General features: G+C 73.4%; 27 protein-coding genes (2 of these 27 only partly in view). 7 read left to right on the forward strand and 20 right to left on the reverse strand.

Annotated features, from left to right (window positions below; genetic code table 11):
• From N5I75_RS39345 to N5I75_RS39375, 7 genes are all read right to left on the reverse strand, one after another.
• Positions 1-1443: the beginning of a type I polyketide synthase gene (locus N5I75_RS39345; protein WP_476685256.1), read on the reverse strand. It extends 1671 nt beyond the left edge of the window; 1443 of the gene's 3114 nt are visible here — the first part of the coding sequence; the start codon lies at positions 1441-1443; its stop codon lies off the left edge, out of view.
• A 5-nt stretch (positions 1444-1448) separates the two neighbouring features.
• A complete protein-coding gene (locus tag N5I75_RS39350) occupies positions 1449-8057 on the reverse strand; it encodes a type I polyketide synthase (RefSeq protein WP_476685257.1) in 6609 nt (2202 codons plus the stop codon).
• A gap of 9 nt (positions 8058-8066) precedes the next feature.
• Positions 8067-13598: an SDR family NAD(P)-dependent oxidoreductase gene (locus tag N5I75_RS39355; protein WP_476685513.1), complete on the reverse strand. Its 5532-nt coding sequence runs from the start codon at positions 13596-13598 to the stop codon at positions 8067-8069.
• Between the two features lie 77 nt (positions 13599-13675).
• The gene (locus N5I75_RS39360; protein WP_476685259.1) at positions 13676-16744 is read right to left on the reverse strand and encodes a type I polyketide synthase; all 3069 of its coding nucleotides are present in this window, start codon (positions 16742-16744) and stop codon (positions 13676-13678) included.
• Between the two features lie 31 nt (positions 16745-16775).
• Positions 16776-17516: a thioesterase II family protein gene (locus N5I75_RS39365; protein WP_476685260.1), complete on the reverse strand. Its 741-nt coding sequence runs from the start codon at positions 17514-17516 to the stop codon at positions 16776-16778.
• Positions 17513-18763: a cytochrome P450 gene (locus N5I75_RS39370; RefSeq protein WP_476685261.1), complete on the reverse strand. Its 1251-nt coding sequence runs from the start codon at positions 18761-18763 to the stop codon at positions 17513-17515. The genes N5I75_RS39365 and N5I75_RS39370 overlap by 4 nt, the downstream gene beginning before the upstream one ends.
• The gene (locus tag N5I75_RS39375) at positions 18760-18993 is read right to left on the reverse strand and encodes a phosphopantetheine-binding protein (RefSeq protein WP_476685263.1); all 234 of its coding nucleotides are present in this window, start codon (positions 18991-18993) and stop codon (positions 18760-18762) included. The genes N5I75_RS39370 and N5I75_RS39375 overlap by 4 nt, the downstream gene beginning before the upstream one ends.
• Positions 18994-19295: 302 nt before the next feature.
• Between N5I75_RS39375 and N5I75_RS39380 the strand changes: the two genes are divergently transcribed.
• A complete protein-coding gene (locus tag N5I75_RS39380; protein ID WP_476685264.1) occupies positions 19296-20807 on the forward strand; it encodes an FAD-dependent monooxygenase in 1512 nt (503 codons plus the stop codon).
• A 15-nt stretch (positions 20808-20822) separates the two neighbouring features.
• On the opposite strand, the gene N5I75_RS39385 is transcribed toward N5I75_RS39380, so the two are convergent.
• The 12 genes from N5I75_RS39385 to N5I75_RS39440 form a co-directional block, all read right to left on the reverse strand.
• Positions 20823-22049 carry a cytochrome P450 gene (locus tag N5I75_RS39385; RefSeq protein ID WP_476685265.1) on the reverse strand — a complete coding sequence of 409 codons (1227 nt, stop codon included), beginning with the start codon at positions 22047-22049 and terminating at the stop codon, positions 20823-20825.
• A gap of 198 nt (positions 22050-22247) precedes the next feature.
• On the reverse strand, positions 22248-23018 hold the full coding sequence (locus N5I75_RS39390) for a thioesterase II family protein (protein ID WP_476685266.1): 771 nt from the start codon (positions 23016-23018) through the stop codon (positions 22248-22250).
• A gap of 37 nt (positions 23019-23055) precedes the next feature.
• Complete coding sequence (locus tag N5I75_RS39395) at positions 23056-24063, reverse strand: threonine ammonia-lyase (RefSeq protein WP_476685267.1); 1008 nt, start codon at positions 24061-24063, stop codon at positions 23056-23058.
• Positions 24064-24096: 33 nt separating this feature from the next.
• Positions 24097-24786, reverse strand: a complete 690-nt coding sequence (locus N5I75_RS39400; protein WP_476685515.1) for a thioesterase II family protein — start codon at positions 24784-24786, stop codon at positions 24097-24099.
• 111 nt (positions 24787-24897) lie between these two features.
• Complete coding sequence (locus N5I75_RS39405; protein ID WP_476685268.1) at positions 24898-28707, reverse strand: non-ribosomal peptide synthetase; 3810 nt, start codon at positions 28705-28707, stop codon at positions 24898-24900.
• A 4-nt stretch (positions 28708-28711) separates the two neighbouring features.
• A complete protein-coding gene (locus N5I75_RS39410) occupies positions 28712-37591 on the reverse strand; it encodes a non-ribosomal peptide synthetase (RefSeq protein WP_476685269.1) in 8880 nt (2959 codons plus the stop codon).
• An 11-nt stretch (positions 37592-37602) separates the two neighbouring features.
• The gene (locus N5I75_RS39415) at positions 37603-45381 is read right to left on the reverse strand and encodes an amino acid adenylation domain-containing protein (protein ID WP_476685270.1); all 7779 of its coding nucleotides are present in this window, start codon (positions 45379-45381) and stop codon (positions 37603-37605) included.
• Between the two features lie 36 nt (positions 45382-45417).
• A complete protein-coding gene (locus N5I75_RS39420; protein ID WP_476685271.1) occupies positions 45418-46605 on the reverse strand; it encodes an NAD(P)/FAD-dependent oxidoreductase in 1188 nt (395 codons plus the stop codon).
• A 131-nt stretch (positions 46606-46736) separates the two neighbouring features.
• A complete protein-coding gene (locus tag N5I75_RS39425) occupies positions 46737-46970 on the reverse strand; it encodes an acyl carrier protein (protein ID WP_476685272.1) in 234 nt (77 codons plus the stop codon).
• A gap of 36 nt (positions 46971-47006) precedes the next feature.
• The gene (locus N5I75_RS39430; protein ID WP_476685273.1) at positions 47007-48602 is read right to left on the reverse strand and encodes an amino acid adenylation domain-containing protein; all 1596 of its coding nucleotides are present in this window, start codon (positions 48600-48602) and stop codon (positions 47007-47009) included.
• Positions 48603-48629: 27 nt separating this feature from the next.
• Positions 48630-49574 (reverse strand): LmbU family transcriptional regulator, encoded by a 945-nt coding sequence (locus N5I75_RS39435; protein WP_476685274.1) that lies wholly within the window; start codon positions 49572-49574, stop codon positions 48630-48632.
• Between the two features lie 184 nt (positions 49575-49758).
• On the reverse strand, positions 49759-49974 hold the full coding sequence (locus N5I75_RS39440; protein ID WP_394425963.1) for an MbtH family protein: 216 nt from the start codon (positions 49972-49974) through the stop codon (positions 49759-49761).
• Between the two features lie 790 nt (positions 49975-50764).
• On the opposite strand from N5I75_RS39440, the gene N5I75_RS39445 reads away from it, so the two are divergent.
• On the forward strand, positions 50765-51097 hold the full coding sequence (locus N5I75_RS39445) for a thioesterase domain-containing protein (protein ID WP_476685275.1): 333 nt from the start codon (positions 50765-50767) through the stop codon (positions 51095-51097).
• Between the two features lie 116 nt (positions 51098-51213).
• On the opposite strand, the gene N5I75_RS39450 is transcribed toward N5I75_RS39445, so the two are convergent.
• Entirely contained in the window at positions 51214-52395 is a 1182-nt protein-coding gene (locus tag N5I75_RS39450) for an IS4 family transposase (RefSeq protein ID WP_476685276.1), read from the reverse strand.
• Between N5I75_RS39450 and N5I75_RS39455 the strand changes: the two genes are divergently transcribed.
• From N5I75_RS39455 to N5I75_RS39475, 5 genes are all read left to right on the forward strand, one after another.
• Positions 52366-52977 (forward strand): thioesterase II family protein, encoded by a 612-nt coding sequence (locus N5I75_RS39455; protein ID WP_476685517.1) that lies wholly within the window; start codon positions 52366-52368, stop codon positions 52975-52977. The genes N5I75_RS39450 and N5I75_RS39455 overlap by 30 nt on opposite strands.
• A 334-nt stretch (positions 52978-53311) precedes the next feature.
• Positions 53312-54469: a serine hydrolase domain-containing protein gene (locus tag N5I75_RS39460; RefSeq protein ID WP_476685277.1), complete on the forward strand. Its 1158-nt coding sequence runs from the start codon at positions 53312-53314 to the stop codon at positions 54467-54469.
• A gap of 157 nt (positions 54470-54626) precedes the next feature.
• On the forward strand, positions 54627-55655 hold the full coding sequence (argC, locus tag N5I75_RS39465) for an N-acetyl-gamma-glutamyl-phosphate reductase (RefSeq protein ID WP_476685279.1): 1029 nt from the start codon (positions 54627-54629) through the stop codon (positions 55653-55655).
• Positions 55652-56803 carry a bifunctional glutamate N-acetyltransferase/amino-acid acetyltransferase ArgJ gene (argJ, locus tag N5I75_RS39470; protein WP_476685280.1) on the forward strand — a complete coding sequence of 384 codons (1152 nt, stop codon included), beginning with the start codon at positions 55652-55654 and terminating at the stop codon, positions 56801-56803. The genes argC and argJ overlap by 4 nt, the downstream gene beginning before the upstream one ends.
• On the forward strand, positions 56800-57671 hold the 5' portion of the coding sequence (locus N5I75_RS39475) for an acetylornithine transaminase (protein WP_476685281.1). 325 nt of this gene lie beyond the right edge of the window; 872 of the gene's 1197 nt are visible here — the first part of the coding sequence; its start codon is at positions 56800-56802; the stop codon falls past the right edge of the window. The genes argJ and N5I75_RS39475 overlap by 4 nt, the downstream gene beginning before the upstream one ends.

Here is a 57671-nt window from a genome sequence, read left to right on the forward strand (position 1 = left end):
CAGGGCGGGGCCGGGGGTGGCGGCGGGCTCCTCCGAGGGCTCCGCCTCCTCCAGGACGACGTGCGCGTTGGTGCCGCTGACGCCGAACGAGGACACGCCCGCCCGGCGCGGCCCGTCGGCGCGGGCCCACTCGCGGCCCTCGGTGAGCACCTCGACGGCGCCCGATCCCCAGTCGACCTCCGACGTCGGCGCCGACACGTGCAGGGTCTTGGGCAGGTGGCCGTCGCGCAGCGCCATCACGGCCTTGATGACGCCGCCGACCCCGGCCGCGGCCTGCGCGTGCCCCATGTTCGACTTCAGGGAGCCGAGCCACAGCGGCCTGCCCTCGGCGCGCCCCTGCCCGTAGGTGGCGAGCAGGGCGCCCGCCTCGATGGGGTCGCCGAGCCGGGTGCCGGTGCCGTGCGCCTCGACGAGGTCCACGTCGGCGGGGTCGACGCCCGCGTTGGCCAGGGCCGTGCGGATGACCTTCTCCTGGGCGCGGCCGTTGGGGGCGGTCAGGCCGTTGCTGGCGCCGTCCTGGTTGACGGCGCTGCCGCGGACTACGGCGAGGACGGGGTGGCCGTTGCGGCGGGCGTCGGAGAGCCGTTCGAGGAGGAGGACGCCGGCGCCCTCCGCCCAGCCGGTGCCGTCGGCGCCGTCGGCGAACGCCTTGCAGCGGCCGTCGGCGGACAGGGCGCGCTGGCGGGAGAACTCGACGAACATCGCGGGCGTCGCCATCACCAGCGCACCGCCCGCGAGGGCGAGCGAGCACTCGCCGGAGCGCAGCGACTGCACCGCCATGTGCAGCGACACAAGGGACGACGAGCACGCCGTGTCCAGGGAGACCGAGGGCCCGGTGAGGCCCAGTTCGTACGAGACCCGGCCGGAGGCCACGCTCAGGGCGGAGCCGTAGAGCAGGTAGCCCTCCAGGTCCTTCTGGCCGCCCTCCAGGAAGCGCCACCCGTACTCGGAGGAGCTGACGCCGGTGAAGACGCCGACGTCGCTTCCCCGTACGTCGGCGGGGACGATGCCCGCCCGCTCGAACGCCTCCCAGGACGTCTCCAGGAGCAGCCGGTGGTGGGGGTCGACGGCGAGCGCCTCGCGCGGGCTGATGTTGAAGAACTCGGCGTCGAACCCGGCGACGTCGGTGAGGAAGCCGCCCTGGCGGGTGTAGGCCTTGCCGGTGGCGTCGGGGTCCGCGTCGTACACGTCGCGCCAGCCGCGGTCGTCGGGGAAGTCGCCGACGAGGTCGCGGCCCTCGCGGACCGCCTCCCACAGCTCCTCGGGCGAGGCCACGCCGCCCGGGTAGCGGCAGGCCATGGAGACGATCGCGATCGGTTCGCCGCGGCCTGCCTTGAGGTCGTCGTTCTCGCGGCGGAGCCGGTCGCGCTCCTCAAGGAGCGTGCGCAGCGCGCGCTGGACCCGGTCCGCGCCGTCCGCCGTGCGATCGGTCGAGTCGGTCATGCCGTTCACCTTTTCTCGTCCAGGGCCAGGTCGATCAGGGAGTCCAGGTCGAGGCCGGACAGCGCGTCGGCGTCGGCGTCGGCGGGCTCGCCGGCGTCGGGGCCCTCGGAGCCCTCGACCGCTCCGGCCAGGGCGAGGACCGGTTCGAGCAGGCCCGCGGCGCGCAGCCGCTCGATCGGTACGGTGCGCAGGGCCTCGCGGACGCGCGCCTCCTCGGCCTCGTCCGCCTGAGGGGCGGCGCTCTCCTCCTCGCCCCCGGGGCGCAGCAGGCCGTAGAGGTGCTCGCCCAGTTCGCGCGGGGTCGGGTAGCTGAAGACGAGGGTGGACGGCAGGCGCAGGCCGGTCTCGGCCGCCAGCAGGTTGCAGAGCTCGACGGCGGTCAGCGAGTCGAAGCCGAGCTGGGTGAAGGCCTGGTCGGCGTCGACGCCCGCGCCCGAGCTGTGCCCGAGGACGACGGCGGCCTGTTCGCGGATGCGGTCGAGGACGGCCTCGCGCGCCTGCGGCGCGGGCAGGGCGGCCAGCCGGTCGACGAGCCCCGCCGGGGAGCCGGAGGGGGCGGCGGCGGTCGTGGCGCGGCGGGGGCGGGCCTGTTCGACGAGGTCGCGCAGGAGCGGCGGCACCTCGTCGGCGGGCCTGCCGCGCAGCGCGGCGAGGTCGATGCGGGCGGGCACGAGGACGGCCTTGTTCTCGGCGACCGCCGCGTCGAACAGGGCGAGGGCCTCGGCGGTCGGCATCGCGGCGATGCCCGCGCGGCGCAGCCGGGACAGGTCGGCGCGGTGCAGTTCGCCGGTCATGCCGCTGCTCTCCTCCCACCAGCCCCAGCACAGGGAGGTGGCGGGCAGGCCCTCGGCCCTGCGCCGGGTGGCGAGGCCGTCGAGGAAGGTGTTGGCGGCGGCGTAGTTGGCCTGTCCCGCGTTGCCGGTCTGGCCGGCGAAGGCGGAGAACTCGACGAACGCCGACAGGGGCCGCTCGCGGGTCAGTTCGTGCAGGTGGTGGGCGCCGCCCGCCTTGGCGTCGAGGACGTGGTCGACGCTCTTGGCGGTCAGCGACTCCACGGTGCCGTCGGCGAGGGCGCCCGCAGCGTGCACGACGGCGGTCAGCGGGGCGCGGCCCGGCAGGTCCGCGAGGAGCGCGGCGACGGCGTCGCGGTCTGCGACGTCGCAGGCCACGGCCTGTACGTGCGCGCCTTCGGCCTCCAGCTCGGCGATCAGCTCGGGCACACCCTCGGCGGCCGGTCCGCTGCGGCTGGCGAGGACGAGGCTGCGTACGCCGTGTCCGGTGACGAGGTGGCGGGCGACGAGGGAGCCCACTCCCCCGGTGCCGCCGGTGACGAGCACGGTGCCGCCGCCGAAGGCGTCGCCCATCTGAAGGACGAGCTTGCCGATGTGGCGGCCCTGACTCATCTCACGGAACGTGCGGCGGGCGTCGCGGACGTCGGTCAGGGAGATCGGGCCGAGATGGATCCGGCCCGCCGTGAAGAGGTCCATGACGGCCCGGAACATCTCCTGGAGCGCGTCGGGACCGGCCTCCCAGAGGTCGAACGCCTCGTAGTGGACGCCCGGGTGGGCGGCGGCCACCGTCGCGGGCTCGCGGATGTCCGTCTTGCCCATCTCGGCGAAGTGCCCGCCGCGCGGCAGCAGGGTCAGCGAGGCGTCGACGAACTCGTGGGCCAGGGAGTTCAGGACGACGTCCACGCCCTGGCCGTCGGTGGCGCGCAGGAACTTGGCCGCGAACTCCAGGTCGCGGGAGGACGCCAGGTGCTCGTCGTCGATGCCGAGGGCGCGCAGCGCGGGCCACTTGGCCTCGCTGGCGGTGGCGTAGATCTCGGCGCCGACGTGCTTCGCCAGTTGGACGGCGGCCATGCCGACGCCGCCCGCCGCCGCGTGGATGAGGACGCGCTGCCCCTTCTTCAGGCGGCCCACGCGGAGCAGCCCGTGGTAGGCGGTGAGGAACGTGCAGGGGACGGCGGCGGCCTCGGCGAAGCTCCAGCCGTCGGGCACGGGCACGAGCATGCGCCGGTCGGCGACGGCGGTGCGGCCGAAGGCGCCGGTGAAGATGCCGGTGACGCGGTCGCCGGGGGCGAGGTCGGTGACGTCGTCGGCGACGTCCAGGACCGTCCCCGCGCCCTCGCTGCCGAGCCCGGCGTCGATGGCGGTCCTGCCGATGAGGCCGAGGGCGAGGGTGACGTCGCGGAAGTTGAGCCCGGCGGCCTGGACGGCGATGCGGACCTCGCCGCTCGCCAGGGGGGTGTCGACCTCGGGGCAGGGCACCCAGGTCAGGTTCTCGACGGTGCCCTTGGTCGGGATGCCGAGGCGGTGGGGTCCTGCGGGCGGCTCCGGGACGCGGTGCTCGTCGGACGCGGCGGCGGCGAGCCGCGGTACCGCCAACTTGCCCTCGCGCACGGCCAGTTGAGGCTCGTCGACGGTGAGCACGTCCGCGACCGACGCCCAGGAGGCGTCGGCGTCGTCGAGGTCGACGAGGCGGAACCGGCCCGGGTGCTCGCTCTGCGCCGAGCGGACCAGGCCCCACACGGACGCGCCGGGCAGCGACTCGACCGGCTCCCCCGCGCCCGCGCCGACGGCCAGGCGGGTGAGGACCACAAGGGCGGTCCCGGCGAGGCGCTCGTCGGCGAGGAACTGCTGGAGCAGTGCGAGGACGCTCTTGTCGGCGTCGCGGGTGGCGGCGAGCGGGTCGGCCGCCGCGCTCCCGGCGAGGAGGTCGTCCAGGCACAGGGCGATGTGCGCGGGCGGCTCCTCGCCGGCCAGGAGGGCGTCGAGGGAGGCGTGCGCGGTGAGGTCGCCGCCTTGCGCCGCGCGCAGCCGGTCTGCCTGGCCGCCCGGCGTGCCGAGGACGGCGAACGGCACAGGTTCAGCCTGCGGCGCGGTCTCCGTCAGCGGACGCCACCGCACCTCGTACAGCGGCTGCCGTCCGGCGCCGCGCGCGGAGTGCACCTGCTGCGCGCTCGCCGGGCGGAACGCCAGCGCGCCGATCGCGGCGATGTGGCGGCCGTGCTCGTCGGCGACGGTCAGCGCCACCGTCTCCTCGCCCGCCGCCGTGAGGCGGACCCGCACGGTCGCGGCGCCGGGTCCGGCCGTCTCCACGCCGGACCAGGAGAACGGCATCACGCTCCGCTCGCCGCTCACCTCCACCAGGCCACCGGCGATCGCCGCGTGCAGCACGGTGTCGAGGAGGGCGGGGTGCAGCGCGAAGTTCTCGGCGGCGACGCCGTCGGCGGTGTCCGGCAGGGTGGCCAGGGCGAACAGCTCGTCGCCCCGGCGCCACACCTCGCGCAGGCCGCGGAAGCCGGGGCCGTAGTCGAAGCCCGCGTCGGCGAACGTGTCGTAGAGGGCGCCGATCTCGACCGGGCGGGCACCGGCGGGCGGCCAGGAGGCCAAGGCGCGCGCGGTGTCGGTGTGTCCGGGGTCCTGTGCTCCGGCGGGCAGCACCGTGCCCATCGCGTGCCGGGTCCAGCCGTTTTGCTGCTCCTCGTCGGCGAGGCGCGAGTGGATGTCCAGGGTGCGGCGTCCGTCGTCGTCCGCCGCGCCGATGACGACGCGGATCCGCACGTCGCCGGAGTCCGGCAGGATCAGCGGTACTTCCAGGGTGAGCTGTTCCACCGCGCCGCATCCGGCGTGGGCGGCGGCCGACAGCGCGAGGTCGAGATGGGCGGTGGCGGGGACGACGACGGCGCCGAAGGCGGCGTGGTCGGCGAGCCAGCCGTGGGTGCGCAGCGACCACGAGGCGGTGAGGACCGTCTCGCCGCTGCCGGGGAGGTCCACGACGGCGCCGAGCAGCGGGTGCCCCGGCGCGGTCAGTCCGGCGGAGGCGACGTCGGCCGTCCGCGTGGCGGCCAGGAAGTCCAGCCAGTAGCGCTGGTGCTGGAACGCGTACGTCGGCAGGTCGACCAGGCGGCGGGTGCCGAACAGGGCGGCCCAGTCGACGGTGACGCCGTGCACGTGCAGGCCGCCGAGTGCGGCGAGCAGCGCCTGGGGGCCGGGGCGGCCCTTGCGCGACGCCGACAGGACCACGGTGTCGTGCGCGCCCTGCGCGGCGAACGTCTCCTTGGTGATGCTCGCGAGCGTCGCGCCCGGGCCGACCTCGAAGAAGACGCCCGCACCGGCGGCGCGGGCCGCCTCCACGGCCTCATGGAAGCGCACGGGCTCGCGCACGTGGTCCACCCAGTACCGGGCGGAGGTCAGCTCCTGGGCGGTGGCCGCGCGGCCGAGGCGGGTCGAGACGATCGGGACCGTCATCGCGCGGTCCGCGGGCAGTTCCCCGAGGGCGTCGGCGAACGCGGCCAGGATCGGGTCCATGAGCGGCGAGTGGAAGGCATGGTCGACCGGGAGGAGCTTCGCCGAGACGCCGTCGGCGACGAGGAGGTCGCGGAGCGCGTGGACCTGCTCGCGCAGGCCCGACACCACCACGGACTCGGGGCCGTTGACGGCGGCGACGCCGACCCGGTCGTACGCGTCGAGCAGCGCCTCCACCCGCTCCCGCGAGGCGCGTACGGCCAGCATGGCGCCCTGCTCGGTGACCGTCTGCATCGTGCGGCCGCGCGCGGCCACGAGCCGGGCGGCGGTGTCGAGGTCGAGGACCCCGGACACGTGGGCCGCGGCGATCTCGCCGACGGAGTGGCCGATCAGGTGGTCGGGGCGCGGGCCGTACGCGGTGATCAGCCGGTACAGGGCGACCTGGAGGGCGAACAGGGCGGCCTGCGCCATGTCCGTACGCTCGCGCCGGACGTCCTCTCCGACCCAGTCGGCGTCGCCCTCCTCGGCGAGCAGCAGCGCTTTGAGGGGGAACGGCAGGTGGGCGTCGAGGCGTGCGCAGGTCTCGTCGAGGCTCCGGGCGAACACCGGGTAGCTGGCGTACAGCTCCCGGGCCACGCCCGTCCACTGCGTGCCCTGGCCGGGGAACAGGAAGACCGTGGAGCCGGGTTCGCCGACGGTGCCGTGGACCACGGCAGGTGACTCCTCGCCCTCGCTCAGCGCGGTGAGGGCGGTCAGCAGCTCGTCCCGGTCGCGGCCGACGACGACGGCGCGGTGTTCGAACGGGGTCCGGCTCGACACCAGCGACCAGCCCAGGTCGGTGAGGTCCTGGCCGGTGCCGGCGGCGGCGAAGTCGCGCAGCTTGCGGGCCTGCGCCTCCAGGGCGCGGCGCGAGCGCGCCGAGAGCACCCACGGCACCGCGTCACCACCGTGGTACGGGGCTGCCTCCGCGCCGGACGGCTGTGCGTCCTCCTGCGCGGGGGCCTGCTCGAGGATGACGTGGGCGTTGGTGCCGCTGACGCCGAACGCGGAGACGGCGGCGCGGCGCGGCCGGTCCTCGGGGGTGGTCCAGTCGCGGGCCTCGGTCAGCAGCTCGACCGCGCCCGCCTCCCAGTCGACGTGCGAGGAGGGGCGGTCCACGTGCAGCGTCCTCGGCAGCACGCCGTGGCGCATCGCCATGACCATCTTGATGACGCCGCCGACGCCCGCCGCGGCCTGCGTGTGCCCGGTGTTCGACTTCAGCGAGCCGAGCCACAGCGGGTCGCCGCCCTCGCGCTCCTGGCCATAGGTGGCGAGGAGCGCGCCCGCCTCGATGGGGTCGCCGAGCTTGGTGCCGGTGCCGTGCGCCTCCACCGCGTCCACGTCGCCCGCCTGGAGCCGGGCGTCGGCGAGCGCGGCGCGGATGACGCGCTGCTGGGCGGGGCCGCTCGGGGCGGTCAGACCGTTGGAGGCGCCGTCCTGGTTGACGGCGCTGCCCCGGATCACCGCCCACACCTGGTGGCCGTTGCGGCGCGCGTCCGAGAGCCGCTCCAGGACCAGGACGCCGACGCCCTCGGAGAAGCCGGTGCCGTCCGCCGCGTCGGCGAACGCCCGGCACCGGCCGTCCTCCGACAGGCCGCGCAGGGTCGACATCTCCCGGAACACCTGCGGCGTCCCCATGACGGTGACGCCGCCGGCCAGCGCGAGACCGCACTCGCCCTGCCGCAGCGAGCGCACCGCCTGATGCACCGTCACCAGCGAGGAGGAGCACGCGGTGTCCGTCGACACGGACGGGCCCTGCAGGCCCAGCGCGTACGAGACCCGGCCGGACGCCACGCTCAGCAGCGCGCCGGTCTGGGCGTAGCCCGCGATGGCGTCGGGGGTTTCGAAGTGGTTCCCGTATCCGAAGTAGGCGATGCCCGCGAAGACGCCGGTGTCGCTGCCCTGCAAGGACTGCGGGTCGATCTTCGCGCGCTCCAGGGCCTCCCACGAGGTCTCCAGGAGCAGCCGGTGCTGCGGGTCGGCGGAGAGCGCCTCGCGCGGGCTGAGCCCGAAGAACTCGGCGTCGAAGTCGCCCGCGTCGTAGAGGAATCCGCCCGATTGCGTGGCGGAGCCGGCGCGCAGCTCGGCCAGGTCCCAGCCCCGGTCGTCGGGGAAGTCCGAGACGACGTCCGCGCCGTCCCGCACCAGCTCCCACAGGTTTTCGGGGGAGCTGACCCCGCCCGGGTAGCGGCAGGCGACGCCCACGATCGCGATCGGCTCGGCGGCGGCGTCGGTCAGCTCCTGCAGCCGCTTGCGCGTCTCCAGGAGTTCGATGGACGTCCGCTTGAGGTAGTCGAGAACCTCGGCATTGTTGTCGTTTGTCATGGCTCTCCCCTAGCCGAGCTCTTTGTCCAGCAGCGCGAGAAGGTCTCCCGCGGACGCCGCACTGATCTGGTCGGCGACGGTGGTGGGCGCTTGATCGCCCGCCAGCGAACGAACGCGGCCCTGCAACTCGCCGAGCAGCGTGGAAATGGTGGTGCGCTCGTCCTGGGCGAGCCGGGCGAACGCGTCCTCGAGCCGGGCGCCGAGCCCTTCGATCTCCTTGACCAGGTGCTCCGCCGGAACCGGTGCGCCCGCGCCGGTGTCAGCGGCGGCGTCCGGACGCCGGATCAGGCGCTCGGCCAGGAGTTCGGCCACGGCGGCCGGGTTCGGGTGGTCGAAGACGAGCGTGGCGGGCAGTTTCAGGCCGGTCGCCGCGGTCAGCTTCTTGCGCAGTTCGAGCGCGGTGAGCGAGTCGACGCCGAGCTTCCTGAACGGCTCGGTGGCGCTGACGCGCGCGGCCTCCGCGTGGCCGAGGACGAGCGCGGTCTGGGTGCGGACAATCTCCAGGAGCGCCGCGTGGGCCTCCTCCGGCGACAGCGCCGCCAGCTGCTCGGCGAGCGCGGCGCCGGTGGGCTTCGCGTCGGCCGTGGAGCCGGGCGCGGCGGTCGGGGCGGGGGCCAGGGCGCGCAGCAGCGGCGAGGCCAGCTCGTCGAGCGCCGTGAGGTCGAGGCGGACCGGCACCACGACCGGGTCGCCCGCCGTGAGCGCCGCGTCGAAGAGCGCGAGCCCCTCCGCCGAGGCCAGCGGGCGCATGCCCTGGCGCCGCATCCGGGCGATGTCCGCGTCGCCGAGGTCGGCGCTCATCTCGCTGCGCTCGGCCCAGAAGCCCCAGCACATCGAGGTGGCGGACAGCCCTTCGGCGCGGCGGGCCTGGGCGAGTCCGTTGAGGAAGGCGTTGGCCGCCGCGTAGTTGGCCTGGCCCGCGGTGCCGAGCACGCTCGCGATCGAGGAGAACAGGACGAACGCGGTGAGACCGAGGTCCTTCGTCAGCTCGTGCAGGTGCCAGGCGCCGCGCACCTTCGGGGCGAGGACCGCGTCCACGCGCTCCTCGGTCAGCGCCTCGACCACGCCGTCGTCGAGCATGCCCGCGCAGTGCACCACCGCCGTCAGCGGGTGTTCGCGGGGCACGGCGGCGAGGAGTCCGGCCACGGCGTCGCGGTCGGTCATGTCGCAGGCCACGATCTCGACCGTGGCCCCGGCCGCTGTCAGCTCCTCGCGCAGCGCCGCCGCCGCGGGGGCGTCGGGGCCGCGCCTGCTGCCGAGCACGAGGCTGCGGACGCCGTGGCGTGCGACGAGGTGCCGGGCGAGCATGGCGCCGAGGCCGCTGGTGCCGCCGGTGATCAGGACGGAGCCGGCCGCGAGCTCGGGCGCGTGGTCCGCGGGGTGTGCGGCGGCGCGTTCGAGGCGCGGGGCGCTCAGGGCGCCGGAGCCGATCCTGAGCTGGGCCTCCCCGGTGGCGGCGGCGGCCGGGACGAGGGCCCGTGAGGCGTCGCGCCCGTCGGTGTCGATGAGGGTGAACCGGCCCGGGTTCTCGGTCTGGGCGGACCGTACGAAGCCCCAGACCGCGGCGGCGGCGGGGTCGGGGCCGTGGCCGGTGGTGTCGTCGTGGAAGGCGTTCTCGGTGACGAGGGCGAGGCGCGAGCCGGCGAACCGCTCGTCGGTCAGCCAGCGCCGGGTCCAGCGCAGCACGTCGTGGAGCGTGCGCTCGACGGTGCCGGGGACGTCGCCGCCGAGCGGCCCTTCGCCCGCGAGCGCGCTGTCGACGTAGGCGAGGACGACCGGGGGCAGTTCGCCGTCGGCGGCGAGTGCGTCGAGTTCCGGGGAGTCCAGGACCGCGTACCCGCCCTCGGGCCCGCCGTCCGGGGTCGGCACGGCGGCCCAGTCGACGCGGAACAGCGAGTCCTGCCGGTCGAAGCTCAGCTCGGTCAGCCGTGCCACGTCGGCCGGGGCCAGGGTCAGCTCCTCGATGGAGCCGACCGGTGCTCCGTCCTGGTCCGCGAGCGTCACCGACAGGGCGTGTCCGCCCGCCGGGGCGAGGCGTACGCGGAGCGCGGACGCCCGCCCGGGGCCGATGCGCAGTCCGGTGCAGCGCTGCGGCAGCCAGCCGCCGGGGTGGCCGGGCTCGACGAAGCCGCCGAGCCCGAGCGGCAGGAGGGCGGCGTGCAGGAGCGCCGGGTGGAGCCGGAACCGGTTCTGGTCCGCACCGTGCGCCTCGTCCAGTCCGACCTCGGCGTACAGGGTCTCGCCGCGCCGCCACACCTGCTTCAGGCCGCGCAGCAGCGGGCCGTGGGTGGTGCCGAGGGCGGCGAGCCGGGTGTACTCGTCCTCGAAAGGCACGGGGTCCGCGCCCGGCGGCGGCCACGCGGTGAGGCTCTCGGGGGTGGTGGCGGGGGCGTTCAGCACGGTGCCGACGGCGTTGCGGGTCCACGCGCTCTCGCCCTCGGCGCGCGAGTGCACGGTGAGGGTGTGCTCGGCGTCGACGGCGACGCGCAGGTCGCGGTCGGCGGTGCCGGAGAGCACCAGGGGCGTCTCCAGGGTGAGTGCGCCGACGGTGTCGCGGCCGGTGCGGTGCGCGGCCCAGGCGGCCAGTTCCGCGAGGACGCCCGCGGGCAGGACGGCGGCGCCGTGGACGAGCTGTTCACCGAGCCACGGGTGGCGTTCCAGGGAGAGGCGTCCGCTGCCGACGACGCCGCCGGACCCGTCAGGGCCTTCGCCGGGCAGGTCGATCACGGCGTCGAGGAGCGGATGGTCGGAGGTGCGGGCGGCGGTGGTCTCCTCGGGGGTGTCGATCCAGTAGCGCCGCCGCTCGAAGGGGTAGGTGGGCAGGGCGACCGGCTCGGCCTGGCCGCTGCCGCGCGGGGCGAACACCTCCCGCCACGCCACGTCCAGGCCCGCCACGAAGGCCTCGGCGGCGGACTCGTGGAGGCGGGCGAGGCCGCCCGCGTCGCGGCGCAGCGTGCCGACCGCGAGGCCCGTGGCGCCGGGCGTCTCGTCGTACATCTCCTGGATGTTCATGACGAGCAGCGGGTGCGGGCCGACCTCGACGGCGACGCTGTCGCGCTCGCGCTCGACCAGGCGGCCCATGGCGGTGCCGAACTGGACCGGTTCGCGCAAATTGCGGTACCAGTAGCCGGCGTCGAGCGCGGCGGGGTCGATCACGTCACCGGTCACGGTCGAGTAGATCGTCACCGGTGTCGGGTGCGGGGTGATCCGGCCGAGTTCCCGCTGGAGGACGCCGTCGAAGCGGTCCATGAGCGGCGAGTGGCCGGGGACGCTGGACTTGATCGCGCGGGCGCGGACGCCTTCGGCCTGGCAGGCCGCGACCACTTCCGCGACCGCCTCGTTCTCGCCCGAGACCGTCGTCGCGTTCGGCCCGTTGACCGCGGCGATCCCGATCCGGTCCTCCTTGCCGGCGAGCATCTCCCGCACCTTCTGCTGCGGCAGCAGGATCCCGGCCATGGCGCCCTGTCCGGTGACGGTGGCGAGGAGCCGGGAGCGCAGGGCCACGATCTTCGCGGCGTCCTGGAGGGTGAGGGCGCCCGCGATCTGGGCGGCGGCGATCTCGCCCTGGGAGTGGCCGATCACCACGTCCGGGGTCACGCCGAGCGAGCGCCACACCTGGGCGAGGGAGACCATCACGGCGAAGAGGGCGGGCTGGACGACGTCGATGTCGGCGAGGTCGGCCGCGTCGGGCCCGCCGATGACGGTGTCGATCAGCGGCCAGGAGATCCACGGCTCCAACGCGTCGGCGCAGGCGCGCAGTTGACCGGCGAACACCGGTGACGTCTCGTACAGCTCCCGGCCCATCGCGAGCCACTGGCCGCCCTGGCCGGGGAAGACGAAGACCGTCTTGCCGACGGGCCGGGCGACACCGGAGACGGCGGCGGCAGCGGGTTCGTCGCCCGCGGCGACGGCGGCGAGCGCGGCGAGCAGTCCCTCGCGGCCTGCGCCGATGACGACCTGGCGGTGGTCGAAGCGCGAGCGGGTCGTCACCAGGGCGTGGCCCACGGCGGCGGCGGACACGTCCGGGGCCGCGGCGAGGGCGTGGTGCAGCCGTTCCGCCTGCCGGCGCAGCGCCTGTTCGGAGCGGGCGGAAAGGACCCAGGGCACGGACGGGCCGCAGTCGGCGAGGGGCTGCGAGGAGTCGTCGACGGGGGCCTGTTCGAGGATGACGTGGGCGTTGGTGCCGCTGATGCCGAATCCGGAGACGCCCGCGCGGCGCGGCCGGTCCTCGGGGGTGGTCCAGTCGCGGGCCTCGGTCAGCAGCTCGACCGCCCCGGCCTCCCAGTCGACGTGCGAGGAGGGACGGTCCACGTGCAGCGTCCTCGGCAGCACGCCGTGGCGCATCGCCATGATCATCTTGATCAGGCCGCCGACGCCCGCGGCGGCCTGCGTGTGGCCGAGGTTGGACTTCAGGGAGCCGAGCCACAGCGGGTCGCGGCCCTCCCGCTCCTGGCCGTAGGTGGCGAGCAGCGCCTCGGCCTCGATGGGGTCGCCGAGCCGGGTGCCGGTGCCGTGCGCCTCGACGGCGTCCACGTCGCCGACGCCCAGGCCCGCGTCGGCGAGGGCGGCGCGGATGACGCGCTGCTGCGCCAGGCCGTTCGGCGCGCTCAGGCCGTTGGAGGCGCCGTCCTGGTTGACGGCGCTGCCCCGGATCACCGCCCACACCTGGTGGCCGTTGCGGCGCGCGTCCGAGAGCCGCTCCAGGACGAGGACGCCCGCGCCCTCGGAGAAGCCGGTGCCGTCGGCCGCGTCGGCGAACGCCTTGCAGCGGCCGTCCTGCGACAGGCCGCGCTGCCGGGCGAGTTCCACGAACATGCCGGGGGTCGGCAGCACCGAGACGCCGCCCGCGAGCGCCATCGTGCACTCGCCGGAGCGCAGCGACCGTACGGCCTGGTGGACGGCGACGAGCGAGGCCGAGCAGGCGGTGTCCGTCGACACGGCCGGGCCGTGCAGGCCCAGGGTGTAGGCGACCCGGCCGGACGCGGCGCTGAGGTAGGTGCCGGTGAGCCGGAAGCCCTCCACCTCACCGCCCGCGCCGCCGCCGAGCCGCGGACCGTAGTCGACGTCGTACAGGCCGGTGAAGACGCCGGTGTTGCTGGCGCGCAGGGTCTCCGGGTCGATGCCCGCGCGCTCCAGCGCCTCCCACGAGGTCTCCAGCATGAGCCGCTGCTGCGGGTCCATGGCCAGCGCCTCGCGGGGGCTGATGCCGAAGAAGGACGCGTCGAAGTCGGCGAGGTCCGCCAGGAATCCGCCGGAGCGCGTGTACGTCTTCCCCGCCGCCTCGGGGTCCGGGTCGTAGAGCCCCTCCAAGTCCCAGCCGCGGTCGGACGGGAAGTCGCCCATCGCGTCCACGCCGCCGGCGACGAGGTCCCAGAGCGCTTCGGGGGAGGTCGCGCCGCCCGGGAAGCGGCATCCGACGCCGACGACGGCGATGGGCTCGCGCGCGGACTCCTCCAGCTCGCGCACCCGCTCGCGCAGCTCCTGCGCGTCGCCGACCGCACGTCGCAAGTAGGACCGGAGCTTGTCGACTTCCTCCACCAGGGCCTCCCTCAACGGAACAAGTTGCATGTCAAAAGGTGCGGACGCGGGCGCGCCGCTGTGAGCGATGAATGCGCGGCCTAGACGTATCCGCGGTCGATCAGGGCGTAGAGGTCGTCGTCGCTGCGGTCCTCCAGGTCGGGCACCGCCGCCGGCTCCGGGTCGTCGCCGGGCTGCGGTGCGAGGAGGGAGTGCAGGTGCAGGGCGAGTTCCTGGGGGGTGGGGCGGCTGAAGGCGACGGTGGCCGCGAGGCGCAGGCCGGTCGCCGCGTTGAGCCTGTTGCGCAGCTCCACCGCCATGGCGGAGTCGAAGCCCAGCACTTTGAAGGTCTCGGCCGTCCGCGCGTGCAGCTCCGCTCCGGTCAGCGCGGCGCCCTTGGCGCGCAGCAGGGCGGCCGTCTCCTCGCAGACCAGGGCGAGGACGGCGGCGGGCGAGGCGAACTCCGCCGTACGTGCGCCGGGCTGCGCCTCACCGGCCTGTACGGCGCCGGGGGTGGCGTCGGCGGCCGTCAGCCAGTACCGCTCCCGCTGGAACGGGTAGGTCGGCAGGGCGGTCCTGGGCGTCCTGCCGCCCGCGAAGACCGCCTTCCAGTTGACCGGCGCGCCGCGCACGTGCAGTTCGGCGAGGGACGCCACCACCTTGCCCAGGCTGCCGTCGTGCCTGCTCAGGGTGGAGACGACGGGCGGCGGGCTGGGCAGCGCGTCGGCGGCCTCCGCCATGGCGACCTGGAGGATGGGGTGCGGGTTGACCTCGACGAAGACACCGCCGCGGGTCCGCATCAGCTGCTCCAGGGTCTCCCCGAAGCGGACCGGCTCGCGCAGGTTGTCGTACCAGTACGAGGCGTCCAGGCGGCGGGTGTCGAGCGGTCCGGCGGTGACGGTGGAGTGGAACTCGACCGCGGTCTCCAGCGGTGTGATGCCGGCGCCCGCCGCGAGGACCTCGTCGCGGATGCGTTCGACGTGCGGGGAGTGGGAGGCGTACTCGACCTTGATCCGGCGCACGCGTACGCCGTCGTCGTCGGCGAGCACGGTGAACTCCTCCACGGCGGCGGGCTCCCCCGCGATCACCACGGCTTCCGGTCCGTTGACGACCGCCACGGACAGCCGTCCCGGCCACCGGGCGATGCGCTCCTCGACCCAGCTCAGGGGTGCGGCCACGGCGGTCATGGCGCCGTGGCCCGCCAGCGCGGACAGGGCGCGGCTGCGCAGCGCGATGACGCGGGCGGCGTCCTCCAGGCTCAGGGCGCCGGCGGCGCAGGCAGCGGCGATCTCGCCCTGCGAGTGGCCCATGACCACGTCGGGGACCACGCCGAGGGAGCGCCACAGCCGGGCCAGGGAGACCATCATCGCGAAGAGCGCGGGCTGGCGTACGGCGTCCCCGTCGTCGAGCGAGGGGGCCGGTCCCGCGCCCGTCACCATGTTGAGGAGGCTCCAGTCCAGCCAGGGGTCGAGGGCCTTCGCGCAGGCGTCGATCGCCTCGGCGAAGACCGGCGACTCCGCGTAGAGGCGGCGGCCCATGCCGGTCCACTGCGAGCCCTGGCCGGGGAAGACGAAGACGATGGGGCCGGCCGCCCGGGCGGCGGTGCCGCGCACCGCGCGGGCGGAGGTGTCGCCCCGGGCCAGCAGGTCGAGTCCGGCGAGCGCCTCCGCCCGGTCCGTGGCGACGACGGCCGCGCGGTGCGCGAACGTGGTCCGCGTGGTGGCGAGGGCGTGTCCGACGGCGGCCGTCGACGGCCCGGGGTGGGCGGTCACGAAGTCCCGCAGCCGGGCGGCCTGCTGGCGCAGGGCCTCGTCCGTGCGGGCCGAAAGGACCCACGGGACGGCGGCGGGGGCCTGCGCGGGCGTCGTGGGCGCGGGCTCCGGGGCCTGTTCGAGGACGAGGTGGGCGTTGGTGCCGCCCATGCCGATGGAGGAGACACCGGCCCGGCGCGGCCGTCCCGGTGCGCCGGTCCAGGGCCGCGGGGCCGTGAGGACCTCGAAGTCCTCCGCGAAGTCGGCGACGGCGGGGTTCGGGGTGCGGAAGTTGGGGTTGGGGACCAGCAGGCCGCGGTCCAGGCAGAGCACGGTCTTGACGAGTCCGGCCAGGCCCGCGGCGGGCTCCAGGTGGCCGACGTTGGCCTTCACCGAGCCGACGACCAGGGGGCGTCGGCTGCCGTGCTCGGCCCGCACCTCGCGCAGGCCGGCCAGTTCGGCCGGGTCGCCGAGGCGGGTGCCGGTGCCGTGCGCCTCGACGTAGTCGACCGAGTCGAAGGTGACGTCCGCGCTGCGCAGGGCGGACAGGACGGCCGACGCCTGCCCGGCGGGGCTCGGGTCGGGCATCCGGGAGGAGGCGCCGCCGCTGCGGACGCCCCAGCCGCGCACCACGGCGTAGAGGTGGTCGCCGTCGGCGACGGCGAGGTCGAGCCGCTTGAGCAGGACGAACGCGCCGCCCTCGCCGCGCACGAAGCCGCCCGCCCGCTCGTCGAAGGGGAAGCAGTGGCCGTCGGGCGAGAGGGCGCCCAGGTTGGCCAGGGCGGTGCCGGACGCGGGGTCCGTGATCAGGTGGACGCCGCCCGCGAGCGCCAGGTCGACGGCGCCGGAGCGGATGCGGTCGCAGGTCAGCGCGAGGGAGACCAGGGAGGAGGACTGGCCGGAGTCGGCGGCGAGGCTCATGCCGCGCACGTCGAGGAGGTGGGAGATGCGGTTGGCGATGAGGGCGCCGCTGGAGCCGAGGGCGGCGTAGTGGTCGTCCTGGTCGCTGCCGGACCGCTTGCGCAGCTGGTCGTAGCCGGAGGGCGCGGCGCCGACGACGACGTCGATCTCCCGGCCCGCGAGCGCGGGGGCCGCGATCCCGGCGTCCTCGACCGCCTCCCAGGCGAGTTCGAGGCCGAGGCGCTGCACGGGGTCCATGGCGGCGGCCTCCGCGGCGGACACGCCGAAGAACTCCGCGTCGAAGGTGTCGACGGAGTCCAGGAAGGAGCCGGTGGTCAGGGTGGCGGCGTCGGGGTGGCCGGCGAGGTCCACCTGGGCGTCGGCCGCGCGGTGCGCGGGGAACCTGCCGACCGTCGACTCCCCGCCGGCCAGCAGCCGCCAGAACTCGTCCGGCCCGTGCACACCGGGGAACCGGCACGACAGTCCGACGACGGCGATATCGGTGGCTTCGCCACTCATGTTGTGTCCTTCCGAGTCCGCCGTCCGGCGGTCACAGCCAGCGGGTCAGCAGGGTGCGCAGGTCGTCCGGCGCGTCCATGAAGTCGTAGTGGCCGCCCCCGAGCACGCGGAACTCGACGGAGTCCGTGTACCGGCGCCAGCCCTGGAGGTCGTCGAGGTGCACGTCGGCGTCGTCGCGCCAGTGCAGGACGGTGACGGGGCAGTCGAGGCGTGCCACCGTCTCGCGCCGGTAGGCGCGGGCGGCCTCGGTGTCCCGCAGCAGCACCATGACGCCGAGGTCGAGCATGTCCGGGCGCGGTTGGATGCCCCGGCCGCGCAGGAACGCCTCGATCTCGGCGCGCAGTTCGGGCTCGGTCATGGTGAGCATGGGGTCGCGCGAGGCGTCGTGCGGTGCGGGCTGACCGGAGACGAGCAGGGCTTGCGGGGTGGGCAGTCCGGCCTCGGCGAGCCGCAGGGCGGTCTCGTAGGCGGGGACCACGCCCGAGCAGTGCCCGAAGAACGCGAACGGCCGGTCGAGCAGCGGCGTGAGCGGTTCGATCAGGGCGTCGGCGAGGGCCTCGTAGGTGCCGTAGTGCGGGTGGCCGAGCCGGTTCTCGCGGCCGGGGAACTGCACCGGGCAGATCTCGACGCCGTCGAGCGCGGCCGGCCAGGCGCTGAACGCCGACGCCCCGGACCCGGAGAAGGGGAAGCAGAAGAGGCGTGCGGCGTGCTCGGTGGACGGCGGCCGGACGAACCACGGCGAGGGGGCGAGCGTGGAGGTGTCGGTGGTCATGGCGTCTGCCGTTTCTGCGCGACGAGGGGGAAGCGGGTCATTCCGGCGATGAAGTACGAGCGCAGGTGCTCGGGCTCGCCGAGGGGCTCGAAGGACGCGAACCGGCCGAGCAGCTCCTCGAAGAAGATCCGCAGGGTGAGCCGGGCCAGGGGGGCGCCGATGCAGAAGTGCGGCCCGAAGCCGAAGGCGACGTGGCGCTTGGCGTTGGGGCGGGTGAGGTCGAAGGAGTGCGGGTCGGCGAAGAGTTCCGGGTCCCGGTTGGCCGAGCCGATCCAGGCGACGACGGCGGCGCGGGCCGGGATGGTGCCGCCGGGCAGCTCGACGTCGTCGACGGCGTACCGCATGAAGTTGCAGGCGGCCGAGGTCCAGCGCAGCCCCTCCTCGACGAGGTTCGGGATCAGCGTCGGGTCGGCCTGCGCCTTGTCGAACTGCTCGGGCCGCTCGATGAGCGCCTGCACGGTGCCGGAGACGGTGTGCGGCGTCGTCACGTTGGCGCCGAGCAGGATGCTGTAGCCGTCGAGGGCGATCTCCTCGTCGGTCAGCGGCGCGCCGCCCGCGCGCACGCTCATCAGGTGGTGCAGCAGGCTGTCGTCCTCCAGGCCGGTGGCGCGGCGGCCCTTGACCCAGTCGGTGACGTAGGCGACCAGCTCGTGGTGGGCGATGGCCAGCGTGGTGGGCTCGTTGCCGATCTGGAAGTGCGGGTCGGAGGGGGCGGTCACCATCGCGGTCAGCTGGACCAGCTCCTCCCAGTCCGCGGCCGGGATGCCGAGGAGGGGGCCCGTGACCATCGCGGGGAGCAGCAGCGCCCGCTCGGCCAGGTCGAACACCTCGCCGTCCAGCGCGGGTTCGAGGAAGCGGACCACCGTGTCGCGGATGGAGTCCTCCCAGGACTTCACGGCGCGGGCGGTGAGCTTGGTCCCGAGCGGCCTGCGGACCTCGGTGTGCCGGGGCGGGTCGGTGGAGGTGAGCAGCTTGCCCGCGGCCGGGTCGTCGATGCCGACGTGGGTGGGGGTGGTGCCGCGCTCCGAGGTGAACTCGCGGTGGTCGCCGAGCACCCGGCAGACGTCCTCGTACCGGGTCACCGACCAGAACTCCCGCCCGTCGGGCAGGGATTGGCGGTGCACGGGCGCCTTGTCCCGCATGACGTCCCAGACGGGGTGCGGGTCGCCCGAGGTGTAGAGGTCGAGGTCGAAGAGGTCGAGCGCGTCGAGGTCGACGTCGCGCGCGGGTCCCGGCGTCAGCCTCACGCCGCCGCCCTCCCCTGCTCGATCAGTGCGGCGACCCGCGCCGGGGTCTGGGCCAGGTAGAAGTCGCGCACGGAGAGCCGTATGCCGTAGTCCTGCGCCACCTGGTCGATGATCTTGATGCCGGTGAGCGAGTTGCCGCCGAGCGTGAAGAAGTCGTCGTCGACCCCGACCTCGGCGCGATCGAGGTGGTGGGCCCACAGCTTTGCGATGTCCTGTCCGAGCGAATCCATTGCCAGTCTTTCCTTCCTCCACCGACCGGGAGCACCCGCTCGTGTCCTGTTCCGGTTCCGGATGTCGCGGCCCGGCCGCTGTCCCGCCGGCGGGACACGTTTCCCCGGGGGATGGCCGGGCCGGTTCGTGGACCGAGCCTCGTCCCGCCGGCGGGACGGCGACAAGCGCCCCCGCGCCCCGGGCGCCCGGGGCGCGGGGTGTCTTGAACGGGTGGCGCGCCGGGCGTGACCGTGAGGGTCAGGCACCCGTGCCGAGGGCGCTCGGGCGCGCGGCGGGATCACCGGGATTTAAGGGGAACGACGTGGCAGACACCGGCTGGGACACGGACGTGGTGATCGCGGGCGCCGGACCCACGGGCCTGATGCTCGCCTGCGAACTGCGCCTCGCGGGCGTCGAGGTGACGGTGGTCGACCCGCTCGCGAAGCGCTCGGGCGAGTCCCGGGCGGGCGGCATCCACTCCCGCACGCTGGAACTCCTCGACCAGCGCGGCATCGTGGACCGCTTCCTCGACGAGGGCGAACTGCAGCCGGTGGGCCACTTCTCCGGCCTCTACCTGGACTTCGACGAGTCCGAGTCGCGCCACCCCTACCCGCTGATGATCCTGCAGTCCGCCGTCGAACGGCTCCTGGAGGAGCGCGCCGACGAACTGGGCGCGCGGGTGCGCCGCTCGGCGGAGGTCACCGGCCTCGTACAGGACGCGGACGGAGTCACGGTCGAGCTGCGCTCGGGCGGCACCGAGTCCGCGCCGCTGCGCGCCCGCTACCTGGTGGGCTGCGACGGCGGCCGCTCCACGGTGCGCAAAGCGGCGGGGATCGGCTTCCCCGGCACCGACGCGACGATGACCGCGCTCATCGGCGACGTAGAGGTGCCCGACCTCCCCGAGGAGTACGTGTGGGTGCGGCGCACGCCGGCCGGCGACTACTCGGCGATCGCGTTCGAGCCGGGCTGGCACCGGGTCATCACGTCCGAGTTCGACCGGGTGGCGGGGCGCGACGAGGCCGTCACCTTCGAGCAGCTCAAGGAGTCGATGGTGCGCGTCGCGGGCACCGACTTCGGGATGCGCAACCCGCGCTGGGTCTCCCGGTTCAGCGACGCCGCGCGCCAGGCCGACCGCTACCGGGCGGGCCGGGTGCTGCTCGCGGGCGACGCCGCCCACATCCACTTCCCGGCCGGCGGCCAGGGCCTGAACATGGGCGTGCAGGACGCGGTGAACCTGGGCTGGAAGCTCGGCGCCGTGGTCCGCGGCGACGCCCCCGACGGCCTGCTCGACACCTACCACGCCGAACGGCACCCGGTCGCCGAGCGGGTGCTTCAGAACACGCGGGCGCAGTCGGCGCTGGTGCGGCCCGGACCGCAGACGGACGCGCTGCGCGAGGTGTTCGGCGCGCTGATGGTCTTCGACGACGTCAACCGCTACCTGCGCCATCTGCTGACCGCGCTCGACCTGCGCTATCCGGTCGACGACGACCACCCCCTCGCGGGGCGGCGGGTGCCGGACGCCGACCTGAAGACGCCCGAGGGCGTCGTGGGCGCCCACGAGCTGCTGCACGCCGCCCGGCCCGTCCTGCTCGCCCTGGACGGCGGCGCCTGGGCGGCGCGGGCGGCCGACGGCTGGACCGACCGCGTCGACGTGGTCGAGGCGCACAGCGAGGACGACCAGTGGCCCGTGCCCGCCGTCGGTGACGTCCCGGCGCCCGCCGCGCTCCTCATCCGCCCCGACGGCCATGTGGCCTGGGCCGCCGACGCCGACGAGGCGCCGGACACGGCGGCCCTGCGGGCGGCGCTCACCACGTGGGTGGGGCCCGGGCGGTGACCCGGGCCGCCCGGCCTACCGCTCGGATGTCTCCCACGTGACCGGGAGTTCGTGGACCCCGTAGATGTTCATGTCGGTCCGCAGCCGCACCGCCTCGGCGGGGACGGCGAGGCGGAGTGTCGGGAAGCGGCGGAGCAGGCCGTCGAAGCCCGCGCGCATCTCGATGCGGGCCAGTTGCTGGCCGAGGCACTGGTGGACGCCGTGGCCGAAGCCGAGCTGGCCGCGGGCCTTGCGGTGGACGTCGAGGGCGTCGGGATCCTCGAAGCGGCGCGGGTCGCGGTTGGCGGCGAGCAGGGAGACGACGACCGTGGAGCCCTCCGGGATGGTCTCGCCGCCCAGCTCGATGTCCTCGGTGGCGTAGCGGTAGAAGATGTCGGCGACGGAGAGGTAGCGCATGATCTCCTCCACCGCGTCCGGCATGAGGCCCGGGTCCGCGCGGAGTTCGGCGGCCTGCCGGGGGTTCTCCAGGAGCGCGAAGGTGCCGAGCCCGAGCTGGTTGACCGTGGTCTCGTGGCCGGCGATCAGCAGCAGGAAGGCGATGCCGACCAGTTCCTCCACGCTGAGGTCCTCCTGGCGGGCCAGGTCGGACAGGAGGTCGTCGCCGGGCGCCGCGCGCTTGGCGGTGACGAGTTCGGCCAGATAGGTCGTCAGGCCGGTGTAGGCGGCCATCTTCGCGTCGAGCTCGACGTCGCGCTCCATGAACGTGGCCGAGTTCTTCTGGAAGCCGCCCCGGTCCTCGTAGGGGACGCCGAGCATCTCGCAGATCACGAGGAGGGGCAGCGGCAGCGCGAACTCCTTGACCAGGTCGACCGGCGGGGCCAGCCGCTCCATCGCGTCCAGTTGCCGCTCCGCGAGGGCGACGATGTGCTCCTCCAGCGTCTTCATGCGTTTGACGGTGAAGGCGCCGATGAGTTTGCGCCGCAGCCGGCCGTGGTCCGGCGGGTCCATGCTGATGAACATGCCCGGGATCTGCGGGGACGGCTCGGTGACCGGGGGCAGGCCCGGCACCTCGTACGGGACGTGCAGCGGGCCGATGTCGAGGCGGGAGCTGAACCGGGTGTCGGCGAGGAGCTGACGGGCCTCCTCGTACCCGGTGACCAGCCAGCCCTCGTGGCCGTCGGGGAAGAGCAGCGGGCTGACGGGGCGGGCGTCGCGCAGTGCGGTGATCCGCCGGGGCGGGTCGAAGGGCCCTGCGTCACGCTCCATGGGCAGGCCGGTGGGGACCGGGACGGTGCGGCTCACGGGCTGTCCTCTCCTGGGGGGCTGTGACCCCACCATGGCACACTCTTGGCGCCACGGTGGGCCAAAGTGGCACCCAGGACACGCCCGGAGCGTTGCGCAACCCCCTCTTCGGCCATTGATCGACTCGGTTCGCCGCCCCTTGCAGTCGCCCATACCCATGCAAGTCGGACACAGGCGCCACGATGGCGCCACCCGGTTCTACGTGCTGACGGCCACGCCCCGGACGGCGCCCGCGATGATCTCGTTGACCGCCGCGCCGTGCTCGTCGAGGTAGAAGTGACCGCCCTGGAAGACGTGCAGCTCGAAGTCGGCGGTGGTGTGCTCCCGCCAGGCCTCGGCCTCGGCGAGGGTGGTGTGCGGATCGTCGGTGCCGACCAGCATGGTGACCGGGCAGTCGAGCCGGACGCCGGCCGCCCGGGGGTGGGTCTCGATGGCCGTGTAGTCGCCGCGGACGGCGGCGAGGATGGACGCCCGCAGGTGCGCGTTCTCCAGGTAGACGGGGTCGGTGCCGCCGACCAGGAGCAGCTCCTCGACGAGGCCGTCGTCGTCACGGCGGTGGACCGTGCCGCCGCGCAGCAGGGAGGGCGGCGGGTAGCCGGAGGCCACGAGTCGGACGGGCGGGGCACCCGCGTCGTCCTGATAGCGGCGCGCCACCTCGAAGGCGAGGACGGAGCCCATGCTGTGGCCGAAGAAGACGAAGGGCCGGCCGTCCTCGCTGCGCCGCAGCGCCGCGTAGGTGAGGTCGGCAAGCTCGGCGAGGTTCTCCACGCAGCCCTCCGCGCGCCGGTCCTGCCGTCCCGGGTACTGGACGATGAGGGTGTCCAGGACCGGTGAGAGGGCCTCCGACAGGGCGTAGAAGTAGCTCGCCGAGCCGCCCGCGTGCGGGAAGCAGACGAGGCGGAAGTCGCTGTCGTCGTTGGGGTGGAAGCGGTGCGTCCACTGCCCGTCGTATCTCCCTGACCCTGTCATGGCCGGCCTTTCCGTATGTGGCGGTGCGTCGTGGTCATCAGCTGTGGGTGTTGAGGAGTTCCGCGACGAGGGCCGTCTCGACGTTCCCGCCCGAGACGAGGACCCCGATGTCGCGGGCGCGGCCCTCGGCGGCCAGGCGCAGAGCACCGGCCACGGCGGTGGCGGCGGCCGGCTCGATGAGCAGCCGGGCGTGGACCAGCACGAGCCGCAGCGCCTCCGCGATGGCGCTCTCCTCCAGCGTGAAGACACCGGCGACCTTGTCATGGGCCAGGTCGTAGGGGAGTTGGCCGATGCGGTCGGGCCGCAGGCCGTCGGCGATGGTGGGCCGCGCGTCCACGGTGACGGGGCCGCCCGCCCGCAGCGCCGCCGTCAGGGCGGGGACGGCGGCGGGCTCGGCGCCGTAAACGTCGATGCCCTGACCGGCGGTGGCCAGGCAGGCGCCGGCGAGCGCGCTGCCGCCGCCGACGGGCAGCACCACCGCGTCCAGGCGTTCGCCCGCCGCCGCCACCTGGTGCAGCAGGTCCGCCGTCGCGGTGCCCTGGCCGGCCACCACGTCCAGGTTCTGGTAGGGGTCGATCTCGTCGTAGCCGCGGGCGGCCCTGACCTCGTCGAGGACCGCGATCCGCTCGGCCAGCGTGGTCCCGGCCTGCACCACCTCGGCGCCTGCCGCGCGGATGCGCCGCACCTTGGTCGGCGCCGCGTCGACGGGCAGGACGAGGACGGCCGGGAGCCGGTGCTGGGCGGCGGCCATGGCCACGGCGATGGCGTGGTTGCCGGTGGACTGCGCGACCACGCCGAGGCTGCCGGCCGCGACCAGGCGCTCGACGGCGAGGAGCGCGCCGCGCATCTTGAAGGAGCCGCCGCGCTGGAGGTTCTCCGCCTTCAGCCACAGCCGGGCCCCGGCGATGCGCTCCAGTTCGTCGCTGCGGACGACGGGCGTCTGCAGCACGCGCCCGGCGATGCGGTCCCGGGCGTCGTGCACGCCTTCGTAACTGAGCAGCAGCGGCTGCTCGGCGACGGCCACGGGGTGCGCGGCGATCGGCATGATGGGTCTCCGTCCCTCCTCGGGGCGCCGGTCTCAGTGACCGCGCGCCGGCTGGGCCTCGATCGCGTCGAGGATTTCCCGGCCGCTGTCGACCAGGTACATGTGGTCGCCGGGGAACTCCGCGTAGGTGAAGCCGCCCGTGGTGGCGTCCTGCCACTGCCGGGCCTCCTCGGCGGTGACCAGGCCGTCGTGGTCGCCGCGCAGCGAGACGATCGGCACCGACAGCGGTGCGTCGGTGCTCGGCACGTACGCCTCGTGCATCGTGCAGTCGGCGTGCAGCGCGGGGAGGATCAGCTCCCGCATCTCCGGGTGGTCGAGGGCCTCGTGCCGGAAGCCCGCGAACTCCTCGACCCGGGCGAGGAACTCGTCGCCGCTCAGGCCCGCGGCCCGCCGCTCGCGCTGGGTCCACGGCCCCGGAGAGCCGCTGACGACCAGCCGCTCGACGTGCACCCCGCGCGCGGTGAGCAGGTGCGCGATCTCGTAGGCGAGCACCGCGCCGAGGCTGTGCCCGAAGAGCACGGTCCGCGCGTCCGCGCCAAGGTCCGCCTCGATGGCGTCGATCTCGGACTTGGCCGCCTCCACGACGTTCTGGTACGGCTCCTCGAGGAACCGCCGCTCCCTGCCGGGGAGTTCGAGGGAGGTCACCCGCCACCGCCCGGCGGACAGCTCCCGCCAGGGGTGGAAGAACGAGGAACCCGCTCCGGCGAACGGCACGCACAGCAGCGTGGTCCGCTCACCCTGTTGCTCTGATGCGCCGGGCCCTGTCACCCCGACCAACCCCAATCGTCCATGTCGTTGTCCGTCGTTGTCCGTCGTTGTCCGGTCATCGTCCGGTCATCCCGCGAGCTTGCGGTTGAGCACCTCGAAGACCTCGGCCACGGGTCCCGGCATGTGCATCTCGTGGTGCACGGCGCGCACGTCGTGCACCTCGATGTCGCCGAGCACGTACGGCCGCCACAGGTGCGCGTAGGTCTCGTCCTGGAGCGTGGCGCTGAAGAAGACGACGTCGCCGCGGTAGACCGGCGACTCGAAGTCCATCATCAGCGTCGTGTTGTTGGTCAGGACCTTCGCCATGGTGTCCAGGAACCCGCCCTGGTTGCCGGTGCCGATGTACTGGCCGAAGTACTCCTCCAGCTCGCCCCGGTAGTCGGACTCGGTCTTGCCGGCGTGGATCTCGGTGAAGCCGTGGCCGCCGGGCTGCGAGTCGAGGATGGCGACGAAGGAGATCTCGTGCCCGCGCCGGTCGAGGGCCGCGGCGACGGCCTGCACGACGGTGCCGCCGTAGGACCAGCCGATGAGGTGGAAGGGCCCCTCGGGCTGGATCTTCAGCATCTCGGTGACGTAGTCCTCGACCATCTCCTCCACCGAGCCGGCCAGCTTGTCCTTGCCGTCGGAGCCGCGGGCCTGCAGCGCGTACGCCTGCCGGTCCTCGACGTGCAGGACGAAGCTGAAGTAGGCCCAGCCGAGTCCGCCGCCGCCGTGGAAGAACCACACCGGCTCCTTGCCGGTGCCCGGGTCGGCGTTGAGCGGCAGCACGACCGCGAACGGGTCGGCGATCTCCACGGGGATGTCGCCGGTGAGCAGCAGCGCGGCCAGTTCTGCGACCGTGGGGAACTTGATGATGGTCTTGAGCGGGACGTCGACGCCGAACTGGGTGCGGATGCCGACGCTGAGCCGGGTGGCGAGCAGCGAGTGCCCGCCGAGGGCGAAGAAGTCGTCGTCGATGGCGATGTTCTCGCGGTCGAGCAGCTCCGCGAAGAGCGCGCACAGCTTCTCCTCGTGGGAGTTGCGCGGCCCGCGCCCGGCGGCCGGGGCGCCCGTGTCCTCGGCGGGCAGCGCCGCGCGGTCGAGCTTGCCGTTGGGGCTCAGCGGGATCTCCGCGAGGGGGATCAGCGCGGCGGGCACCATGTACTCGGGGAGGCGGCGGCGCAGGTGGTCGGTGACCTCGGCGAGCAGCTCCTCGCCCATGCCGCCCTGCCCCGCGACCTCGGGAGCGGGCACGACGTAGCCCACGATGCGCTTGTCGCCGTCGTGGTTCTCGCGCACCACGACCGCCGCCTGGGCCACCGCGGGGTGCCCGTCGAGGGCGTGCTCGATCTCGCCCAGCTCGATGCGGAAGCCGCGGACCTTGACCTGGAAGTCGGTGCGGGCGATGTACTCCAGCTGCCCGTTCCGGTCCCAGCGCACGAGGTCGCCGGTGCGGTACATGCGGGCGCCCTCGGGGCCGAAGGGGCAGGCCACGAACCGCTCGGCGCTCAGGTCGGGGCGGCTCTGGTAGCCGCGGGCCATGCCGGCCCCCGCGATGTACAGCTCGCCCTCCACGCCGCGCGGGACCGGGCGCAGCCGCGCGTCGAGGACGTACATCTGGAAGTTGCCCATCGGCCGCCCGATCGGGGCGCCCTCCCCCGGCTTCACGAGCGCCTGGGTGCACCAGGTGACGGTCTCGGTCGGGCCGTACATGTTGAAGACCTCGGTGGCCTGTTTCGCCAGGGTCTCGGCCAGGCGTACGGGGACGGCCTCCGCGCCGATGATGATGCGCAGGTCCTTCGCGGCGAGCGGGTCGTGCATGAGGAGCATCTGGAAGAAGGCGGGCGTGGCCTGCACGGCGGTGATGCCGTGGCGGCGGATCAGCGCGAGGACGGCGGCCGGGTCGGCGACGGTGCCCTTGTCGGCGACGACCATGGTCGCGCCGGAGACGAAGGGGAGGTACAGCTCGGTGTTGGCCATGTCGAACGCCACGGTCGTGCTGAACAGCATCCGCTCGCCGGCCGCCAGCGGGAACGTGCGGCCCGCCGTGGCCAGGTAGTTGGCGACCGCGCCACGCGGGATCGCGACGCCCTTGGGCCGGCCCGTGGAGCCCGACGTGTAGATCACGTACTGGGTGTTCTCCGGCCGGACGGTCACCTGCGGGGCCTCGTCGGACAGCGCCGGCCAGTCCACGCCCGCGAGCGCCTCGGCGTCGAGCACGAGGACCGGGTCCGCGTGCTCCAGGATGTAGTCGATGCGCGAGCGCGGGTGGTCCGGGTCGATGGGGACGTAGGCGCCGCCGGACTTGATGACCGCGAGGAGCGCCGCCACCAGGTTCACATCGCGGGGCAGGCGGACGGCGACCCGTGACTCCGTGCGCACGCCCTCGCCGATCAGCCAGTGCGCCAGCCGGTTCGAGCGCGCCTCCAGCTCCGCGTAGGTGAGCGACTCCTCCTCGCCGATGACGGCGACCGCCTCCGGCGTGGCCCGGACCCGCTCGCGGATCGCCGCCACCAGCTCCAGGGTCGGCTCGGCGGTGTCGTTGACCTCGACGAGCAGGTGATGACGCTCCTCGGCGCTCAGGACGTCGACAGCGCCGACGTGCACGCCGGGATCGGCGACGAGCTGGGCGAGGACGCGCGCGAACCGTCCGGCGATCGCCTCGACCGTGTCCCGGTCGAAGAGGTCGGTCGCGTACTGGATGTCGCCGCGCAGCGCTCCCGTGGAGTCCGTGATGACGTTGAAGAACAGGTCGACCTTGGAGGTGGAAGGGGTGGCCTGCTCGACCTCGACCTTGAGCCCGGCGAGTTCGAGGTCGGGGCGCTCGTAGTTCTGCACGCCGAGCATCACCTGGAACAGCGGCTGGTACGCCGCCGAGCGCTCCGGGTTGATCGCCTCGACGAGGGTGTCGAACGGCACGTCCTGGTGCTCGTAGGCGGCCAGCGCCTTGTCCCGCACCTGGCCGAGCAGGTCGGTGAAGGTCGGGTCGCCGGTCAGGTCCACCCGCAGCACCTGCGTGTTGACGAAGAAGCCGATGAGGTCGTTGAGCGCCTCGTCGGTGCGTCCCGCGATGGAGCTGCCGATCGTCACGTCCTTGCCGCCGCCGAGCTGCTGGAGCAGGACGGCGAGCGCGGCCTGGAGGACCATCGACAGGGTCGATCCGCGCCGGTCGGCCAGGTTCTGCAGCCCGGTCGCCACCCCGGGCTCGATGACGAGGTCGACGGTGGCGCCGCGCCCGCTCGCCTCGGCGGGCCGCGGGCGGTCGAGCGGCAGGTTCAGCGGCTGGGGGACGCCCGACAGCTCCTTGCGCCAGTACTCGACCTGGGTGGCGGCGAGGCTCTCGGGGTCCGCGACGTCGCCGAGGACCTCGCGCTGCCACATCGTGTAGTCCTTGTACTGCACGGGCAGCGGCTCCCAGGCCGGCGCGTGCCCGCCGCGCCGGGCGGTGTACGCGGCGGCGAGGTCCCGCACCAGCGGAGCGCCCGAGCTGCCGTCGGTGGCGATGTGGTGGATGACCAGGACGAGGACGTGCTCCTCGGGCCCGCAGCGCAGCAGGCGGGCCTTCAGCGGGAGTTCGGCGGTGAGGTCGAAGCGGTGGGCGATCGCCGCATCGACGGCGCCGGACACCTCGTCCGGCGCCACCTCGGTGAGCGGCAGCTCCGGCGCCGCCTGCGCGACGGGCAGGATGCGCTGGTGCGGCTCGCCCTTGTCGTCGGTCGGATAGACGGTGCGCAGGATCTCGTGCCGCTCGACCACGTCGCGGATCGCCGCGGCGAGGACGTCCCGGTCCAGCGGGCCGGTGAGCCGGAAGGCGGCCGCCATGTTCCAGGAGTCCGAGCCCCCTTCCAGCTGGTGCAGGACCCACATGCGGCGTTGGGCGAATGACAGCGGAATCATTGCTTCACTCCTCTACGAACATCTTGCGCAGTCCGGGACGACGGGGAGCGGCCAGTTCCTCTGTCCACGCGGCGAGCGCGGCCACCGTCGGAAGGTCGAAGATCTTGCGGATGGGTATCTCGACGCCCATCTCGGCGCGGGCCCGGCTGATCAGCCGGGTGGCGAGCAGGGAGTGCCCGCCGAGCTCGAAGAACCCGTCGTCGGCGCCGACCCGGTCCACGCCGAGCACCTCGGCGAAGAGCGCGGCCAGGCCCTTCTCACGGGCGGTGGAGGGCTCCCGGTAGGCGGCGCCGGTGTACTCGGGATCGGGCAGGGCGGCCCGGTCCAGCTTGCCGTTGGGGGCGAGCGGAAGCCGGTCCAGGGTGACGAAGGCGGACGGCACCATGAACTCCGGGAGCCGCTCGGAGGCGAAGGCGTGCAGCTCCCTGGTGTCCGGGGCGGACGATCGGTCGCCGGTGGGCACGACGTAGGCGACGAGCAGCTTGCCCGCGCCGTCTCCGCGTCCGTCGCGGGCGATGACGACGGCCTGCGCGAGGCCGGGGTGCGCGGTGAGCGCCGCCTCGACCTCGGCGGGCTCGATGCGGAAGCCGCGCACCTTCACCTGGGCGTCGCCGCGGCCCGCGTACTCCAGTTGTCCTTCGGCATTGACGCGGACCAGGTCGCCGGTGCGGTACATGCGGGCGCCCGCCGGGCCGAACGGGTCGGCGAGGAAGCGCTCGGCGGTCAGCGCGGTGCGGCCGTGGTAGCCGCGGCCGACGCTGCCGCCGACGTACAGGTCGCCGACGGCGCCGGGCGGCACCGGGGTCAGGCCGGGGCCGAGGACGTAGACCCGCATGTTGCCGAGCGGGGTGCCGACGGGCGCGCTGCCCGCCGCGTCGCCCGGCGCGCCGGTGAGATCGGTGACGGCGCAGGTGGTGGCGTAGAACGACTCGCTCTGCCCGTAGGCGTTGACGATCCGGGCGCCGGGGAGCGCCTTGCGCACCTTCGCCACCAGCGCCGTGGGCAGTGCTTCACCGGCGAAGACGAGCGTCTCCACGTCGGTGCGTCCCGCGATCTCGTCGACCAGCTCCGCGAAGGCGGACGGGACGGTCGAGATGACGCCGCCGCTCCAGCCCTCCTTCCGCTCGCCGAGGACCAGGACGTCCCGGACCAGTTCGACGACGCCGCCGACCGCGAGGGCCGTGAAGATCTCGAACACGGAGACGTCGAAGTTGACCGAGGTGCCCGCGAGGATCCGCTTGCCCGGCGCCATGCCCACACGGTCGGCGAGGCGCAGCACGCCGTTGACCACGTTGGCGTGGGTGATGGCGACGCCCTTCGGCCTGCCCGTGGAGCCGGAGGTGTACATCACGTACGCCAACTGCTGCGAGCTGACCGGGAGTTCGGGAACCGACCCGTCACCTCCGGCCGGGCCGGACAGGTCGAGCGTGTCGAGGAGGAGGTTCGGGGCGTCGTGCTCCGGCAGCGTCCCGGCGGTCGCCGTGTCCGTCAGGACCAGGCGCGGGCGTGCCTCGCCGAGGATCGCCGCCAGGCGGTGTCCGGGGTACTTGGGGTCGACGGGCAGATAGGCGCCGCCCGCCTTCAGGACCGCGAGCAGGGCGACCACCAGGTCCGCGGTGCGCGGCAGGGACACCGCGACCAGCGACTCGGGGCCGACGCCGCGTCCGGCCAGCTCCCGCGCGAGCCGGTCGGCCCTGGCGTTCACCTCGCGGTAGGTGAGCGAGACGCCCTCGGCGATGACGGCGACCTCGTCCGGGGTCCGTGCGACCTGGGCCTCGACGAGGCCGGGGATCGTGGTGTCCGGGGTCGGGGCGTCGGTGGCGTTCAGCTCCACCAAGAGCCGCTCGCGTTCGGCCGGCTCCAGGACGTCGAGCCCGGCGACCTTCCGGTCGGGGGCGTCGGCCAGTTGCTCCAGGATGCGGAGCAGGCGGGCCGCGTACGCCTCCACCGTCTCCTGGTCGAACACGCCGTGCGCGTACTGGAGGATGAACTGGAGGTTCGGCTCGACCGCCGCCATCAGGCCCAGCGGGTAGTGGGTGCCGTTGGAGGGGCGCAGGCCGGTGAAGGCGACGCCGTCGGCGGCCTCGGTCGCGGCGCTGATGCCCTCCTCGTCGACCGGGTAGGACTCGAAGACGACCAGGGTGTCGAAGAGGGACGGCAGCCCGGCGGCCTGCTGGATCTCGGCGAGCCCGTGGTGGTGGTGGTCCATCAGGGCGGCCTGCCGCTCCTGCAGCCGGGTCAGGACCTCGGCGAAGGTGTCGCCGGGGGCGTACTCGACGCGGACGGGCAGGGTGTTGATGAACATCCCGACCATCGTCTCGACGTCCGCCACGGCGGGCGGGCGGCCGGAGACGGTGGCACCGAACAGCAGGTCGCGGCGGCCGGTGAGCTGCCCGAGCAGCAGGCCCCAGGCGCCCTGGACGACGGTGTTGACGGTGACGCCCAGCTCGGCGGCGCGCCGGTCGAGCCGGGCCGACACCTCGGCGGACGGCGCGAACTCGACCTGCCCGAGGCCGTCGTCGGTGTGCTGGGAGCCGGGCGCGAGCAGCGTCGGCTCCTCCACTCCGGCGATCTCGGCGGCCCAGGCGCGGGCCGCCTCCGCCTCGTCCTGCCGGGCCCGCCAGGCCAGGAACTCGCCGTAGCTGCGGGTGGGCCGCAGTCCCGACGGGTCGCCGTGGGCCGCGTAGAGCAGCAGCAGGTCCTGCATCAGCAGGGGGATGGACCAGCCGTCGAAGAGGATGTGGTGGGCGGTGACGACGAGTTCGGCGCGGCCGGGTTCGAGCACGGCGAGGGCGAGCCGCATGAGCGGCGGGGCGGCCATGTCGAAGTGTTCGGCCCGGTCCTGGGTGAGGAACTCCTCGAACGTGTCGGTCGCCTCGGCGTCGGCGACGGCGGTCAGGTCGAGGTGGCGCCAGGGCAGGGTCACCCCGTGCGCGGGCACGACCTGGACGATGTCGCCGTCGGCCTTGGCGACGAAGGCGGCGCGGAGGTTGGTGTAGCGCTCGATGAGCGCCTGCCCGGCCCGGTGCATCCGCTCGGCGTCGACGTCGCCGGAGAGGTGGAAGACGAGCTGCATGTGGTAGGCGTCGAACGACGATCCGGCCATCTGGGTGTGGAAGTGGATGCCGGACTGGGCGGGGGTCGTCGGCCAGATCTCGGCGAGCGCGCCGTAGCGGGTCTCCCAGCCGTCGATGGCCTCCTGGTCGACGTCGACCAGGGGGGCGTCGGAGGGGGTGAGTCCGCCGGCGTCGTCCGTCTCCGCGTACTGGGCGAGCGCGGTCAGGGCCCGCACCCACAGGCCGGCCAGTTCGGTGACCTCGGCGCGGGTCAGGACCCCGGTCGGGAAGCCGAAGTAGGCGGTCAGTTCGTCGCCGTCACCGGTGTCGGTGGCCACCGCGTTGATCTCCAGGGCGGAGAGGACCGGCATGTCGGCGTCCGGCGCGGCGATCAGGTCCTGGTAGGTGCTGTCCGGGGTCCAGCCCGCGCCCTCCTGCCCGGCGGGGGCGGCGGAGGTGCGGCCGAGGTAGTTGAAGCCGATCTGCGGTTCGCGTGCGGCGGCGAGGACGGCGCCGGTCTCCGCGTTGAGGTGGCGCAGCACGCCGTAGCCGATGCCGTTGTCCGGAACCGCCCGGAGCTGTTCCTTGACGGCCTTGAGGGCGCGGCCCGCGGCGGCGCCGCCGGCGAGCGCGTCGGCCACGTCGACGCCTGCCAGGTCCAGGCGCACCGGGAACACCGAGGTGAACCAGCCGACCGTGCCCGACAGGTCGGCGCCGGGCACGACGTGCTCCTCGCGGCCGTGGCCCTCCATACGCACGAGCGCGGAGGAGCCCGACTCGCCGCGGGTGCGGCGCCAGTGGGTGAGGGCGAGGGCGAGTGCGGCGAGCAGTCCGTCGTCGACCCTGCCGCGGAAGACGGCGGGGACGTGGGTGAGCAGGGTCCGGGTGACGCCGGCGGGGAGCTGGACGCGGACGGTGTCCACGGTGGCCGCGACGTCCTGTGCGCGGTCCAGCGCGCGGGCGCCGAGCACGGGCTCGTCGCCGCTGAGGATCTCCTGCCAGACCGGCAGCTGCGCGGCGGCCTTCTCCTCGTCCGCCGCGAGGTCGGCCAGGGCGTGCGCCCAGCGGCGCAGAGAGGTGCCCTGCACGGGCTGCGGCGCGGCGCCGTCACGGACCCGCTGCCAGGCGGCGGCGAGGTCGGGCACGATGATCCGCCACGACACGCCGTCCACGACGAGGTGGTGGAGGACGATCAGGAGCCGGTCGGCGTCGGTGTCGGAGGTGAACCGGACGAACTGGGCCACGATCCCGGCGTCCGGGTCGAGTCGGCCCGCGGCGGCGTCCAGCTCGGCGTGCACGTCGGCGCCGTCGAGAGGGATGTCGCGCAGCAGTCCGGCGGGGTCGACGCTGCCGGGCGGCGCGATCAGCAGTCCGGACTCGTCCCGGTCGAGCCGGGAGCGGAGCACGTCGTGCCGGTCGAGGAGGTCCCGCAGCGTGGCGAGGAGGCCCGCGCGGTCGATGTCGCCCGGCAGGGTCAGCATCCCGGACATGGAGAACCGGCCGAAGCCGCCGCCCAGTTCGAGGACGTGCGCCGCCATGGGGGGCAGCGGGGACCGGCCGACGCCGCCGCCGGGCAGCTCGGCCAGGGTCACGCGGGCGTCGTCGCGGCTCTCGACGAGTTCCGCGAGGCGGGCGACGGTGCGGTGCTCGAAGACCTCGCGGGTGGAGACGGCCATGCCGAGCGCCCTGGCGCGGGCGACGACCTGGATGGAGCGGATGCTGTCGCCGCCGGTGGTGAAGAAGTCGTCGTCGATGCCGACGGTCCGCAGGCCGAGCACCTCGGCGAAGAGCGCGCAGAAGGCTTCCTCGATCCGGTTGCGCGGCGCGCGTCCGGTCGACGCCTGCGCGAAGTCCGGCGGCGGCAGCACACGCCGGTTCAGCTTGCCGCTCGGGGTCAGCGGGATCTCCGAGAGCGGCACGAGCGCGGCGGGCACCATGTAGCCGGGGAGCCGCTCGGTGAGGTAGTCGGGCAGTCCGGCGAGCAGCGGGCCGATCGCCTTGGCGAGGGCCGGGGTGTTGGGCCGGGCGCGCCGACCCGCGTCGGTGGTGACGAACGTGCCGGTGACGGCGGCCTCGGCGGGCAGCGCGGGCAGCAGCAGCGCGTCGTAGCAGCGCGGGTCCTCGCCCGACAGCGTGAGGACCGCCGTCAGACCGTGGGCGCGGGCCCACTCGGTCAGCTCGTGCGGGTCGACCGCTTCGCCGGGCAGCGCCGTCGGGTCCAGGAGCCCTGCGGCGACCGCGACGGCGGCCTCCTCGGACAGCCGGGTGGAGGGGATGCCGGTGACGCGCACCGGTCCGTCCTCCGTACGCGCCGCCAGGTCGGCGGGGGTGGCGAGCTGTCCGCCCCACGGCACCTCCGGCAGCCCGGAGAGGTCGAGCACGTCGGCGGGCGCCTTGTGCAGGACGACCTCGTAGCGGTGCCGGGTCAGTTCGTTGTGCGCCTCCCCCGGCTTGAGGCGGATGTCCACGGCGACGGAGTTCCGGGCCGCCCAGGCGGCGAACCACTCCGGGGGGACCACGAGTTCGCGCTCGGCGAGCAGCTCCTTCTCCACGAACGTCCGCAGTTCGTCGTGCGACGCGTGCGGGTGGGCGGCGCGTTGGACGGCGGTGAGCAGGACGCGCAGCGTCGAGGCGTTGCGCACGTCGCCGACGATCATGCGGCCGCCGGGTTCGAGCAGCTCCATGACCTGGCTCAGGACGTGGTCGAGGTACTCGGCGCTCGGGAAGTACTGGGCGACGGAGTTCAGGACCACCGTGTCGAAGCGGCCCTTGGGCAGGTCGGACAGTTCGTCGGCGGTACGGGCGCTGAGGTGCACCCGGTCGCCGAACCCGAACCGCTCGGCCTGGGCGGTGACGCGCTCCACGACGGGGGCCGAGATGTCGGTGCCCCAGTACTCCTCGACCTCTCCGACGATCTTGGCGAGGAGCAGACCGGAGCCGACGCCGATGTCCAGGACGCGCCGGGGCGCGTACCGCAGCACCTGGGCGACGGCCGCGTCCCGCCACTGCCGCATCTGCTCGACGGGGATCGGCTCGCCGTCGTACGACGACGTCCACATCTGGAAGTCCTCGCCCCACGCCTCGTCCTCGGAGGCCCGGTAGCTGTCATCGTAGAGCTCGCGCCAGTCGTCCTGCTGGTCGTCGGCGTCCTCGACGGCGGCGCCCGGGTCCGGGACGACGTAGCCGACGAGGCGCTTGCCGCCCTCGCGGTCCTCGCGGACCACCACGGTGGCCTGGGCCACGCCGGGGTGGTCCGTGAGGGCCTGCTCGATCTCGGCGAGTTCGATGCGGAAGCCGCGGACCTTGACCTGGAAGTCGGTCCGCCCGATGTACTCCACCTGCCCGTCGTGCGACCAGCGCACCAGGTCACCGGTCCGGTACATCCGCGCGCCCGGCTCACCGAAGGGGCAGGCCACGAACCGGCCCGCCGTCAACGCCGTCTGCCCGAAATAACCGCGGGCCAGGCCCGCACCGGCCAGATACAGCTCACCCGCGACACCCGGTGCGACCGGCTTCAGCGCCGCGTCCAGCACATACACCTGCGTGTTCCACACCGGCGCCCCGATCGGCACCCGGTCCGCACCCGGCACATGCCGGTAGGCGGTCACCTCCACCGACGCCTCGGTCGGACCGTAGAGGTTGTACACACCGCACTGCGGCAACACCTCGGTGACCTTGTTGGCCAGCGCGGGCGGGAACGCCTCCCCCGCGACCTCGATCCACCGCAGGCTCGTGCACTCCTTCGCCCCCGGCTCGGCGACGAACACCTCCAGCAACGAAGGCACGAAGTCCGCCCCCGTCACCCCCTCACGCCGAATCAGCTCCGCCAGATAGGCGGGGTCACGCCGCCCGTCCGGCCGCGCAATCACTATCGCCGCGCCCACCTGCAACGCCGCGAACAACTCCGGCACCGACACATCGAAACTGGCCGTCGTCGACAGCAACACACGATCCTGCGGCCCGACCTCGAAATACCCGAGGCCCCAGGCCAGCCGGTTCATGATCGAACGGTGCGCCACCTGCACACCCTTCGGACCACCCGTCGAACCCGACGTAAAGATCACATACGCGGCGTGGTCCGGAGACAGCTCCCGCACCGGGTTCGACTCCGCATAGCCCGAGACATCCGGCAGCACTTCATCCAGCACCAACAACGGCTGGGCAACGTCCAGCACATGCCGCACCCGGTCCGCCGGCAGCTCCGGGTCCACGGGCACATACGCCGCACCCGACTTCACCACCGCATAGATCGCCACCAGCAGATCCACCGACCGCGGAATCCGCACCGCGACCAACGACTCCGGACCCGCCCCCTGCTCGATCAGCCAATGCGCAAGACGGTTCGCCCGCGCATTGAACTCCGCATACGACAACGACTCCGACTCACCCACCAACGCCACCGCATCCGGCGACCGCACCACCTGCGCCTCAAACGCACCCGGCAACGTCCCCACCGCCACCTCACGCGCCGTGGCGTTCCAGTCGGTGAGGAGCAGCTTGCGCTCGCCCTGGTCGAGGACGTCGACGTCCCCGAGGCGCACGCCGGGGTCGGCGGCCACCTGCTCCAGGATGCGGACGAGACGGTCGACCACGGCGACCGCCGTGGAGTGGTCGAACAAGTCCGCCGCGTACTCGAGGCGCCCGTGGGCGCGGCCCGAGGCGTCGGGGACGATGTTGAAGAAGAGGTCGAACTTCGCGGTGTCGGTGCCGGCCGGGACGGGGGTGACCTCCAGGCCCGGTATCTCGATGTCCGGCCACACGAACTGCCAGGCCAGCATCGTCTGGAACAGCGGCGGGTAGGAGGTCGAACGCTCCAGGTTGAGCAGCTCCACGAGCCGCTCGAAGGGGACGTCCTGGTTGTCGTACGCGGCCAGGGCCTTGTCCCGGACCTGTTCCACCATGTCGCCGAAGGACGGGTTCTTCGACAGGTCGGCGCGCAGCACCCAGGTGTTGACGAAGAAGCCGACCAGGTCGTTCAGCGCCTCGTCGGTGCGTCCGGCGATCGGGCTGCCGATGGTGACGTCCTCGCCCGCGCCGAGCTTGTTCAGCAGGACGGCGAGGGCGGCCTGGGCGACCATCGGGGCGGTGGCGCCGCGGTCGGCGGCCACCTTGCCGAGCCGGGAGACGAGGTCGGAGTCGAGCAGGAACGCGACGTGGCCGCCGCGGTGTCCGACGATCGTGGGCCTCGGCCGGTCCAGCGGGAGCTGCGTCGGCTGCGGCACCTCGTCCAGTTCCTTGCGCCAGTAGGCGATCTGCGGGGCCGCGACGCTCTCGCGGTCGCCGTCCTCGCCGAGGAGCTGCCGCTGCCAGAGTGTGTAGTCCTTGTACTGGACCGGCAGCGGCGCCCACTGCGGGGCGGTCCTGCCGTGGCGGGCCGTGTACGCGGCGACCAGGTCCTTGAGGAACGGGGCCATCGAGGAGCCGTCGGCGGCGATGTGGTGGAACACGAACGCCAGGACGTGCTCCTGCGGCGCGAGGCGGAACACGGTGGTGCGCAGCGGGAGTTCGGTCTCCAGGTCGAAACCGGTGACCAGTTCCTCGTGCAGTACGGCGTCCAGGTCGTCCGGGGCCACGTCGGCCACCCGGAAGGGCAGGACCGCCTCGTCGGAGGGCAGGACCCGCTGCTCGGGCGTGCCGTCCGCGTTCTCGCTGACCAGGGTGCGCAGGCTGTCGTGCCGGTCCGCGACGTCCGTGACCGCGGCGGCCAGGGCCGCGGTGTCGAGCGCCCCGTCCAGACGCAGCACGAACGGGATGTTGTACGTCGCGGACGGCCCTTCCAGGCGGTGCAGGAACCACATCCGCCGCTGGGCGAAGGACAAGGGGATCATCGACGCTTCTCCTAAACGGTCGTCATGCCCAGCTGGGGACGCAGCCGGGGGCGGTTCGACGTGGCCAGTTCCTCTATCTGCACCGCCAGTTGGGCGACGGTCGGATGACGGAAGACCGTCGTGACTTTCACGTCGACGTGAAGCTCATTGCGTATCCGGCCGGTCAGCCGGGTGGCCAGCAGGGAGTGCCCGCCGCGGTCGAAGAAGTCGGCGTCGATGCCGATCTCCGGAAGGCCGAGCAGGTCGGCGAAGAGCCGGCAGAGCACTTCCTCGTTGTGGTTGCGCGGTCCGCGCCCGGTCTCCGCCTCGGTGTGGTCCGGTGCGGGCAGCGCCTTGCGGTCGAGCTTTCCGCTGGTCGTGGTCGGCAGCTCGGCGAGCGGCACGATCGCGGTGGGGACCATGTACTCGGGCAGGTGGGCCCGTACGTGGTCGGTCAGGGCGGTGAGGTCCAGCGCACCCGGTGCTGTGGTGCCTGCCGGTACGACGTAGGCGACGATGCGCTGGTCGTCGTCCCGGTCCTCGCGCACGACGACGACGGCGGTGTCGATGTCCGCGTGACCGGTGAGGGCCTGCTCGATCTCGCCGAGTTCGATGCGGAAGCCGCGGACCTTGACCTGGAAGTCGGTCCGGCCGATGTACTCGACCTGCCCGTCGTGCGACCAGCGCACCAGGTCACCGGTCCGGTACATCCGGGCGCCCGGCTCGCCGAAGGGGCAGGCCACGAACCGGCCCGCCGTGAGGCCCGTCTGCCCGAGGTAACCGCGTGCGAGGCCCGCACCCGCGAGATACAGCTCACCCGCCACACCTGGCGCGACCGGCTTCAGCGCCGCGTCCAGCACATACACCTGCGTGTTCCACACCGGCGCCCCGATCGGCACCCGGTCCGCACCCGGCACATGCCGGTAGGCGGTCACCTCCACCGACGCCTCGGTCGGACCGTAGAGGTTGTACACACCGCACTGCGGCAGCACCTCGGTGACCTTGTTGGCCAGCGCGGGCGGGAACGCCTCACCCGCCACCTCGATCCACCGCAGGCTCGTGCACTCCTTCGCCCCCGGCTCAGCGACGAACACCTCCAGCAACGAGGGCACGAAGTCCGCCCCCGTCACCCCCTCACGCCGGATCAACTCCGCCAGATAGGCGGGGTCGCGTCGACCGTCCGGCCGCGCGATGACTATCGCCGCGCCCACCTGCAACGCCGCGAACAACTCCGGCACCGACACATCGAAACTGGCCGTCGTCGACAGCAGCACCCGGTCCTCGGGACCGACCTCGAAATACCCGAGGCCCCAGGCCAGCCGGTTCATGATCGAACGGTGCGCCACCTGCACACCCTTCGGACCCCCCGTCGAACCCGACGTGAAGATCACATACGCGGCATGATCCGGCTGGAGACCCACCACCGGATTGGACTCCGGATACGAAGCCACATCCGGCAGCACCTCATCCAGCACCAACAACGGCTGGGCAACGTCCAGCACATGCCGCACCCGGTCCGCCGGCAGCTCCGGGTCCACCGGCACATACGCCGCACCCGACTTCACCACCGCGTAAATGGCCACCAGCAGATCCACCGACCGCGGAATCCGCACCGCGACCAACGACTCCGGACCCGCCCCCTGCTCGATCAGCCAATGCGCAAGACGGTTCGCCCGCGCATTGAACTCCGCATACGACAACGACTCCGACTCACCCACCAACGCCACCGCATCCGGCGACCGCACCACCTGCGCCTCAAAAGCACCCGGCAACGTCCCCGCCGCCACCTCACGCGCCGTGTCATTGACGCGGTGGAGGAGCTGGTCGCGCTCGTCGTCGCCGAGCACGTCGACCGCTCCGACCAGCATGGTCGGGTCTTCGAGGACCTGTTCCAGGACGCGGACCAGACGCGCGGCCACGGTCTCGGCCGCGTCGCGCCGGTAGATGTTGCGCTGGTAGTCCAGGGAGAGCCGCAGGTAGGGGTCGGAGGAGTTGAGGGTGAGGGGGTAGTGGGAGCCCGCGAAGGGGCGGATGGCGTCGATGGTGAGGCCCGCCGAGTCGTTCGCCTCGATGATGCCTTCGCGGTCGATCGGGTAGTTCTCGAAGACGACGATCGTGTCGAACAGGGCGGGCAGGCCGGTGCCGCGCTGGATGTCGGCGAGGCCGTAGTAGTGGTGGTCGAGCAGGCTGATCTGCCGGTTCTGCAGGCTCGTGATGACGTCGGCGAGGCTCTGCCCGGGCCGGCACTCGGCCCGCGTCGGCAGGGTGTTGATGAAGAGGCCGACCATTTCGTCGGAGCCGGTCAGATCGGCGGGGCGGCCGTTGACGGCGGCGCCGAAGACCACGTCCCGCTGGCCGGTGAGCTTGGAGAGCAGGATCGCCCAGGCGCCCTGGAGGAGGGTGTTGAGCGTGACACCCATCTCGGCGGCGCGGCGCGCCAGTTCGCGGCCCTGGTCGATGCTGAACGGGACCTCGACGCGGCCGAGCGACGTCGCGTCGCCGTCGGCGGAGAGGTCGGCGGCGACGAGCGTCGGCTGGTCGAAGCCGTCGAGCTCCTCCTTCCAGCGGGCGGCGGAGGCGTCGCGGTCCTGCCGGGACAGCCAGGCCAGGTAGTCGCCGTAGGAGCGGACGGGGCCGAGCGCGCCGGCGTCGCCGTACAGCCGGATCAGGTCGGTGATGACCAGCGGCGACGACCAGCCGTCGAAGAGGGTGTGGTGCGCGGTGATGATGAGCTTGGACTGCCGGGGGCCGCAGGTGAGCAGGGCCAGGCGCAGCAGCGGCGGCCGTGCGGGGTCGAGCTGTTCGCCGCGGTCGGCGGCGAGGGCGGCGTCGAGCTGGGCGTCCTGCTCCTCCTCGGTCCTCCCTGTCAGGTCGAGGTGGCGCCAGGGCAGCGTGACGTCCTCGGCGACGACCTGGACCGGCTCGCCCTCGGCGGTGGTGAGGAACGCGGAGCGCAGGTTGGGGTAGCGCTCCAGGAGTGCTTGTCCGGCCGCCCGCATGCGCTCCGGGTCCACGGCGCCGGACAGGTGCAGGACGAACTGCATGTGGTAGACGTCGAAGCTGCCGTCGGCGAGGGCCGCCTGGAACTGGATGCCGGACTGGCCCGGGGCCTGCGGCCACACCTCGGCGAGGCGGCCGTAGCGCTCCTCCCAGGTCTCGATGTCGGCCTGGCCGACCGTGACCAGCGGGGCGTCCGACGGGGTGAGGCCCCCGGCTTCCCCGCTCGCGGCGTGCGCGGCCATGCCGTTCAGGACCTCGACCCACAACTCGGCCAGCTTGCTTGCCTGTTCGCGGGTGAGCACTCCGGTCGGGAACATGAAGGCGGCCTGGAGACGGGCGCCGTCGGGGGTGTCGGTGACGACGGAGTTGACCTCCAGGGCGGAGAGCGCGGGGAGGTCCGGGTCGGGCTCGGCGATCAGTTCGGCGGACCACGCCGAGGGGCCCCAGCCGTCGGTGCGCAGGTGCTCGGGCACGTCGCTGTCGGTGATCCGGCCGAGGTAGTTGAAGCCGATCTGTGGTGCGGCGAGGTCGTCGAGCTGCTCGGCGGTCTCGGCGTTCAGGTGGCGGAGCAGACCGTAGCCGAGGCCCTTGCCGGGGACGGCGCGCAGTTGCTCCTTGACGCGCTTGACGGCCTGGGCGGCGGCGGGGCCGCCCGCGAGCACACCCGCCGTGTCCACGCCGGAGACGTCGACGCGGGCCGGGTACATCGTGGTGAACCATCCGACGGTGCGCGACAGGTCGGCGCCGGGGACGGCCTCCTCCTCGCGGCCGTGTCCTTCGAGGCGGACGAGGGTCGACTCGTCGGTGCCGCGCCAGCGGTTGACCGCGAGAGCGAGGGCGGCGAGGAGGACGTCGGTGCCGGTGGCGCGGAACGCGGCGGGCAGCTCGGTGAGGACGGCCTCGGTGACGTCGGCGGGCAGCTGCACCCGTACGGTCTCGACGGTGGACCAGACGTCGACGGACGGGTCGAAGGCGCGGGCGCCGAGCGGCGGGTTGGGGCCTTCGAGGACCTCGCGCCAGTGGTCGAGCTCGGCCTCCCGCTCCTCGCTGAACGCCTCGTCCTGGAGCGCGGCCGCCCAGCGGCGGGCGGAGGTGCCGACGGCGGGCAGTTCGGGGGTGCGGCCGTCGCGGACGTGCTGCCAGGCCTCGGCGAGGTCGGACATCAGGATGCGCCAGGAGACGCCGTCGACGACGAGGTGGTGCAGGACGACGAGGAGGCGGCCGGGGCCCGACGGCGGGGCGAACCAGACGAAGTCCGCCATCGTCCCGGCCTCGGGGTCGAGCCGGCCGACCGCGTCGTACAGCTCGGCCTTGGCCGCGGCGAGCGCGGAGGGTGCCTCCCAGTCGCCGTCGCAGTCGACGCGCCGCAGCAGTCCGGCCGCCCGTACGGTGCCGGGCGCGGCGGCGACGAGGATGGGTTCGTCGCCCTGGACGAGGCGGGAGCGGAGCAGGTCGTGGGTGTCGAGGACGGCGTCGAGCGTCGCGGCGAGGCCGTCCGCGTCGGCGGTCTCGGGGAGTTCGAGCACCATCGACATGGCGAAACGGTTCGTCCCGCCGCCGTGCGCGAACACCTCCCGGGCCACGGGCTGCAGCGGCAGCGGGCCGACGCCGCCGCCGTCCAGCTCGGCGAGGACCGGGGTGCGGCCCTGCCGGGCGGCGGCCGCCTCGGCGAGCCGCGCGGCCGTGCGGCACTCGAAGATCTCGCGCGTGGACAGTTCGAGTCCGCGGGCGCGGGCGCGGGCCACCACCTGGATGGAGCGCAGGCTGTCGCCGCCGACCGCGAAGAAGTCGTCGTCGATGCCGACCCGGTCGACGCCGAGGACGTCCGCGTAGGCGGCGGTGATGATCTGCTCGGCCTCGGTGCGCGGCTGCCGGTACGTCTCGCCGAGGAACTCCGGCTCGGGCAGCGCCGCGCGGTCGAGCTTGCCGGTCGGGCCGAGCGGCAGGCGGCCCAGGGCCACGAACGCGGAGGGAACCATGTAGTCGGGAAGGCGCGCCGCGACGAAGGTGCGCAGCTCGGCGGCGGACGCCCCGGCGAGCACGTCGACGTCGCCGATGCCGCCCGCGCCGTCGTCGCCGACGCCGCCCTCGCCGGTGTGCACGACGTAGGCGACGAGCCGCTTGCCGCCGGCCGGTACCTCGCGGCTGATGACGACGGCCTCGCTGATGCCGGGGTGCGCGGTGATCGCGGCCTCGACCTCGGCGGTCTCGATGCGGAAGCCGCGCACCTTGACCTGGCCGTCGCCACGGCCGACGCACTCCAGCTGCCCGTCGGCGGTCCAGCGGGCGAGGTCGCCGGTGCGGTACATGCGCTCGCCCGTGGCGCCGTAGGGGTCGGCGACCCAGCGTTCGGCGGTCAGGCCGGGGCGGCCGTGGTAGCCACGGCCCAGGCAGGCACCGGCCACGTACAGCTCGCCGATCACGCCCTGCGGTACGGGGGCGAGGCCGGGGCCGAGGACGTAGGCACGCATCCCGCCCAGCGGGGTGCCGATGGGGGCCACGTCGCCGTCCGACCAGTCGTCGGCGGCGGCGAGGGAGAACGTGGTGGCGTAGAAGCTCTCGCTCTGGCCGTAGGAGTTGACGATCTGGACGCCGGGCAGCGCCTCGCGTATCTGGCCCACCAGGCGTCCGGGCAGCACGTCTCCGGCGAGGACGACCGAGCGGACCTCCGGCGCCTTGTGCAGGTGCGGCACCAGCTCGGCGAGGACCGACGGGACGCCGCTGATGACGTGGCCGTCCCAGCTGTCGCGCTCGGCGAGGGCCAGGGCGTTCGGGACCAGTTCGACGGTGCCGCCGGTGGACAGCGTGGTGAGCAGTTCGAAGACGGAGACGTCGAAGTTGACGGAGGTGCCCGCGAGCATCCGCCACCCGGCGGGCGCGTCGAGCACCCGCACCAGTTCCCGTACGCCGTTGACGATGCCGCGGTGGGTGAGGGTCGCGCCCTTGGGCTTGCCCGTGGAGCCGGAGGTGAACATCACGTACGCCGTGTGGTCCGGATCGAGCGGCCTGGTGCGGGCCGTGTCGTCGGGGGCGCCCCGCGGCGTGTCCCACTGCGCCCGCTCGTCGACGTCGACGGCCGTGATGCCGTCCGCCGACGGCAGTTGCCGCCAGGTCGCGGTGTCGGTGACCGCGAAGCGGGGGGCCGCCTGCGCGAGCACGCTCTCGGCGCGGCCGGCGAGGTACTGCGGGTCCAGCGGCACGTATCCGGCGCCGGACTTGAGGATGCCGAGCAGCCCGGCCACCAGGTCCTCGGTGCGCTCAAGGGCGAGCAGCACCAGGTCCTCGGGGCCCGCGCCGCGCGCGATCAGCTCCCAGGCGACGGCGTTGGCGCGGTCGTCGAGCTGGCGGTAGGTCAGGGTCCGGCCGTCGCACACGAGCGCCGGGGCGTCGGGGGTGAGCGCCGCCTGCCGCTCGAAGAGGCCGGGCACGGTCTCCCGGGCCACCGGGGCGGCCGCGTCGAGCGGGGCGATCAGGCGCGCGCGCTCGGCGTCGTCCAGGACGTCGACGGTGCCGATCGGGCGCCCGGCGTCGGTGACGAGCCGCTCCAGGACGCGGACGAACCGTCCCGCGAGGGCCTCGGCCGTGGACCGGTCGAACAGGGCCGTGGAGTACTCCAGGCGGCACTGGGCGCCGCCGGAGCGGTCCGGCAGCAGGTCGAAGAAGAGGTCGAACTTGGCGGTGGCCGTCTCCAGGCGTTCGGTGCGCACGGCGAGGCCCGGTATCTCCAGGTCCGGCACGGGCGGCTGCCAGGAGAGCATCACCTGGAAGAACGGGTTGTACGCGGTGGAGCGGTCCGGGTTGAGCAGCTCCACGAGCCGCTCGAAGGGCATGTCCTGGTTGTCGTACGCGGCCAGGGACCGCTCGCGGACCTGGTCGAGCAGGGCGCGGAAGGTCGGGTTGCCGCTCACGTCGGCGCGCAGCACCCAGGTGTTGACGAAGAAGCCGATGAGGTCGCGCAGTTCCTCGTCGGTGCGGTCCGTGATGGGGGCGCCGATGGGCAGGTCGTCGCCGCAGCCGAGGTGGTGCAGGAGCACGGCGAGCGCCGTGTGCATCACCATCGACACCGTGGCGTCGGCCTCCATGGCCAGCTTCTCCACGGCGCCGAGCAGCGCGGGGTCGATGGCGAAGGGGACGCGGTCGCCGCCGGGGGTGAGCACCCGGGGGCGGGGGCGGTCCGTCGGCAGCTGGATCGGCTGCGGCAGGTCGGCCAGCGCCTCGCGCCAGTAGGCGAGCTGTCCGGCGGCGACGCTGTCGGGGTCGGACTCGTCGCCGAGCACGTCGAGCTGCCACAGCGTGTAGTCCGCGTACTGGACGGGCAGCGGCTCCCAGGCCGGGGCGGCGCCCTCGCGCCGGGCCGCGTACGCCGTGGTCAGATCGCGGAACAGCGGCCCGAACGACTCGCCGTCCACGGCGATGTGGTGGGCCACGACGACCAGGGTGTGCTCGCCGGGCGCACTGCGCACGAGGCGGGCGCGGATCGGTATGTCGGCGGCGAGGTCGAATATCTCGGTGGCGACCGCGTCGACCGCCGCGGCCCGCTCCTCCTCGCCCGTGACCTCGACGAGCCCCAGCTCGAACGGGCGCTCCCCGGAGGCGAGGACCTGCTGGTGCGGGACACCGTCGCCGCCCTCGACGATCACCGTGCGCAGGGCCTCGTGCCGGTCGACGAGGTCGCACAGCGCCGCCCGCAGCGCCGGTACGTCGAGGTCACCGGTCAGCCGCAGGGCGAAGGCGCCGTTGTAGGTCGGCGAGGGGCCTTCGAAGCGGTCCACGAACCACAGCCGGCGCTGCGCGAACGACAACGGGATCATTGTGTCTCCAAATCGGCGACCGGAAGCGGTCGTCACTCAGCTCTGGTCGAGCAGGGTCAACAGGTCGTCGTTGTAGAAGTCGTCGATGGAGCACGCGCCCGACAGCGTCGAGAAGTACCGGTCGATGTGCTCCTGGTGGCCGACCAGCTTGCGCAGCATGTCGGTGCGTCCCTCGGGCTTGAGCTCGGCCGTGTTGAGGGCGCCCTGGTACTGGCTCAGCGCCTCGCCGCTCAGGTCGAGCTCGTAGCGTTCGAGCGCCGCGTCGAGGGCGGCGTCGTCGTGCAGGTCCGCGCCGATGTGGCCGGTCAGGCCCTGCGCCTGGACGAACGCCTCGGTGATGCCGCGGGCGGTGATGGAGTCCTTGTGGGTGACGGCGTCGCCGACGAGGACCCAGCCCGGCCCGTACGCCTTGCGGAAGAAGTTCTCCTGGTGGCCGGTGCCGTAGAGCTGCTCCACGCGCCGGCCCGCGCGCATCCGCTCGTAAAGATCGGGGGCGGTGGTGCGGAAGGTGTCGAGGTAGAAGGGTTCCACGCCCTTGCGGACGTCCTGGTACTCCTCCTGCGGGAAGTACGTCATGAGCAGCGTGAGGTCGTCGTTGGTCGGGATGACGCCGATCCAGCGGCCGGGGCGCTCGTACAGCTCGAAGTCCGCGGGCACGTCGGCCCAGTAGCTGTAGTAGGTGCAGGTGACGCGCGGGTGCTCGATGACGTGGGGCGCGCCCGCCTTGCGGGCGACCAGCGAGCGCATGCCGTCCGCGCCGACGACCAGGCGGGCCCGCTCCTCCGCGAGGGCGCCGCCGGGCGTCGAGTAGCGGACGCCGACGACGCGGTCGTCCTCCCACACCAGGTCCTTGACCGCGCACCCCTGCCGGAACTCCACGCCCGCCTCGACGGCGCCCTCCGCGAGCAGCGGGTCGAGCACGTACCGGCGCGGCGCGTAGGTGTAGGTGACGCCGTCGAGCGGCAGGGAGAACCCCTCGATACGGACGCCCGGGCCCTCGTAGCTCTGCCGGGTGATCTTCCGGCAGCCCGCGCCGGCGAGCTTGGGGAGCAGGCCCCAGCGGTTGAGCAGGGACATTCCCTGCATGTGGATGTAGTGCGAGGAGAGCGTGTCCTGCGGGAAATTCGCCTTTTCCAGGAGCAGGACACGATAACCCTGCCGCGCAAAGAGCATGGCTGTCGGCGAACCCGCACACCGGGCACCTACGACAATCACGTCGTACATGGCTCTCCTCTCTTACCAGGTGGTTTTACCGGGTGGTTTTTTGCACAACTCGGCAGCAGCCGGAAATCTGATGTCGATGCTAATCACGGTGTCCCGCCGGCGGGACACAACTCAGGATGGGGCAGGCCCTGTTACCGGGAGGCCCCGGCACGCAGCGATTCGATGTATGCGGAGATGGACGCCACCGTCGGGTTGAGGAACATCTGGTCCATCGGGACCTCGACGTCCAGCTCGTCCATGAATGCGCCCTGGATCCGCACCATGATGACGGACTGACCGCCCAGGGCGAAGAAATCGTCGTCGGGCGAAATGGTGTCGCGCTTGAGCTCCCGGCACCAAATGGCGTGCACGCGGTCGGCGATCATCGCTTTCCTTCCGTTCGTGGGAATGGCCTTCGCCGTTTATGCCGCGGTGCCGCTGGTGGTGAGGGCGTGGTGTTTCTCCAGCGACGCGACGAGCGCCGCGCGGTCGACTTTTCCGTGCGGGCTGAGCGGAAGGCGGAGGATGTTCACGAAGCGGGCCGGGACCATGTTCCGCGGCAGCACGCGAAGCAGCCCGAGGCGTACGTCGTCCTCGGTGAGCTCGTGCCGCGTGGGCACGATGAAGGCGGTCAGCTCGGCCTCCCCCGCCGCGCCGGGCGTGACCGCGACGGCGGCCTCCCGGACACCGGGCAGCCGGCCGAGGGCCCGCTCGATGTCGGTGGGGTCGATCCGCATGCCGCGCACCTTGACCTGCGCGTCCATCCGGCCCGCGACGACGAGCTGGCCGGAGGCGTCGACGTGGCCGCGGTCGCCCGTGCGGTACAGCCGGACCGGGGCGCCGTCGATCACGACGGTGGTGAACTTGGCGTTCTCGGGTCCCGAGCCGCCGAGGTATCCCGCGCCGACACCCGCTCCCGCGATGCAGATCTCGCCGGACTCCCCCGGTGCGACACCGCGCAGCTCCTCGTCGAGCAGGTGGATGTCGGTGTTGTACGCGGGCCTGCCGACCGGGGCGATGGCGTGCTCGCCGGGCCGGTAGGCGGCGGAGAGGTCGTAGGAGGTCGCGACGTCCGTGCACTCGGCGACGCCGTACTGGTGCAGCAGCGTGCACCTGTTGCCCTCGCGGCGCGTCCACTGGGTGAGCCGCTCGGGCTTGAGCGCCTCCCCGCCGAAGAGGATGTAGTCGAGGCGGGTGAGCGCGTCGCCGCCGCGTGCGGTCTCCCAGTCCACGAGGACGTACAGGGTGCTGGAGGCGCAGTGCACGACGCGGATGTCGTGCTCCTTGAGGACGCGGTAGGCCATCATGGCGTCGAAGTTCCGGCTCGCCATGAGGTGCTGGGTCGCGCCGCAGAACAGCGGTGTCATCAGGGCGCGTTGGGACAGGTCGAAGCCGAACGCGCTGACGACCAGGTTGTGCGAGCCGCTGTGCAGGCCGTACTCGAGCTGCAGCCAGTTCATGAGGTTGAACCAGCCCTCGTGGTACACGGCGGTCAGCTTCGGCGTGCCGGTCGAGCCCGAGGTGAAGACGGCGTAGCAGATGTCGTCCCCGGTGACCTCCACGCCGGGGCTGCTCGCGGGCAGGCCGTCCAGGGTGTCGGAGAGCCGCTCCAGGTCGACGACGTCGACGGTGGCGGCGGCGACCATCGGGGCGGTCGCCTCAGACGCCACGATCAGCGCGAGACCGGGCACCTGCCCGAGGAGCTGCTCGATGCGGGCCGCCGGGTAGGCCGGGTCGAACGGCACGTAGGCGGCGCCCGCCTTGAGCGTGCCGAGGAGGGCGACGAGCAGCTCGAAGGAGTAGTCCAGGCACAGACCGACCTTCGCGCCGCGCCCGTGGCCGCGTTCGATGAGGTAGTGCGCGAACTGGTTGGCCGCGGCGTCGAGCTGCGCGTACGTCATGTGCTCGCCCGCGCGGACGACGGCGGGGGCGTCGGGCGTGGCCGCCGCGTTCGCCTCGAACCGGTGGTGGACGACGGGCGCCGGGGGCAGGGCGACCCGCTTTCCCTGAAGGATCATCAACTGACTCCGATGTGAGGGGTCCCTCTAGGCGGATCGCCGGTCGGCGGTGTCGAGCACCTGGGTGACCCACTTGTCGACGGGCAGGCCGTGCGCCGCGGCGGCCTTCGAGTAGTACGCGAGCTGGCCGGCGGAGAGCTCGATGGTGAGGGTGGTGACCTGCGCATGGCCGTCGGCGGCGACCATGGTGACCGGGGTGGTGGCGGCCGGAGCGCCTGTGCTTGTGGCGCCGGTGTCCGGGGTGCCGGGGAGCGGGGTGCCGGTGGCCGGGGTGTCTCTGGCCGGGGTGGACGAGGCGCCGTCGGCCGATGTGCCGGTGGCCGATGTACCCATGGCCGGGGTGCCGGTGGCCGACGGGCCGGTGGCAGCGGGGCCGGTGGCAGCGGGGCCGGTGGCAGCGGGGCCGGTGGCTGACGGACCCATAGCAGCGGGGCCGGTGGCTGACGGACCCATGGCAGCGGGGCCGGTGGCCGACGTGCCAGTGGCCGACGTACCCGCGACAGCGGAGCCGCTTGCCGACGTACCCGCGACAGCGGGGCCGCTTGCCGACGTGCCCGCCACAGCGGGGCCCGGGGCCGTGGTGCCGGCGGGCGGGGTGTCGCTCTGCGCCGCCAGTGCGGCGCGGACCGCCTTGCGCAGTTCGTTGCGCGACCATTTCTGCTGTTCGGCCCGGCGCAGCCAGTAGTCCTGCTCGGGCGGCGAGAGCCGGGTCACCTCGGCGTGGTGGGCGAAGCTGAGGGCGTCGTGCCTGCGGTGGTGCTCGAACCGCCGGGCCACCCACGCGTAGTTGCGCAGGGTCTGGTAGTCGAGGCCGGTGCGCTCGATGGCCTCCTTGTACCGGCGCCAGCCGTAGGTGGCCTCCCCGAAGAGCAGCCAGTCGGCGAGCCACCACGCGGAGGAGTTCACCAGCTCGCGCAGGTTGGTGCCGATCTCCTCCCAGGCCCGCTCCGGCAGGTTCTGCGGGAAGGTCATCCCCGACTTCCGCACCTTCGCCGGTGTCCCGACGAAGTTCGGGAGCACGTCGCGCGCGGGCGCACCGCCACCGGCCACCGGCCTCGTCCCGTGTCTGCTCGCGGTTCTCACGGCGCCCGTCGCCACGTTCATCTCCCCCATCCAGTGTTGTGCGGGCTCTGTGTCCTCCGGGCTCGGGGCGGGGTCAGTCCCCCGCCATCGCGTCCTGGAGGCTCTTGGGCCGCAGGTCGGTCCAGTTCTGCTCGACGTACTGCAGGCACTCGGCCCGGGACGCCTCGCCGAAGACGGCGCGCCAGCCCGCGGGGACCTCGGCGAACGCCGGCCAGAGGGAGTGCTGCTCCTCGTCGTTGATCAGAACGTGGAAGCGGCCGTCCTCGTCATCGAAGGGGTTCGTGCTCAACGGGCACCGTCCTTAACCGTCATGGAATGGTCCGGGATTGCGATGCGGCGGGCCGGATGCGCGACGCCACCAGGCACGTTCGCCGTTCGGCGTCATCCGGTCGGCCCTGGACGCGGGGTCCGGCGAACCGGACGTCGGCGTCGGGCCACCCCGGCGCTGCCACGTCACCGTAGGGACCCGGACGAGGCGCCTACAAGAGCCGAAGAGCCGAGTCGTCCCGGGCTCAAGCGGTTCTGGAGCCCACCCGCGCGGCGCCTTCGGGAGCGGGCCGCAGAACGGCTCGACGCGTGGTCGGGGGCGGGCTGAGGGGCCCTGGAGGGCAGGCCCGTACGACGCCCGAACGCACTATCGTCGGCAGGTGCGACGGTGGCCCGGGGGCCTTTCGCCGGGCCGTCGGTGGTCGCGCGGGACATGGGGCGGCGCCCCGTGCGCGGCTTCGCTGTGCGGCCCGGGTGCATGCCGTGCGCGGGCTCGGTGCCCGGCCCGGACGCGTGGACTCGGCGCTCGGCGCGTCGGCGACCGGGACCTTCGAAGGCGCGGCGAAGCCGCTGCCTTCAGGGGCGCGGGGAACGGCGCGACCAGCCACGACGAAAGCGGCACTCGCCCACGAACCGACAGGCAGCGCACGCAGTGCGCACGCCCAGGGGCGCGGGGAACTGCGCGACCTCGGTGCGTGCCCAGGGCGTGCGGCGAGGGCCGGGCCCCATGCCCCTTCGGTATGGGGAAGTGCCGGGCGTCGTCGTGGCCGCGCGAAGATCCAGACGCGAGGCCGAGTCGAGGGGGAGCAACGATGGGGCGTACTCGACCGGAGCTGCGGCTGTTCGTCCTGCATCACGCGGGCGGCTCGCACGTGCCCTTCCGGCACTGGCCGGCCGGGCTGCCGGACACGTGGGACGTGCGGCTCCTCGACGCGCCGGGGCACGGCCACCTCATGGACCTCGCGCCGATCCCGGACGCCGGGCGCCTCGCCGACTTCCTCCTCGGCGCCATCAAGCCCTCGCCCGAGGCCCCCTACGCCCAATGCCGTTGCTTTACGGATTCGCGGGTTGGGGTCGTTGGATGCGGACGGCCTGGACACCGCCGCGGGCGGGCTGGGGGCAGGTCCGGTGTTCGGTCCGTTTGAGCCTGTAGTTGGACATCTTGCGTTTGACTACACGGGGCTGGCTGCGCAGGCGTCTGACCGGCAGGAGCCGCTCCAACAGGTCGTGCTCGAGCAGGACCAGCGCCTGGACCAGGAGGTCAGGGGGAAAAACGGCCCGGCGTGACGGTCACGCTGCGCCGGGCCGAGCGCAGGGTCTCGGTGAAGGAGATCCGGTCCGGATCCAGGCCGCCGGAGGCGGCGGTGCGAAACATCAGCTCACGCAGGGCCCGGTGGACCAGCAGGTGGGCCCAGATCTGCTGCAGCACCCCGTCCGGGGTCTTGCTGCTCAGCACGGTGTGCGCGCCGCGCTGGCGGGTCTTGAGCTCGGCCAGGACCGACTCGACTTCCCAGCGCTCTTGGTAGAGCGCGGCCAGTTGACGCGCCGGGAAGCGGCGGGCATCGAGCAGGCTGGTCACCAGCCGGTAGTCGCCGGCCGCCGGGCCGGCGTGGTCGAGCCGGTAGGCCAGGACCCTCACGGTGACCGGATCCCGCTTCGCGGAGTCGGTGCTGGCGTGGATGCGGGAGATCCAGGAGCCGTCCCGCAGCACCCGCTCGACTGGCAGGACGCGATTGGCGGGCACCCGCCACAACAGATCGGCGCCGCTGTCGGTGAAGGCCCGCCACAACGAAACGCCGAGGAACTCGCGGTCGGCCAGCACCAGCTGGCCCGGCCCGCAGGAGCGGGGCAGGCGCCGGACCAGGGTGACCTCACCGGTGCGGCAGCCGGCCAGCTCCGCGTCCAGCACCAGATGCGTGCCAGTCTCCACCAGGCAGGCCATCCGCACCTGCGGGAAAGAACTCTTCTCCGGGCCGCGGGCGTTGCCCGGGCGGCCGAAGGCGGCCTCATTGGCCACCGTGTCGGCGACGTCCCAGCAGGTGCCGTCCACCGCCAGCAGCCGCAGGCCCCGCCAGAACACCCCCGGCGTGCTCTCGGTGCCCAGCGGTTTCGCCGTCGCGGTGAACAGCACCCGCAGCGGCTCACTCCCCAGCCGCTGCCGGGCCCGAAACAGCGAGGACTTCGCCGGAATGCGCCAGTCACCCAGCAGTCCCAGACCCCGCAGGCCCTCGACCAGGTGCCGCATAACCTCCAGATAGGGAGCGGGCGAGAACAGTGCCAGGCCGAGCACGAAGTACACCACCAGCCGGGCCGGCAGCAGCCGTCTGCGTTGCTCCACCCGCCCGCAGGCAGCCACCACACGATCCACCAGACCCGGCGGATACACCCAGGTCAACAGCCCCAGACCCGATAAATCAGACACACTCACAGACACTGGCACCACCCCCGGGAGCAGTACGCAGCAGCCTACGCCGAACAGTTAAAACAACGGCATTGCCCCTACGCCCTGTTCGGCCACAGCATGGGAGCCCTCCTCGCGTACGAGATCGCCTGCCTGGCCGTCGAACGGGGCCTTCCCCGGCCCGTGTGGGTCGGCATCTCGGCGCGGCCCGCACCCTGCGCGGCCGAGCACCTGACCCGCTACGGCGCGTTGTCCGACTCCGCGCTGCGGGACCGTCTGCGGCGGCTCGGCGGCACGCCCGGCGAGGTCTTCGAGGACCCGGACCTGTGGGCCGTGTTCGCCCCGATCATCCGGGCCGACCTGCGCGTGGTGGAGGGCTGGCGGCCCCGCCCCGGCGCGGGCCCGCTGCCGGTGCCCCTGTCCGCCTTCGCGGGCACCGCGGACGACGCGGCCTCGGCGGCGCGCATGGCCGGCTGGGCGGATCTGACCGAGCACTTCCTGGGCCTACGGGTACTGGACGGCGGCCACTTCTACTTCGCCCCGGACCCGGCCCCGCTGCTGCGCCGGATCCGACAGGACGCGACCACGGCGCTCAAGGCGACAACGGCACCCACCCTCCTCTGAGTCCCGTCCGGCGCCCAACTCCGGCCTGTCGCACCGCACATGGAGCTCTGCGCGCCGGGCAGGGGACGGCTCAGGCCGGAATGCGACCGACCGCTTCCGGCCGTCCGTGCGCCGCCCCACGGCATCCGGGACCGGCCCGAGCAGGGTGCCGGGCACGCACCCAACTGCCGTACGCAGGGGACCTGTTCGCCCCATCGCCCCTGGTCACCCGGGAGCCGGTCCGCGGAAAACCCGTACAAGCTACCGGCCCAGGACACCGCTGACTTACGGTGCCGCCGTCAGAGCGCACAAGTAAGGCATCGGCCAATCACGGCCGAGGACAGGGGAGCTGGCGATGACGACACGACGGATGAGACCGAGGGCCGGCCTGGTGGGCCTGGCGGCCTGCGCGGTCATGGCCACCGCCTTCACGGGCCCCGCGCGGGCCACGACGGCCCCGCACGCCGCGACGCAGGCCGCGATCGACGCGGCCGTCGCCGCCGGGGTCCCCGGCGTCACCGCCGAGGCGCGCGACGCGTCCGGGGTCTGGAAGTCGGCCACCGGCGTGGGCAACCTCCGGACGGGCGCGGCGCGCGGCCAGCGCGACCGGTTCCGCACCGGCGCCATCACCGCCACCTTCGTGGCTACGGTGCTCCTGCAGATGGAGGCGGAGAACAAACTCAGCCTCGACGACAGCGTGGACCGCTGGCTGCCCGGCCTGGTCACCGGCAACGGCAACGACGGCCGCGCGATCACGGTGCGCCAGCTCCTCAACCACACCAGCGGCCTGTTCGACTACTTCTCCGACGCCTCGTACGTCCAGACGTACGTGCTCGGCGACGGCTACCTCCAGCACCGCTACGACACCCTGCCGCACGACCAGCGCGTCAAGGTGGCCCTCTCCCACCCGCCGGCCTACGCGCCCGGCGCCCGGCACTGGTTCTCCAACACCAACGACCTCCTCGCCGCGATGGTCGTCGAGAAGGTCGCCGGCAAGAGGTACGAGGACGAGGTCCGCCGCCGGATCATCGCCCCGCTGAACCTGACGGCGACGTCGAACCCGGGCACGGGCACCAAGCTGCCCCAGCCGAGCAGCCGCGGTTACTCCCGGCTCTTCGCCGACCAGCCGGACCGCGTGGAGGACGTCACCGAGGTGAACGGTTCGCAGGCCTGGGGCAACGGCGACATCATCTCCAGCGCCGCGGACCTGAACCGGTTCTACGCGGCCCTGATGGGCGGAAAGCTGCTGCCCGCGCAGCAGGTGAAGGAGATGAAGGCGACCGTCGTCAACCCCGACGTCCCGGTCTCGTCGTACGGGCTCGGCATCGAGCGGCTGACGCTGGGCTGCGGCGACGTCTGGTACCACGACGGCGGCGCGGTGGGCTGGATCTCGGTGTCCGCCTTCTCCGAGGACGGCAGCCATGTCCTCACGTTCAACTTCAACAGCGACTGGGGCGGCGCGTCGCTCCTGACCGTTCTGGACGCGGAGTTCTGCGGCACACCCACCGGCTGACACCGCGAGCGTCGTGGAGCGGGCCGGTCGCCGGCCCGCTCCTCGGTCCCCGCAGCGCATTGTTCGTCACAACTAATTTGTCATGAACACGCCAGTACCCATTGATGACCGGCCCGCGCCCGCGTTAGAACGACATGTCTGTCAACGGGGAGGACTCATGACCGTGCGAGCAGCCGTGGCGGGAGCCAGTGGATACGCGGGAGGTGAGCTCCTGCGCCTGCTCCTGACCCATCCCGGGGTGGAGATCGGCGTGCTGACGGGGCACTCCAGCGCGGGACAGCGCCTCGGCGCCCTGCAACCGCACCTGTCACCGCTGGCCGACCGCGAGGTCCTGGCCACCTCGGCCGAGGCCCTGCGGGGCCACGACGTCATCTTCCTCGCCCTGCCGCACGGGCAGTCCGCCGCGCTCGCGGCCCAGCTGGGCGAGGAGTCGCTCGTCCTCGACTGCGGCGCCGACTTCCGCCTCGCGGACCCGGCCGCGTGGGAGACGTTCTACGGCACCCCGCACGCGGGCACCTGGCCGTACGGCCTGCCCGAACTGCCGGGCGGACGCGCCAAGTTGGCGGGAGCCAGGCGCATCGCGGTGCCGGGCTGCTACCCGACCGCCGCCCTCCTCGCCCTCTTCCCCGCCTACGCGGCCGGGCTCGCCGAACCGCAGGCGGTCGTCGTCGCGGCCTCCGGAACCTCGGGGGCGGGCAAAACCGCCCGGACGGACCTGATCGGCAGCGAGGTGATGGGCTCGATGCGGCCCTACGGCGTGGGCGGCACGCACCGGCACACACCGGAGATGAGCCAGCACCTGGGCGCCGCGGCGGGCGAGCCGGTCACCGTCTCCTTCACACCCACCCTGGCCCCGATGCCCCGCGGCATCCTCGCCACCTGCTCCGCCGCCGCCCGCCCCGGCGTCGGCGCCGACGACGTGCGGGCCGCGTACGAGAAGGCGCTGGCCGACGAGGACTTCGTCCGGCTGCTGCCCGAGGGGCAGTGGCCCGCGACCGGCGCCGTGATCGGTTCCAACGCCGCGCACGTCCAGGTGGCCCTGGACCCCGTGGCGGGCCGGATCGTCGCGGTCGCCGCCCTCGACAACCTGGTCAAGGGCACGGCGGGCGGGGCCGTGCAGAGCATGAACATCGCCCTCGGCCTGCCGGAAGCGCTGGGCCTTTCCACGATCGGAGTCGCACCGTGAGCGTCACCGCAGCACGAGGCTTCACCGCGGCGGGAGTGGCCGCCGGCATCAAGGAGAACGGAGCACAGGACCTGGCCCTCGTGGTCAACGAGGGGCCGCGGCGCGACGCGGCGGGCGTCTTCACCTCCAACCGTGTGCAGGCCGCCCCCGTCCACTGGACCCGCGAGGCCGTCGCCGACGGCGCGCTGCGCGCGGTCGTCCTCAACTCCGGCGGCGCCAACGCCTGCACGGGACCGCAGGGCGCGCGGGACACCCGGGCCACCGCCGAGCGGGTCGCGGACCGGCTCGGCCTCGCCCCGGCGGACGTCGCCGTCTGCTCCACCGGGCTCATCGGCGTCACCCTGCCCATGGACCGGCTCCTGGCGGGCGTCGACGAGACCGTTCTGCGGCGGTCGAGGAGCGGCGGCGAGGACGCGGCCGTCGCCGTCATGACCACCGACACCGTGCACAAGACGGCCGCGGTGAGCCGCGACGGGTGGACGGTCGGCGGCATGGCCAAGGGCGCCGGAATGCTCGCGCCCGGACTCGCGACCATGCTCGTCGTGCTCACCACGGACGCGGTCGTCGACGGGGCGGACCTGGACCGGGCGCTGCGCGCCGCCACCCGGGTCACCTTCGACCGGGTCGACTCCGACGGCTGCATGTCCACCAACGACACCGTCCTGCTGCTCGCCTCCGGCGCGAGCGGGACCGCCCCGGAGCACGGCGTGTTCGCCGAGGCGGTCCGCGAGGTCTGCGCCGGCCTGGCCCGGCAGCTCATCACGGACGCGGAGGGCGCGAGCAAGGAGATCCGCGTCGAGGTGGCGGGCGCCGCGAGCGAGGACGACGCCGTCGAGGTGGGCCGCTCCATCGCCCGCAACAACCTGCTCAAGTGCGCCCTGCACGGCGAGGACCCCAACTGGGGCCGCGTCCTGTCCGCCATCGGCACCACGAGCGCCGTCTTCGACCCGGACCGGATCGCCGTCGCCATCAACGACGTATGGGTCTGCAAGGACGGATCGGTCGGCGACGACCGCGCGCTGGCCGACCTGTCCGCCCGTGAGGTCCACCTCCGCGTCGAACTCGGCGCGGGCACGGACTCCGCCGTCATCTGGACCAACGACCTCACCGCCGCCTACGTCCACGAGAACAGCGAGTACGCGTCATGAGCGGTGGCAACGAGGCGCTGGCGCTGCGCTGGCAGGACGTCATGATGGACAACTTCGGCACGCCCGCGCTGGCGCTCGCGCGCGGCCGGGGCACGCGGGTCTGGGACGCGGAGGGCGCCGAGTACCTGGACTTCACCGGCGGGATCGCGGTCAACGCGCTGGGGCACGCGCATCCCGCCGTGGTGCGGGCCGTGTCCGAACAGGTGGCCGCCCTCGGACACGTGTCGAACCTGTTCATCGCCGAGCCGGTCGTGCGGCTCGCGGAACGGCTGCTCGGACTCGCGGGGCGCGGCGGCGGGCGGGTCTACTTCTCCAACTCCGGCGCGGAGGCGAACGAAGCGGCCTTCAAGATCGGCCGGCTCACCGGCCGCGCCCACATGGTGGCCGCCGCCGGTGGCTTCCACGGCCGCACCATGGGGGCGCTCGCCCTCACCGGACAGCCCGCGAAACAGCGTCCGTTCGCTCCGCTGCCGGGCGACGTGGACCACGTACCGTACGGCGACACCGAGGCGCTGCGGCGCGCCGTCACCCCGCGCACCGCGCTCGTGGTCCTGGAGCCGGTGCAGGGCGAGAACGGGGTGATCGTCCCGCCGCCCGGTTATCTGCGGGCCGCCCGCGAGATCGCCTCGGCGGCGGGTGCCCTGCTCGTCCTGGACGAGATCCAGACCGGCATCGGGCGCACGGGGCACTGGTTCGCCGCGCAGGCCGACGGGGTCGAGGCGGATGTCGTCACGCTCGCCAAGGGGCTCGGCGGCGGCCTGCCGATCGGCGCCACGCTCGCTTTCGGCGCCGCCGCCGACCTGCTCACGCCCGGCACGCACGGGTCGACCTTCAGCGGCAACCCGGTGGTGTGCGCGGCGGCCCTCGC

It is taken from the genome of Streptomyces sp. R818, from assembly GCF_056172735.1.

Excerpts from the sequence above, each read along its gene's own strand:
- N5I75_RS39405 (WP_476685268.1), bottom strand. The coding sequence starts at position 28,707 with ATGATTCCGCTGTCATTCGCCCAACGCCGCATGTGGGTCCTGCACCAG.
- N5I75_RS39430 (WP_476685273.1), bottom strand. The coding sequence starts at position 48,602 with ATGATCCTTCAGGGAAAGCGGGTCGCCCTGCCCCCGGCGCCCGTCGTC.
- N5I75_RS39435 (WP_476685274.1), bottom strand. The coding sequence starts at position 49,574 with ATGACCTTCCCGCAGAACCTGCCGGAGCGGGCCTGGGAGGAGATCGGC.
- N5I75_RS39410 (WP_476685269.1), bottom strand. The coding sequence starts at position 37,591 with ATGATCCCCTTGTCCTTCGCCCAGCGGCGGATGTGGTTCCTGCACCGC.
- N5I75_RS39395 (WP_476685267.1), bottom strand. The coding sequence starts at position 24,063 with ATGCCGATCGCCGCGCACCCCGTGGCCGTCGCCGAGCAGCCGCTGCTG.
- N5I75_RS39415 (WP_476685270.1), bottom strand. The coding sequence starts at position 45,381 with ATGATCCCGTTGTCGTTCGCGCAGCGCCGGCTGTGGTTCGTGGACCGC.
- N5I75_RS39390 (WP_476685266.1), bottom strand. The coding sequence starts at position 23,018 with ATGACAGGGTCAGGGAGATACGACGGGCAGTGGACGCACCGCTTCCAC.
- N5I75_RS39365 (WP_476685260.1), bottom strand. The coding sequence starts at position 17,516 with ATGACCACCGACACCTCCACGCTCGCCCCCTCGCCGTGGTTCGTCCGG.
- N5I75_RS39460 (WP_476685277.1), top strand. The coding sequence starts at position 53,312 with ATGACGACACGACGGATGAGACCGAGGGCCGGCCTGGTGGGCCTGGCG.
- N5I75_RS39350 (WP_476685257.1), bottom strand. The coding sequence starts at position 8,057 with ATGACAAACGACAACAATGCCGAGGTTCTCGACTACCTCAAGCGGACG.
- N5I75_RS39445 (WP_476685275.1), top strand. The coding sequence starts at position 50,765 with ATGGGGCGTACTCGACCGGAGCTGCGGCTGTTCGTCCTGCATCACGCG.
- N5I75_RS39425 (WP_476685272.1), bottom strand. The coding sequence starts at position 46,970 with ATGATCGCCGACCGCGTGCACGCCATTTGGTGCCGGGAGCTCAAGCGC.
- N5I75_RS39375 (WP_476685263.1), bottom strand. The coding sequence starts at position 18,993 with ATGGATTCGCTCGGACAGGACATCGCAAAGCTGTGGGCCCACCACCTC.
- N5I75_RS39360 (WP_476685259.1), bottom strand. The coding sequence starts at position 16,744 with ATGAGTGGCGAAGCCACCGATATCGCCGTCGTCGGACTGTCGTGCCGG.
- N5I75_RS39420 (WP_476685271.1), bottom strand. The coding sequence starts at position 46,605 with ATGTACGACGTGATTGTCGTAGGTGCCCGGTGTGCGGGTTCGCCGACA.
- argC (WP_476685279.1), top strand. The coding sequence starts at position 54,627 with ATGACCGTGCGAGCAGCCGTGGCGGGAGCCAGTGGATACGCGGGAGGT.